Annotated in this window: 49 protein-coding genes and 1 other annotated feature (1 of these 50 running past the window's edge); of the genes, 40 read left to right on the forward strand and 9 right to left on the reverse strand. The window is 49.9% G+C overall.

Features of this window, described 5'->3' with window-relative positions; translation table 11 throughout:
* Nucleotides 1–174 precede the first annotated feature (174 nt).
* Nucleotides 175–711: an ECF transporter S component gene (locus I4V53_RS00005; protein WP_195983389.1), complete on the reverse strand. Its 537-nt coding sequence runs from the start codon at nt 709–711 to the stop codon at nt 175–177.
* A gap of 449 nt (nt 712–1160) precedes the next feature.
* On the opposite strand from I4V53_RS00005, the gene I4V53_RS00010 reads away from it, so the two are divergent.
* From I4V53_RS00010 to I4V53_RS00030, 5 genes are all read left to right on the forward strand, one after another.
* Nucleotides 1161–2924 (forward strand): efflux RND transporter periplasmic adaptor subunit, encoded by a 1764-nt coding sequence (locus I4V53_RS00010; protein WP_195983390.1) that lies wholly within the window; start codon nt 1161–1163, stop codon nt 2922–2924.
* Complete coding sequence (locus I4V53_RS00015; protein ID WP_207747796.1) at nt 2917–3636, forward strand: ABC transporter ATP-binding protein; 720 nt, start codon at nt 2917–2919, stop codon at nt 3634–3636. The genes I4V53_RS00010 and I4V53_RS00015 overlap by 8 nt, the downstream gene beginning before the upstream one ends.
* Nucleotides 3633–4883, forward strand: a complete 1251-nt coding sequence (locus I4V53_RS00020; RefSeq protein ID WP_195983391.1) for an ABC transporter permease — start codon at nt 3633–3635, stop codon at nt 4881–4883. The genes I4V53_RS00015 and I4V53_RS00020 overlap by 4 nt, the downstream gene beginning before the upstream one ends.
* A 135-nt stretch (nt 4884–5018) precedes the next feature.
* On the forward strand, nt 5019–5459 hold the full coding sequence (locus I4V53_RS00025; RefSeq protein ID WP_195983392.1) for a DUF1893 domain-containing protein: 441 nt from the start codon (nt 5019–5021) through the stop codon (nt 5457–5459).
* Between the two features lie 32 nt (nt 5460–5491).
* Nucleotides 5492–5935 carry an Rv1443c family protein gene (locus I4V53_RS00030; protein ID WP_195983393.1) on the forward strand — a complete coding sequence of 148 codons (444 nt, stop codon included), beginning with the start codon at nt 5492–5494 and terminating at the stop codon, nt 5933–5935.
* A gap of 78 nt (nt 5936–6013) precedes the next feature.
* Here the strand turns inward: I4V53_RS00030 and murC are convergent, their stop codons facing one another.
* Complete coding sequence (gene murC, locus I4V53_RS00035) at nt 6014–7396, reverse strand: UDP-N-acetylmuramate--L-alanine ligase (protein ID WP_195983394.1); 1383 nt, start codon at nt 7394–7396, stop codon at nt 6014–6016.
* 242 nt (nt 7397–7638) lie between these two features.
* On the opposite strand from murC, the gene dpsA reads away from it, so the two are divergent.
* From dpsA to I4V53_RS00055, 4 genes are all read left to right on the forward strand, one after another.
* Nucleotides 7639–8499: a dipicolinate synthase subunit DpsA gene (dpsA, locus tag I4V53_RS00040; protein WP_207747797.1), complete on the forward strand. Its 861-nt coding sequence runs from the start codon at nt 7639–7641 to the stop codon at nt 8497–8499.
* A 5-nt stretch (nt 8500–8504) separates the two neighbouring features.
* Complete coding sequence (locus I4V53_RS00045) at nt 8505–9077, forward strand: dipicolinate synthase subunit B (RefSeq protein WP_195983395.1); 573 nt, start codon at nt 8505–8507, stop codon at nt 9075–9077.
* Between the two features lie 78 nt (nt 9078–9155).
* Nucleotides 9156–9635, forward strand: coding sequence for a hypothetical protein (locus I4V53_RS00050; protein WP_195983396.1), 480 nt, complete (start codon nt 9156–9158; stop codon nt 9633–9635).
* Nucleotides 9636–9665: 30 nt separating this feature from the next.
* The gene (locus tag I4V53_RS00055; protein ID WP_195983397.1) at nt 9666–10940 is read left to right on the forward strand and encodes an O-acetylhomoserine aminocarboxypropyltransferase/cysteine synthase family protein; all 1275 of its coding nucleotides are present in this window, start codon (nt 9666–9668) and stop codon (nt 10938–10940) included.
* 228 nt (nt 10941–11168) lie between these two features.
* Here the strand turns inward: I4V53_RS00055 and I4V53_RS00060 are convergent, their stop codons facing one another.
* Complete coding sequence (locus I4V53_RS00060) at nt 11169–11408, reverse strand: heavy-metal-associated domain-containing protein (protein ID WP_195983398.1); 240 nt, start codon at nt 11406–11408, stop codon at nt 11169–11171.
* Nucleotides 11409–11566: 158 nt separating this feature from the next.
* On the opposite strand from I4V53_RS00060, the gene I4V53_RS00065 reads away from it, so the two are divergent.
* On the forward strand, nt 11567–12283 hold the full coding sequence (locus tag I4V53_RS00065) for a GNAT family N-acetyltransferase (protein WP_195983399.1): 717 nt from the start codon (nt 11567–11569) through the stop codon (nt 12281–12283).
* Here the strand turns inward: I4V53_RS00065 and I4V53_RS00070 are convergent.
* Together I4V53_RS00070 and I4V53_RS00075 are read right to left on the reverse strand one after the other, a co-directional pair.
* A complete protein-coding gene (locus I4V53_RS00070) occupies nt 12269–13993 on the reverse strand; it encodes a sensor histidine kinase (protein WP_195983400.1) in 1725 nt (574 codons plus the stop codon). The two genes, I4V53_RS00065 and I4V53_RS00070, sit on opposite strands and share 15 nt — an antisense overlap.
* Before the next feature lie 3 nt (nt 13994–13996).
* Nucleotides 13997–15274, reverse strand: coding sequence for a response regulator transcription factor (locus tag I4V53_RS00075; RefSeq protein WP_195983401.1), 1278 nt, complete (start codon nt 15272–15274; stop codon nt 13997–13999).
* Between the two features lie 197 nt (nt 15275–15471).
* Here I4V53_RS00075 and I4V53_RS00080 point away from each other — a divergent pair, with 197 nt between their 5' ends.
* The 13 genes from I4V53_RS00080 (at nt 15472) to I4V53_RS00140 (ending at nt 35810) form a co-directional block, all read left to right on the forward strand.
* Nucleotides 15472–17130: an extracellular solute-binding protein gene (locus tag I4V53_RS00080; protein ID WP_195983402.1), complete on the forward strand. Its 1659-nt coding sequence runs from the start codon at nt 15472–15474 to the stop codon at nt 17128–17130.
* 194 nt (nt 17131–17324) lie between these two features.
* Nucleotides 17325–18227: a DUF5685 family protein gene (locus I4V53_RS00085; protein WP_195983403.1), complete on the forward strand. Its 903-nt coding sequence runs from the start codon at nt 17325–17327 to the stop codon at nt 18225–18227.
* A complete protein-coding gene (locus I4V53_RS00090) occupies nt 18211–18822 on the forward strand; it encodes a J domain-containing protein (RefSeq protein WP_195983404.1) in 612 nt (203 codons plus the stop codon). Before I4V53_RS00085 ends, I4V53_RS00090 begins: the two co-directional genes overlap by 17 nt.
* Nucleotides 18819–19361, forward strand: coding sequence for a hypothetical protein (locus I4V53_RS00095; protein ID WP_286166962.1), 543 nt, complete (start codon nt 18819–18821; stop codon nt 19359–19361). Before I4V53_RS00090 ends, I4V53_RS00095 begins: the two co-directional genes overlap by 4 nt.
* Before the next feature lie 168 nt (nt 19362–19529).
* Nucleotides 19530–20414 carry a MurR/RpiR family transcriptional regulator gene (locus tag I4V53_RS00100; RefSeq protein WP_050698152.1) on the forward strand — a complete coding sequence of 295 codons (885 nt, stop codon included), beginning with the start codon at nt 19530–19532 and terminating at the stop codon, nt 20412–20414.
* Entirely contained in the window at nt 20374–21648 is a 1275-nt protein-coding gene (locus tag I4V53_RS00105) for a BaiN/RdsA family NAD(P)/FAD-dependent oxidoreductase (RefSeq protein ID WP_195983406.1), read from the forward strand. Before I4V53_RS00100 ends, I4V53_RS00105 begins: the two co-directional genes overlap by 41 nt.
* Nucleotides 21649–22314 carry a (d)CMP kinase gene (cmk, locus tag I4V53_RS00110; RefSeq protein WP_195983407.1) on the forward strand — a complete coding sequence of 222 codons (666 nt, stop codon included), beginning with the start codon at nt 21649–21651 and terminating at the stop codon, nt 22312–22314.
* Between the two features lie 53 nt (nt 22315–22367).
* Nucleotides 22368–23021: a lysophospholipid acyltransferase family protein gene (locus I4V53_RS00115; RefSeq protein WP_195983408.1), complete on the forward strand. Its 654-nt coding sequence runs from the start codon at nt 22368–22370 to the stop codon at nt 23019–23021.
* 17 nt (nt 23022–23038) lie between these two features.
* Nucleotides 23039–23650, forward strand: coding sequence for a lysophospholipid acyltransferase family protein (locus tag I4V53_RS00120; RefSeq protein ID WP_195983409.1), 612 nt, complete (start codon nt 23039–23041; stop codon nt 23648–23650).
* Between the two features lie 37 nt (nt 23651–23687).
* Nucleotides 23688–25670 carry a bifunctional 4-hydroxy-3-methylbut-2-enyl diphosphate reductase/30S ribosomal protein S1 gene (locus tag I4V53_RS00125; RefSeq protein WP_195983410.1) on the forward strand — a complete coding sequence of 661 codons (1983 nt, stop codon included), beginning with the start codon at nt 23688–23690 and terminating at the stop codon, nt 25668–25670.
* Between the two features lie 133 nt (nt 25671–25803).
* Nucleotides 25804–26445: a sporulation protein YunB gene (yunB, locus tag I4V53_RS00130; protein ID WP_195983411.1), complete on the forward strand. Its 642-nt coding sequence runs from the start codon at nt 25804–25806 to the stop codon at nt 26443–26445.
* Between the two features lie 153 nt (nt 26446–26598).
* Entirely contained in the window at nt 26599–28578 is a 1980-nt protein-coding gene (gene ligA / locus I4V53_RS00135; protein WP_195983412.1) for an NAD-dependent DNA ligase LigA, read from the forward strand.
* A 326-nt stretch (nt 28579–28904) separates the two neighbouring features.
* Nucleotides 28905–35810 (forward strand): NPCBM/NEW2 domain-containing protein, encoded by a 6906-nt coding sequence (locus I4V53_RS00140; RefSeq protein WP_195983413.1) that lies wholly within the window; start codon nt 28905–28907, stop codon nt 35808–35810.
* Between the two features lie 163 nt (nt 35811–35973).
* On the opposite strand, the gene I4V53_RS00145 is transcribed toward I4V53_RS00140, so the two are convergent.
* Together I4V53_RS00145 and I4V53_RS00150 are read right to left on the reverse strand one after the other, a co-directional pair.
* Complete coding sequence (locus I4V53_RS00145) at nt 35974–36741, reverse strand: alpha/beta hydrolase (protein ID WP_195983414.1); 768 nt, start codon at nt 36739–36741, stop codon at nt 35974–35976.
* Entirely contained in the window at nt 36738–37664 is a 927-nt protein-coding gene (locus I4V53_RS00150) for a DMT family transporter (protein WP_195983415.1), read from the reverse strand. The genes I4V53_RS00145 and I4V53_RS00150 overlap by 4 nt, the downstream gene beginning before the upstream one ends.
* A gap of 211 nt (nt 37665–37875) precedes the next feature.
* On the opposite strand from I4V53_RS00150, the gene yfmF reads away from it, so the two are divergent.
* From yfmF to tyrS, 10 genes are all read left to right on the forward strand, one after another.
* A complete protein-coding gene (yfmF, locus tag I4V53_RS00155) occupies nt 37876–39159 on the forward strand; it encodes an EF-P 5-aminopentanol modification-associated protein YfmF (protein ID WP_195983416.1) in 1284 nt (427 codons plus the stop codon).
* Nucleotides 39156–40439: an EF-P 5-aminopentanol modification-associated protein YfmH gene (gene yfmH / locus I4V53_RS00160; protein WP_195983417.1), complete on the forward strand. Its 1284-nt coding sequence runs from the start codon at nt 39156–39158 to the stop codon at nt 40437–40439. The genes yfmF and yfmH overlap by 4 nt, the downstream gene beginning before the upstream one ends.
* 126 nt (nt 40440–40565) lie before the next feature.
* Nucleotides 40566–41582 (forward strand): prolipoprotein diacylglyceryl transferase, encoded by a 1017-nt coding sequence (gene lgt / locus I4V53_RS00165; protein WP_353616448.1) that lies wholly within the window; start codon nt 40566–40568, stop codon nt 41580–41582.
* A gap of 21 nt (nt 41583–41603) precedes the next feature.
* Complete coding sequence (gene folD, locus I4V53_RS00170) at nt 41604–42461, forward strand: bifunctional methylenetetrahydrofolate dehydrogenase/methenyltetrahydrofolate cyclohydrolase FolD (RefSeq protein ID WP_195983419.1); 858 nt, start codon at nt 41604–41606, stop codon at nt 42459–42461.
* A 46-nt stretch (nt 42462–42507) separates the two neighbouring features.
* Complete coding sequence (gene dxs / locus I4V53_RS00175) at nt 42508–44391, forward strand: 1-deoxy-D-xylulose-5-phosphate synthase (protein WP_195983420.1); 1884 nt, start codon at nt 42508–42510, stop codon at nt 44389–44391.
* A 27-nt stretch (nt 44392–44418) separates the two neighbouring features.
* Complete coding sequence (locus tag I4V53_RS00180; protein ID WP_195983421.1) at nt 44419–45237, forward strand: TlyA family RNA methyltransferase; 819 nt, start codon at nt 44419–44421, stop codon at nt 45235–45237.
* Nucleotides 45234–46091 (forward strand): NAD(+)/NADH kinase, encoded by an 858-nt coding sequence (locus I4V53_RS00185; protein WP_195983422.1) that lies wholly within the window; start codon nt 45234–45236, stop codon nt 46089–46091. The genes I4V53_RS00180 and I4V53_RS00185 overlap by 4 nt, the downstream gene beginning before the upstream one ends.
* Nucleotide 46092: 1 nt before the next feature.
* The gene (locus I4V53_RS00190; RefSeq protein WP_195983423.1) at nt 46093–46542 is read left to right on the forward strand and encodes an arginine repressor; all 450 of its coding nucleotides are present in this window, start codon (nt 46093–46095) and stop codon (nt 46540–46542) included.
* Nucleotides 46543–46548: 6 nt separating this feature from the next.
* Complete coding sequence (gene recN / locus I4V53_RS00195) at nt 46549–48225, forward strand: DNA repair protein RecN (RefSeq protein ID WP_195983424.1); 1677 nt, start codon at nt 46549–46551, stop codon at nt 48223–48225.
* Nucleotides 48226–48255: 30 nt separating this feature from the next.
* Nucleotides 48256–48498, forward strand: a binding site (T-box leader).
* Between the two features lie 63 nt (nt 48499–48561).
* Nucleotides 48562–49791, forward strand: coding sequence for a tyrosine--tRNA ligase (gene tyrS / locus I4V53_RS00200; protein WP_195983425.1), 1230 nt, complete (start codon nt 48562–48564; stop codon nt 49789–49791).
* Between the two features lie 89 nt (nt 49792–49880).
* Here the strand turns inward: tyrS and I4V53_RS00205 are convergent, their stop codons facing one another.
* Nucleotides 49881–51089, reverse strand: coding sequence for an FprA family A-type flavoprotein (locus I4V53_RS00205; RefSeq protein ID WP_195983426.1), 1209 nt, complete (start codon nt 51087–51089; stop codon nt 49881–49883).
* A 502-nt stretch (nt 51090–51591) separates the two neighbouring features.
* On the opposite strand from I4V53_RS00205, the gene tgt reads away from it, so the two are divergent.
* The 7 genes from tgt (at nt 51592) to I4V53_RS00240 (ending at nt 57144) form a co-directional block, all read left to right on the forward strand.
* On the forward strand, nt 51592–52722 hold the full coding sequence (gene tgt / locus I4V53_RS00210) for a tRNA guanosine(34) transglycosylase Tgt (RefSeq protein WP_195983427.1): 1131 nt from the start codon (nt 51592–51594) through the stop codon (nt 52720–52722).
* Nucleotides 52723–52797: 75 nt separating this feature from the next.
* A complete protein-coding gene (yajC, locus tag I4V53_RS00215; protein WP_195983428.1) occupies nt 52798–53136 on the forward strand; it encodes a preprotein translocase subunit YajC in 339 nt (112 codons plus the stop codon).
* Nucleotides 53137–53207: 71 nt separating this feature from the next.
* Nucleotides 53208–53618, forward strand: coding sequence for a TIGR04086 family membrane protein (locus tag I4V53_RS00220; protein ID WP_195983429.1), 411 nt, complete (start codon nt 53208–53210; stop codon nt 53616–53618).
* 67 nt (nt 53619–53685) lie between these two features.
* Complete coding sequence (gene scfA, locus I4V53_RS00225) at nt 53686–53832, forward strand: six-cysteine ranthipeptide SCIFF (RefSeq protein ID WP_074017471.1); 147 nt, start codon at nt 53686–53688, stop codon at nt 53830–53832.
* Nucleotides 53833–53911: 79 nt separating this feature from the next.
* Nucleotides 53912–55270, forward strand: a complete 1359-nt coding sequence (scfB, locus tag I4V53_RS00230; protein WP_195983430.1) for a thioether cross-link-forming SCIFF peptide maturase — start codon at nt 53912–53914, stop codon at nt 55268–55270.
* Between the two features lie 332 nt (nt 55271–55602).
* Nucleotides 55603–56232, forward strand: coding sequence for a stage II sporulation protein M (locus I4V53_RS00235; RefSeq protein ID WP_353616449.1), 630 nt, complete (start codon nt 55603–55605; stop codon nt 56230–56232).
* A gap of 21 nt (nt 56233–56253) precedes the next feature.
* A complete protein-coding gene (locus I4V53_RS00240; protein ID WP_195983432.1) occupies nt 56254–57144 on the forward strand; it encodes a site-specific tyrosine recombinase in 891 nt (296 codons plus the stop codon).
* A gap of 47 nt (nt 57145–57191) precedes the next feature.
* Here the strand turns inward: I4V53_RS00240 and I4V53_RS00245 are convergent, their stop codons facing one another.
* On the reverse strand, nt 57192–57671 hold the 3' end of the coding sequence (locus I4V53_RS00245; protein ID WP_195983433.1) for a tyrosine recombinase XerC. The gene runs 507 nt beyond the window's last position; the window shows 480 of its 987 coding nt (coding positions 508–987); its start codon lies off the right edge, out of view; its stop codon occupies nt 57192–57194.

A 57671-nucleotide genomic window follows, 5' to 3' on the forward strand; every position in this document is an offset into this window, starting at 1 on the left:
AAAAAGTAATGCCCCTTTAGGGGCCCGCCATGAGTCAGCAATGCAGTTGGCCGACCCATTCGTGGCCCCTTCAGGGGCGTTGTCTGTATCATGCCCTTCTAGGGCTTTCCCAAGCCCCCGGCTTTGCCGGGGGTCCTGACTCTGGAATAAGATACGTTGTCTTGCTGCCTGGTCTCAGGTTTCTCTGGTCATCAGGCCGGATTTTTGCAGGCTGAGGATCAGGATGGGGATCAAAACCAGTTGCAATATAATGCCTGGCCAGGCGGTAATAAATGCACTGGAAAGGAAAATGGAAAAGCCATAGGGCTTCCCTGCGATTCCCATCAGAATTGTGTTGGCGATCCCGCTGACCAGCCGTCCTCCCAGCATGGCGCCGATCAACGCAATGTAGACGTTCCAATTCCGTGCGCGGTACAAAAGGCCGGCCAGCAAACCGTAGGCGCAAAGCTCAAAGATCATCGCCGTGCCGACGGGGAAAATGGGAGGCATTCCCGTGAAGACGCTGGAAAGAAAAGGAACCACCATACCGCATACCGCGCCGTACTGCCACCCGCACAAAAGGCCGCACAGCAAAACCGGGATATGCATGGGAAGCAAGACGTTCCCTGCTCCGAACGCGTGAAATACGGTTGGCAGGAGCAGGCCAAGCGCAATGCAAAGCGCCGTCTCCGTCAGGCGAACCGCCTGAAAATGTACTTTTTTCTGAAACATGTCTGAAAGAGCCCTCCTTGAATCTTTTGGACAACACAAAAGAGCCGGAGAAAGTAATCCGCGGCTTCCTGCCACGGGATATCACCGGCAATAAAGTGCTGTGCGTCCCATTTTGGATTTCAATCGGTTCATGGCGGCTGTCTTCAGACAGCATTTATAAAAACAGTATACCTTCCGGAACGGGGATTTGTCAAATCCTGTTTGTGTATTATTACAGGATTTGTTATTGCGTTTTTAAGAAGATTCTGCCTCGAATGCGAACAGACTTGTGAAAATAGATGAAAAGCTTAAATAAATCTTAATAAACGGATCAATCCCTTGACTTTTCAGAAACACGTGTGTATTATTGTACTAGTTGATTGGTACAATTAAAAAGAACAGAAGATCACAAGTTTTTCATTGGTCTTATGTTTATGTGCTTTTTGGAAAAATAATGGAGGTCGATCGTTTTGAAAAAGAAAGTTTTAATCGTTGTTGGAATCTTGGCTGCCGTTGCAGTTGGCGTAATGTTCCTGCGGCCCCAGAACACAGGATCAATGGCAATGCCCGTTGAGCTCTCTCCTCTGCAAAAGACGACGCTTCGCAGTACGGTCAGTACCAGCGGCAATGTGGAGAGCACCGACGCTGTAAACGTGTATTCCAATCTGACTTATCCCATTAAAAACATTATGGTAGAGGTCGGCGATCGTGTCAATGCCGGGGACGTGTTATGCCTCCTGGATTCTGACGATTTACAGCAGAATATTAAACAAAAACAACTTTCCCTTGCTTCTGCAAAAGCGACAAGCGAACAGCAAATTAAATCCAGCCAGAAAAAATATAACGATGAAATGAACAATGTGGAGGAAGGCCTTAATACACAGCTGAATACCGCCCAGCAGACAGTGAATGACGCGAAGCTCAGTGTGGACAACGCGCAAAAGGATCTGGACAACGCAAAGGCTAATTTAGACGCTGACTTGAACGCGGAGCAAATTTCGGCCCAGTCCACTTTTGAAAGGGCGGAAACCGAGCTTGGAAGAGCAGAACAAGCGCTGAAAGACCGCCGGAACGAGTTGGGAAGCTATTATGACAGCTTGAAAAAGGATTATGACAAGGCGCTGAAAGCATACGAAAAAGCTGTCAGAAACAAGAGCGACGATGAAGAAGAACTGAAGGCAGACCTGCTGGAGGCCAAAGAAGCTTTGGCGGAAGCGGAAAGCGAGGCGGATTCCCTGTATATGAAGGGTACTCCAAGCCTCAGTATCACGCAGCTTCGCCAAAATGTAACAGATGCCCAGCAGGCGTATGATACGGCAAAAAAGAATCTGGACGCAGTCCAAAAATCGGTCAATACCCAGTTGGAAACATTTGAAACGAATCTGTCCAAAGCAAAGGATACATATAACAACGCGCTGAAGGCGCAAAAAGCAGCGCAGGCGGCGGTCACACAGGGGCTGGAGGATTCCCTTCAGGCAGTGGAGAGCAGTAAGCTTACCGCGGATGATCGCGCCGCGCGCGAAGAACTGAAAAGTATGCAGAGCAAGCTGGAGAATTGCACAGTGACGGCGCCGGTATCCGGCACGATTACCGCCGTCTATGCGACAGAGGGCGCCAGCCCAAGCGGCGTGATGTTTGTCATTGAAAATACGGATGCGCTTCAGCTGGATGTTAAAATCAAAGAATACGATGTCAATATGATTCAACCTAACATGCCGGCAATTATCAAAGCCGACGCGACCGGAGACGGCGAATTCGAGGGGTATCTGGAGAAGGTAGCGCCGACCGCGGTAAAAACGCCCCTCGGAGACAGCGGCAAGAGCGACGCCGCCAACACCAAGGACGTGGAGTTTGATGCAACCGTCATTGTTTCCTCGAAAGACACCGGGCTTCGGATCGGTATGACCGCGCGGGCGGATATTGTGACAGAGCAAAAGGACGGCGTTTTTGCGGTTCCATATGATGCGCTTGCAATGGCTGCGGACGGCAGTACCGTAGTTTACACCGTTAAAACACAGGAGGACGGCACGTCTGTTGCGGAGGCGATCCCGGTTACACAGGGACTGGAAACCGATTATGAGGTGGAAATCTCCGGAGAAGGCCTTACGGAGGGGATGCTGCTGATTGCGGACGGCAAACAGGTACAGCCGGGCATGGCGGTTTCCGTAATGCCGGATGCCGCTGCGATGGGGCAGACGCCGGCAGGTGTGCAAGGAGCTGCTGTAAATGAGTAAGACAGTGATTGAAATGCGGGATATCGTTAAAACTTTCTATGTTGGAACGCCAAATGAGCTGGAAATCCTGCATGGTATTAATCTGGATATCCGTGAAGGGGAGTTTGTTTCCATCGTCGGCGCATCTGGCTCCGGCAAGTCAACCCTGATGAACATCATTGGCGCACTGGATCGCCCAACCTCCGGGGAATACATACTGGATGGCGTTCCAATGAGCGAGATGAGCAGTCGAAAACTGTCCCAGATCCGTAATAAGAAAATTGGTTTTGTGTTTCAGACCTTCAATCTGATCCCACGGTCCACCGCACAGGGCAATGTGGAGTTGCCGATGCTTTACAGTGGACTTTCCAAACGGGAACGCGGCAAACGCGCCAAAGAACTGCTGGGCATGGTGGAAATGAAGGAACGCCGCAAGCATATGCCCAATGAGCTTTCCGGCGGACAGAAGCAGAGGGTCGCCATTGCGCGCGCAATGGCCAACGATCCTGCAATTATTCTGGCGGACGAACCGACCGGCGCGCTGGACAGCCATACGGGCAGACTGGTAATGGATATCTTTCACGAGCTGCACGAAAAGCAGGGAAAGACCATCGTGCTGATCACTCATAACACCGAGTTGGCAGAAGAAACGGAACGGATCATCACCATTCGCGACGGCAACATTGAAAGTGAGCGCGGCAATGTTTATGCAAGATCGGGGGCTGTGGAATGAGCCTGTTTGAAAATATATTCCTGGCGGTTGCCGGATTAAAAGCCAATAAGATGCGCGCACTGCTCACCATGCTGGGTATCATTATCGGCATTGGCTCTGTTATTGCAATCACCTCAGTCGGAGAGTCCATGACGGCTACCGTCAGTTCCTCCATGGAGAGCATGGGCGTCAATAATATTGCGCTGCAGGTTTCCCCCAGGGACTATTCCGGCTCGTATTATTATTCCGATAAGGATGTCATAACCGACGAAATGCTGGAAAGCTATGTGAACAGATTTGGCGATAACATATTGGGAATCGCCCTGCAGGAAAGCGCCGGAAACGGTGAGATTACAAAGTTTCATGAAACTTCCAAAGTCAGCTTGAACGGCGTCAATGACGGTTTTGCGAGCGGCGCGACCGGGTTGCAGGTAGACATGGTAAAGGGGCGGTTTATCAGCGAGGCGGACACACAGCGGGGCAAGTACGTTGCGGTCATTGCGCAATCCCTGGCCGATAAGATTTTCCCGAATGGGAATGTGCTTGGCCAGGAAGTGCAGGTACAGACCGATGCCATGGGGCGGTTGACCTTTACGGTAATCGGCGTGTACAAGGATCAGACCAACAGCTTTATGGTGGGAAGCGGCGGTTCTTCTACCTCCATTTATATTCCGCTGACTACAGCTTATCGGATTCAGGATGTTACGCCTTCTGGATACTTTTATTTCTATGCGGCTCTGACGCCGGGTATCGATTACCAGGCGTTTGCACAGGAGTCCGCGGACTATCTGAACGACAGGTACTATGCGAAAAACAAAACCATGCATTTGGAAGCACAGAGTATGGATTCCATGGTATCTCAGGTAAAAGATATGATGGGAACCATGTCCATGGCGATTGCCGTTATTGCCGGCATATCCCTGCTGGTCGGCGGCATCGGCGTCATGAATATTATGCTGGTATCCGTTACGGAGCGCACCCGGGAGATCGGTATCCGTAAAGCGCTTGGCGCACCGGACGGGGCAATCCGTATGCAGTTTATTGTGGAGTCCATGATCATCTGCATCATCGGCGGCGCGCTGGGTATTTTAGTCGGCGCCGGGCTTGGATATCTGGGCGGTATGCTGATGCAGGCGCCTACCGTACCCTCGTTGGCGTCTATTATCATAGCGGTCGGTTTCTCCATGATGATCGGTGTGTTCTTTGGATATTATCCGGCGAACAAAGCGGCGAAACTTGATCCGATTGAAGCTCTGCGCTATGAGTAAAAACGTATAATAGAATGTTTTTGCCGGACAGAGACAGGACTGCTCGGGCAGAAGATGTTCTATAAAAGAGATCCAACCGAAGGGCTGGATCTCTTTCTATCGTAAATAATAGAAGTAAAGGGGAAGTGATGTGCTATGAATGATTGGGAAAACGCCATCCGGCGGCTGGAAGAGAGCGCATATACCTGTGTTTTATGCAAAGGGGAAACAGTTTACACCAGTGAAAAGCGCGGGGTGGCCCCACTTGTAGGATGGATTACCTCCGGCGTTGATTTGCGAGGCTTTTCCGCCGCGGATAAGATTGTGGGAAAGGCAGCCGCACTGTTATTTGCGTTGGCAGGTGTAAAACGGGTGTACGCTCCGGTTATGACGGAAACTGCCCTTGCGGTATTTGCACGCCATGGCATAGAAGCTCATTGTCAGACGATAACAAAACAGATTATTAACCGTGCGGGAACGGGGCCGTGTCCGATGGAACGGACGGTCAGCTCAATCAATGATCCGGAGAAGGCGTTGAAAGCCATTCAACAGACCATGGAGCAGTTGTCCGCTATGAAAAACGCATCGGGAAAATAACTCCTGGATTACTGCGATAAAAGAGGTGAAAAATGAAACACAAAGTCGTACTAAAGAAATCTGTTTTTCCTGCATCGCGGGATGTGGTGTGGGAAAAGCTGCAGCAACTTACTACATTGCAGTATATCGCAAAGCCGTTTGCTTCTTTTTTACTGATGGACAGTGCAAGTGATTTTATTTGGGAAGAAGACAAAACTTTTCAGTTGTATTTTAGACTCTTTTGTCTGATACCCTTTGGAGTACATACGATTCATGTGATTCGATTTCAAAAGGATACTTATGAAGTTTATACAAAGGAAGTAAACGTGCATGTTCCCATTTGGAACCATAAAATAATTTTAAGAGAAATTGAAAGAGATAGAACAGAATACACAGACGAAGTTGAGCTATATGCCGGGTGGAAAACGCCTTTTGTCTGCCTATGGGCAAATTGCTTTTACACACATCGACAAAAGAAATGGTTGAAGTTATTATAAAAATTAAAAAGCTGAATCCCAGCCAATTAATGGTTAGGATTCAGCTTTTTTACCGTCTAATGTTTCCCGTAAACTAACTTACAGGCCTTTTTCCTGATATTTGCTGACAATCAAATTTGCGCATTTGTAAACGTCTCCGCCACCCAAGGTCAAAATCAGGTCTTTCTCCCGCGCGTGCGCCATCACATACTCCGCAATTTTTTCAAAGGTAGGGAACCATACGCAGCCGGGGATTTTTTCCGCAAGGTCCTTTGCATAAATGTTGTAGGTGTTGACTTCCCGCACCGCCAGGATTTCAGAAAGTACGGCGTGATCCGGAATCGAGAGCGCTTTTGCAAAGTCGTTCAACAGCATGGAGGTACGGGAATAAGTGTGCGGCTGGAATACGGCCCAGACCTGCCGGTATCCCATGTTCATGGCGGCGGTCAGCGTAGCGGTCAATTCCGTAGGATGGTGAGCAAAGTCGTCGGCAACTGTGATTCCGCCGAAATTGCCGAGTACCTCAAAGCGGCGATGAACGCCGGTAAACTGATGCAGGCTCTCCGCAATGCAATCGGGAGAAACACCCAGATAATCGGCGGTTGCAACCGCAGCCAGCGCATTGTAAATGTTATGTTTGCCGGGGATGCTGAGATTCACGTCGCAGAGCTTCTCGCCGCGCTTCATCACCGTGAATTTTTCACAGGCCTGCTTGGTGTCGGCAAGGTTGACCGCATAATAATCGTTTTGCGCGGCCAGGCCAAAGGTCAGAATCTGCGCGTGGGTGAGCCCTTCAATTGCTTTGCGGGAATTTACGTCGTCGCCGTTGATTACAAGAAGCTGTGAAGTCTGCATGGCAAACTGACGAAAGGATTTTATGATATTATCCAGGTTTTTAAAATAGTCGAGATGGTCGGCGTCCACGTTTAAAATAACGGAGATTGCCGGATGCAGATGCAGGAAGGTATCCACATATTCGCAGGCTTCGCACACAATTGTGTCAGATTTTCCGACACGTCCGTTGCCGCCGATAAACGGCAGTTTTCCGCCGATAATTGCGGAAGGGTCGGTTCCCGCGTTGACAAAAATCTGTGTAATAAGCGCAGTGGTGGTGGTCTTTCCATGTGTGCCGGAAACCGCGACGGTGTTGGGATAGCGCTTTGTCACCATGCCGAGCATTTCCGAACGCTCCACGGTGGGAATTCCCCGTTCGTGCGCTGCAACCAATTCCGGATTGTCCTGTTTGACCGCTGCAGTGTAAACCACCAGCTCCGCACTGCCCACGTTTTCCGGCTTATGTCCCATCGTGACGGGGATTTGATACGAACGGATACGCTGCAATGTATCGGACTCGTTGGTATCGGAGCCGGTAAGCTCATAGCCCTTGTGGTGCAGGATTTCCGCGATCGGACACATACCGGAACCGCCGATACCGACAAAGTGAATCCTTTTTACCTGAGATAAAATATCCTTACAATCCATTCTATATGTCTCCTTCATGGTCAATTGAAGTGCAATCTGTGTTTTCCATAACTAATTTATTATATTGCAAATCCTAAAAAGAATAAACAATTTCTTGAATATTTTCAAGAAAAATTTGCGCTTCAGCACTGTCCCTTTTATTTGCACAGGATAATCACACAGCGTAAAAATTTCCATACTATAGGGTACAGCCATGTTTTCCCATAGAGAACGCGGTTCAGCGAGTACTGGAGGTTTTCAAAATGATTGATACTAATAATTTTGGTGTGATCGGCGGCGACCGGCGGCAAATCGCGTTGGCCGAATCCATTGCCTCGGACGGATATACCGTATACACACTCGGCTTTGACACCGTGGATTTTTCAAAAGGTGTAAAAAAGGTTGAGCTGGAGGAGCTTTCCGCCAGATGTGAAAATATTATTCTGCCGTTGCCCGTTACAACGGATGGAAAATATCTGAACGTACAATACAGTGAGAACCGAATTCTCCTGGACGACCAATTTGCTGAGTATATGTGCCATAAACAGGTGTTTGGCGGCATGATGGGGAAGCTGTTTTTGACAAGTGAACTCTGGGACAGCATCGATACCTATGATTACTATATCCGGGAAGAGTTCACCGTGCGCAATACCGTTCCCACAGCGGAAGGCGCGCTGGAAATCGCCATGCGGGAATTCCCCGGCACCATCAACGGCAGCAACTGTCTGGTGGTCGGTTTTGGCCGCATTGGTAAAATTCTTGCGTGGATGCTTCGGGGGATCGGCGCCAATGTAACGGTCAGCGCACGCAAGCCAAGCGATTTTGCGTGGATTGAGTCCTACGGCTATCGGTCAATTAAAACAGACGATATTTGCGACAGGGACCAATACGACCTGATTTTCAATACGGTTCCCGCTCTGGTTTTCAACCGCAGAACGCTTTCCAAGGCACGGCAGGGGACCATTCTGATCGATCTTGCTTCCGCGCCGGGCGGCGTTGATTATGAAGCGGCAGAGAAGCTTGGCATTCAGGCAATCAAAGCACTGTCTCTTCCGGGGCGCGTAGCACCGAAGGCGGCGGGAGATATCATTAAAAATACCATTTATCATATTATAGAGGAGTGAACGCTTTGAACGATATAACATTTGGCTATGCTTTGTGCGGCTCATTCTGCACCTTTTCAAAGTCGCTGGAGCAGATGAAATTTCTTGCGGAACAGGGATACAATCTGGTTCCGATCATGTCTTATAATGCGGCCAAGACCGATACCCGGTTTGGCAAGGCGGATGATTTTGTCCAGGAAATTGAGGAAATCTGCGGCAGAAAGCTGATTCAGACCATCGTCGGCGCCGAGCCGATCGGGCCGAAGAAGATGGTTGACCTGATGATCGTGGCGCCCTGTACCGGCAATACGCTGGCAAAGCTGGCCAACGGCATTACCGATACGCCCGTCACCATGGCGGTAAAATCTAACCTGCGGATTGGCCGCCCGGTTCTGCTGGCTCCTGCGACGAATGACGCGCTTTCCGCTTCAGCACAAAACATCGGGAAGCTTCTCAATACAAAGAACGTGTATTTTGTGCCTATGTCTGAAGACGACCCGGTAAAGAAACCGTATTCCCTGGTTTCCGATTTTGCTCAACTGCTGCCGGCGGCCCTGGCGGCGTTGAAGGGAGAACAGCTGCAGCCTGTTTTTTTCTGATATTTGCAGCTGAATAGAATGGGGATTGCAAAAGAGTACGCAAATATGCTATGATTGGGAAAAGATTGGATGTGAAAAATGATGCTGTATTGTCCCAGCTGTCAGGTATTGGTGAAAGAGGGCGGACGCTGCCCGGCCTGTGGAAAAAGAAAGCTGCGCGAAGCGCAGGCCGAAGACCCGGTCATGCTGATGACCGCGACGGAGACAAAGTGCAATCAAATTGCGGCTGCGCTGGATGAAGAACAGATTCCGCACGAAGAGCGCGTCTGCGGTTTGGAAGGAATTGCGTCTGCATATGCGGGCAAAGGCGGAATCAGCAATAAAAACATCTTCGTTCCCTGCGGCAGGCTGCAGGAAGCCATCGATTTGATGCAGAGCATCGGCGTCACCAATTCGGAAGTTACCGTTCCGGATGGAGAAGAAACTGCTGAAATGAGCCCGCGCAAACGGTTTTTCTGGCGCGCAGTTTCAGTGGTGCTTTTTATTTTACTGATCTGGGCAGTGGTTTCCGTTACAGACACAGCGGCAGAGTGGCTGAAATCGCTGCTTTATTCATAAAAAACAAGACGTGAAAAGAGGAATCATTACATGAGCGAATACCATATTGATACCAAGTGCATCCATGCGGGTTATACGCCCGGCGACGGGGAGCCGCGCGTGGTGCCGATTGTACAAAGTACCACTTACAAATACGACCATGCGGAAACGCTGGGCAAACTGTTTGACCTGGAAGAAGCCGGCTTCTTCTATACGCGCCTGGGTAATCCGACTTTGGACGCAGTAGAAAAGAAAATCGCCGCAATGGAAGGCGGCGTGGGCGCGATGCTTACTTCTTCCGGCCAGGCGGCTTCCCTCATTTCCGTGTTGAATATTTGCCATGCGGGAGACCATGTGGTCAGCTCCAGTGCAATTTACGGCGGTACGTTCAACCTCTTTTATAAAACAATGCAGGAGATGGGCATTGCATTCACTTTTGTTTCTCCAAACTCCACTGAAGAGGAATTGAACGCGGCGTTTAAGCCGAATACGCGCTGTGTATTTGCCGAAACTCTTGCAAACCCGGCTTTGATTGTAACCGATCTGGAGCTCTTTGCAAAAGTGGCGCATGCACACGAGGTCCCGCTGCTGGTTGACAACACGTTTCCAACGCCGGTAAATTGCCGTCCGTTTACCTTTGGAGCGGATATCGTCATTCACTCCACAACAAAATATATGGACGGCCACGCCGTGCAGGTGGGCGGCGTCATTGTAGACAGCGGTAATTTTAACTGGGAGAACGGCAAATATCCGGAGTTTACGGAGCCCGACGAATCCTATCACGGCGTTGTGTATGCAAAACAGTTTGGCAAAGCTGCTTACATTACAAAGGCAAGGACGCACCTGATGCGCGATCTTGGCGCGCAGGCCAGCCCGCAGAATGCGTTTTTGCTGAATCTGGGGTTGGAAACCCTGGCGCTTCGTATGGAGCGCCACTGCTCCAATGCGCTGGCGGTCGCTTCCTACCTGGAAAAGAGCGACAAGATCGCCTGGGTCAATTATCCGGGTCTGGAAAGCAACGCGTATTATACGCTTGCTAAAAAGTATATGCCGAACGGTACCTGCGGCGTCATTTCTTTTGGGATTAAAGGCGGCAGAGAAGCGGCCGCCAAGTTTATGGAGAGCCTGAAAATGGCCTCCATTGTAATCCATGTGGCGGATCTCCGCACCTGTGTGCTGCATCCCGCAAGTACGACACACCGCCAGTTGTCCGACGAGCAGCTTGTGGAGGCGGGAATCGGCGCGGATATGATCCGCATGTCGGTCGGCATTGAAAATATTGAGGATATTTTAAGCGATATTGACCAGGCGTTGAAACAGCTTTAAAAAATTTAAGATACAATAAAAGAAAGTAATGCCATATAGATGGTATTACTTTCTTTTGTGTTTGCGATGTCTGCGGGACAAAATATGTTTGTACGAAAATGCATGGACGTTCTGTCCTTTTCAAAAGACAGAACGTCCATGCAAGTATAGGCAGAAATCCTTTTATCCGTTTCACTTTTAAGACAAAAGAGAAGTGAAAAGAACGCGAAAGAGGGAATGTGCAGATTGTTATCTTGTGTTGATTTGACTTGCGTCGGCAGCAATTTCATATCCGGCTTTGTTCAGATGGTTTTCAATTTCATCGTATGAGGTGCCCGAACTGTCGTAATCGACGCAGACCAGATTGTGCTGTGTGTTGACGCTGACGGAATGGACGCCATGCAGCTGATCAAGCTCTCGTTTGACTTCTTTCAGGTCGTGCTTGCCGTGAATATTCTCAACAATAAAATTTGCGCTTTCCTGTGGCATTACTCATCACCTCGTCATTAGGATTTCCAGGGATGCGGCCCGTTATGAGATGCAATAAAGGGCAGGGCAGGGAACTTTTTAACAAAACAGCGCTGAAGTTGCGAATTGGTGGTGAATATGGTAGCATATAGCAAGCAATAAAAAAGGAGAGATCCAAAATGACGGATCGGGAACAGGCGATATGCTATTTAGAATCTGATTTGCTGCTGCATATGGACATGCTGGAGAGCCTCCGGCGCGGCCGTGCGGCGCTTTTGTATGCCGATCAAAACGGCGTTCTTTTGCTGGATCAGCCGTCCGGCACCTATATGGTCAGCGCCGCGCGGGAGGACGCTGCGGAAAACATGCTTCCGTTAATCAAAAATGCGGAATTGATTGAATGCCATCAAAAATTTTATGCGAAAGAGCTGGCGGAACAATCCCATCTGTACATCGGCCCGGATTGTTATCAGGCCGTATATCGCAAAGAACAGCGGATTCCGCAGGAGCGGACCGGCATTGAAATCAAACAGTTGGACAATACCTTCCTCTCTGCAGTTAAAGCGCAGTATCATATGATTCAGGACGATCAATATTTGTTGGGCCGCCTGGAATCCGGCGTAATGTACGGCGCGTTCCTGCGGGGGGAGTTAGCGGGTTTTATCGGCATACATGAAGAGGGTTCTATCGGCATGCTGGAAGTGTTTCCGGAATACCGCCGCCGGGGAATCGGTATGGCATTGGAGATACACATGGTCAACATCATGTTGGATAAAGGCTGGACGCCGTTTGGACAGATTATAGAGGGAAACACCGCTTCGTTTTCTTTGCAGAGAAGTCTGGGTTTTTCCATTGCGGAACAGCCTTTATTTTGGATGACTTCAAGGCCCGAGTGAGTCTGTCCGCACCGGAATGGTTAACGTAATGGTGGTGCCGCGGTCTGGCATACTCTGAATGAAAAGACCGTACTCCTTACCGTAATAAAGCTGAATACGCTCCTGGACGTTTCTCAGGCCGTATCCGCCGGTATCTTTTTCCAGAAGACGAGAAACCACCGCAGCATTCATACCGACGCCATTGTCTTCCACCTGAAAGATGATGGCGTTTTTTTCTTGCCTTCCAACAATGCGGACGCATCCCGTACCCTCGGGCTTCTGGTCAATTCCGTGTATGACAGCGTTTTCTACCAGCGGCTGCAACAGCAGATTCAGCATGGTGTAAGGATAAATCCGGTCGTCTATTTCATAGAGCACGGTAAATTGGCGGCTATGCATAATCAGCTGGATATCCAGATAAGAACGGATATTTTGCAGCTCATTTTCGACAGATGTCAGATTTTTTCCTTTATTTAATGTTGTTCGGTAAAAGGACGACAGCAGCTGCGCGATTTCGCTGATATCTGTGGCATCCGAGCGGATGGCCCTCCAATTGATTAAAGACAGACAGTTGTATAAAAAATGCGGGTTGATCTGCGCCTGCAGAGCCTTCAGTTCCGCTTCTTTCTGTGCGAGTTTTTCTCTATAGACTTCGTTAATCAGCAGGTTGATTCGGGCAATCATCTTCTGAAAGCTGCGAACCAGGTCTCCAACCTCGTCTCTGGAGCGGCTGTTTACAAAAACGGTCATATTCCCGGTTTCCACAACCTGCTGCATGTTTTTTCTCAGCTTTTCAATACGGCTGACAACCGCATAGGAAAGCAGTCCGCCCATAAGCAGAATCACCACCAAACAGATGCAGATCATACAGAGCACCGTCAAAACGATGGGGGAAGCCGCATCCGTAATCAGATGAGTCGGTTTATATAGAATTGCTTGCCAGCCGCAGGCTGGAATATCCGCGCGGATAACCGCGTACTCGGTTTGTTTCCAGGAAACAGATCCCGCGCCATTCTGCAGGAGCGAGACCACGGGTGGTTCTTCATCAGAATTATATTGCTGAAATAGCACCGTCTGTTCTGCGCCCACAAGATAAATGCCGCATTGATTCTGTAACAACTCCTGGCAGGGCTGGAACAGCGCATCATAATTCAGGGCAATACAAAGGAGATTTTTTTTGCTCTCTTTTCCATCTAAGAGCCCCGGGATTCTCCGTGCGGAAAAAACTGTTTGCGCCGATTCGTCGCAGAACCAATTAATTCCTGCGGAATTCATCGCCTGGTCGAACCAGGGTTCGTTTTGAACTTCTGCAATAGGAAGGACCATGTCGCCGTGCGGTTCTACGTTGGTCCCGGAAAGGAGCGTAATGTGGTCTACGCCGTCGTGCAGATTTTTCATTGCCAGAAACGTCGGCGCGATGGTGTTCGTATATACGTCGTAAAGTTCCAAGTAGCTGTTGTAGGTACGGTTCGCAGTATCCAAAAGGTCAGCGTCAAACGCCAGATAATCGGAAAGACTGTTGTAGATTTCCAATTGATTGTTAATCGCTCCGCAGGCCTGCTGTAAAGAGGTCTGCAGGTTCGCTTTTTCCTGAGAGAGCAGAAGCGCCGTTGTCTGTTGGTAGCAGAAAATACCCAGAATGGATATGGGAACGATACTGACCAGCAGATAACTCAGTAAAATCTTTTTGCGAAACTTGAGGTCCTTAAACATACCCAAGATGGATTTCATGATTTACGCATCCTTTTTCCGGAATTTTTCAGGACTCTTTCCAAAGTACTCGCGAAAGCTTTGAATGAAATACGATACGTTGCTGTAACCGACCGCGGTGCAGATGGACACAATCTTCATGTGCGTGTTCTCCAATAATTCCCTCGCTTTTTCCATACGCATCGCCTTTATGTATTTGTTGATCCCATATCCGGTTTCCTTTTTAAATATGTGGCTTAAATAGCGCGGCGTCAGATAAACCATATTTGAAAGGTTTTCCAGATCCAGTTCCTCATTGTAATGCTCTTGTATATAATTCTTTACCGTTTCCACATAGCTGTGGGGCGTGGAATCAGGATGCTGTTCTTTTGAGGCAAATCCCGTTCCGCTATCCTGCGATTCGTTTTCATCCGTCTGTTTGCCCGGGATGTTTTCAGCAAAGTCTTCCTGGAAAAACAAATAGGTATGGGGAAAAAGAAAACGATTTTCTATCAGCTGATCCAGCTGATCCAATTCCTGTGAGATCCTGCCGGCGCCGGAAAAGGCGCTGCTGACGGCAATATAACATACCTTATCAGACGATTGCCGGATAAAGTCAAACAGGTATTCTGCCAATTGCCGCCAATTTGTTTGCGAAACATCTCCCGGGAAAAGCAACAGACTCTGGCGGGGATTTAAATTAATATAATCCGCAGAAACATCCATGCGGGAAAAGAGCTGTTCCTTAAAGGAAACGCCTGCATGCTCAAAGAAGTCTCTTTGAAATTCCAGGAGCAGCATCTTGTGATACGCTTCTAAAAAGGACAGATCAAAAAGCGCACCGGCTTTGGCCGCCAGCGCTTCCATCGGTGTTCCGTTCACCAGGGAGTACAATAGATGTTCTCTGACGTAGGCAAGCTGCCGTAGGCTGCGTTCCTCTTCCGCACGGGTTTTCTGTATTTCCTGAACCACCTGTTCCATCACACTGCAAAATTCCTCAATTCGAATAGGTTTTAAAATATAATGGCTCACGCCCAAAGAAATCGCCGTTTTGGCGTACTCGAACTCACTGAACCCGCTGAATAAAATTACGCGCATTTTGGGTTGTAAGGTCAGTCCCTCCCGGCTCAAAGCAAGACCGTCCATAAACGGCATGCGCACATCGGTAAAGAGAATATCCACCGGATGTTCGCGGAGGTATTCCAGCGCCGCTTTGCCGTTCGCAGCATGGACTGTATCCACATCGAAATGATATTTGTCAAGCAGGAACTGAATGCCTTCCCGCTCCTCCCGTTCATCGTCGGCAATCAACATGTGCAGCATATGTCGTCCCCCTTTAAAAATACTTTGCAGAACCAGTCTTAATAGAACGATACCGCAATAAAACAGATTTTTAAATGTTATATGAAAAATTAAATGTATTACATAAAAATTCATTTAACTATTACAAATTGTCTGCCGGATTTTCTATAATGATTTTATAAGTAAAATTTGATTCTGAATAGATGGAAGGGAAAAACATGAAAAAGAAAAGATGGGGATCTATGCTGCTGGCGGGCCTGTTGTGTTTTTTGTCTGCATGTACGGCTCCTTCCGTGGAAGAGGCGCCTGTAGAACCCACAGGAATTTATCAGCAGGCAGTTTCCTGGGACGAGGCGCAGACGACGCCTTTTGGCAAATACCCGGAGCCCGTTCTTTGTACGATTGGCAGAAAAAGCAGAGGCTATCCGGAGGAACAGGCCATTCAGGAACAGGTTTATACCTATTCGCTTTTTTTGCAGGATTTTTTAAATATCCGTTTTTGCAATGCGTTTGACGTACGCAGTGAAGAGGACTTCCGGCAAAAGGTATCCATGTCGATTGCGAGCGGCGATCTTCCGGATATCATGACCGTCAACGCCCAGCAGCTCTATAGGCTTTATGAAGAAGGGCTCATCGCGGATTTAACGGAAGCTTACGAAAACTGTGCCAGTCCGCGTATCAAGGAGATATACGATTCTTATGAAGGCCGATGTCTGAACGGAGCCATTTTTGATGGAAAGCTCATGGCGCTACCCACAACGGAAATGTCGCATGGTCCGGGCTATTTGTGGCTGCGAAAGGATTGGTTGGAGAAGCTTGGGCTGCAGGAACCGCGGACCATGGAAGATATTGAGGAAATTCTGCGCCGCTTTGTTGCGGATGACCCGGGAAATAACGGGCCGGGACAAACGGTCGGCCTCCTGTGCAGTCCGCAAATCGCGGGGGATTCCTCCGGCGTCTATATGCTGAATGCTATCTTTACGCTTTATGGCGCCTTTCCCAAACAGTGGTTCCGGGCAGGCTCCGGGGAAATCGTGTACGGCTCCGTCCAGCCGGAGATGAAGTCGGCACTGGAACGTGTAGCCAAGCTGTATCGGAAGAGATTGCTTGATCCGAAATTTATGCTGCGAACGGAAGAGGATTGTCAAAATTTGTTGGCCAAAGGGATCAGCGGCTCCTTTTTTGGTAACTATTGGAGCAGCGAACTGCTGTTGGACAGTCTGCGGAAAAATCCGGAAGCGGATTGGACGCCGTATCTTGTCCCCAAAAATGAAGAGGGAGCGGTCACAATGTTTGCCGGGAATCCAAACAGCAGCTTTATTGTAGTGCGCAAAGGGTTTGAACATCCGGAGGCCGCGGTGAAGCTGGCGAGCATACAATTCGATTATGTCCGGGACAAAGCGCCGGAATTTACCTCCGCTTTAAATCAAGATGGAATGCTTTTAAATATGCACATCGGCTATGACGATGCGTTTGTCAGGTCCGGCGCTTCGATACAGGGGGCTCTGGAGGAAGAAGCACCGCTTACGTCTTTCAGTGCGGGAGATACATCCAACTACCGCTCCGTCCGCTCCTATCTGGATGCAATTGACAAGGGCGAGCCGCCGAATCCTCGTGACTGGCAAACGTATAAATCGAGGGTAGAAGCTTATAATCTTCTCATACAAACGCCGGTGCGAAAAATCACGCCCATCTTTGTGCGGGAAACAGACTTCATGCGGAAGCATTGGCTGGACCTGCAGAATCTGGAGCAAACGATCTTTTTGGAAATTGTGACGGGCGAACAGTCCATAGAAGCGTTTGACAGTTTTGCTGACCAGTGGAAGCAATCAGGCGGTTCACAAATCACGGAAGAAGTCCGGCAAGTATATGGATAAAGCTTACAAGAACATTCCTCAAAAGAAACAGATGAGGGTACAAAGGACTTCCCACGGCTTTGCAAGCGCAAAAGTTTACATATTGTTAATTAAATAGCCGTATGGAATATAGTAGAATACAGTATAGTCAATATGAAGGGTTTGCATACGAACAGGCACAGGCCGTATGAGCAATCCCATAAGGTGGTGCCCGCGTGTTTGGTTATATCAGACCCCAAAAGGCAGAATTGCTGGTGCGGGAATATGAACAATATAAAGGTGTATATTGTTCGCTGTGTAAGCAGCTGGGAAAAAGTTACGGCTGGTTCTCCCGGATGACTCTCAGCTATGACTGTACATTTTACGTTCTGGCGCTGATGTCGCTGAAAAATCGCTGCCCAGGCTTTCAGCAAGGGCACTGTGTGGTCAACCCATTAAAAAAATGCACTTTTTGTACGGGCGGAGAAGAAGAATTGCGTCTGGCCGCGGCGCTGTCCGTTATCCTGGTGTATCAAAAAATTCGCGACGATATTGTGGACAACCGTTTTGGGAAGCGCATCCGTTCCTATCTGCTCCTGCCGTTTGCCGCAGCAGCGCGCAGAAAAGCGGAAAAAGAATTTCCAGAGCTGGACCGTATTGTTGCCCTGGCTATGGTAGAGCAGGCGGCCGCAGAGCAGAATACAGGACAGAGCGTCGATTTTTATGCAGAACCTACCGCCAAAATGATGGAACAGGTATTTGCTTATGGACTTTCCGCTCCGGAACTCAGCCCCAAGGACCGCGTTGTGCGGCAGGCGGGGTATTTTTTGGGCCGTTGGGTCTATATTATAGATGCGGCGGACGATCTGGAGAAGGATCTGAAAGAAGGCGCTTTCAATCCCTTTATTATAAAATATCAATTTGACGAAAATACCACGGAAGAATTCATACAGGATGCAAAGGCTTATGCCAATCAACTTTTGAATGCAACCCTTTCTCAATTGGTCGCGGCTGTCAATATCATGGAGTTCCATCAGTTCGGCTCGATTGTTACCAATGTTGTGCTTCAGGGCTTGCCGGATATGCAAAAAGAAATCCTGTTTAAGAAGGAGAAAGAAGAGAATGTCGGATCCGTATAAGATTCTTGGCGTATCTCCAAACGCGACAGACGAGGAAGTGAAAAATGCTTACCGCGCGCTGGCCAAAAAATATCATCCGGACAATTATTCGGGCAGTCCCATCGCGGACCTTGCCAATGAGAAAATGAAGGAAGTCAACGAAGCCTACGACACAGTGATGGCACAGCGGAAAAACAGAACCGCAGGCGGGTATGCACAGCCGGGCGGATATACGTCCTATGCCAGTGCGAACAGCGAGTTCAGCGATGTACGGAACCTAATTATGTCCGGCCGGATCGCAGATGCAGAGCAGATTCTGGACGGCGTACTGATGGAAGGCCGCAACGCGGAATGGTATTTTTTAAAGGGCACTGTTTTGTATAAGCGGGGATGGCTGGAAGAAGCCTACAACGATTTTTCCAAAGCCTGCCAGATGGACCCGGACAATGCGGAATACCGCGCGGCGCTGAATCAGGCGGTCAACCAGCGGAACGGTATGTTTGGCGGGTATAATCCTCATACGCGTCCCTACGTAGGCTGCAGTCCCTGCGACGTTTGCTCCACGCTGATCTGCGCCGACTGCTGCTGTGACTGTTTAGGCGGTGGATGCTGTTGAAAAACAACAGTATGAAGCTGGCCCTGTGCGGTATGCTCACGGCGCTTGCAACCGCCGGCATGTTTCTCACCAATCTGATTCCGATCGCCTCCTATACGCTGCCGGCGATTGGGGGCGCGCTCACGGTAATCGCTGTGTTGGAGGTTGGTAAGAGCTGGGCCTGGTCCGTTTACATTGCGGCTTCTCTGCTCTCTGTTCTGGTTGCGGTAGATAAAGAAGCAGTTGCCATGTTCGTACTTTTCTTTGGCTATTATCCAATTATAAAGGCGAATCTGGAGCAGCTTAAAAAGAAATATCTGGTATGGCTTGCAAAGCTGTCTGTGTTCAATCTCTCCATGATTTTGGAGTTCTGGCTCGCCCTTCATCTATTGGGAGTACCTGCGGAGAGCTTTACGTTATTCGGCCTGTACCTGCCATGGGTATTTTTACTAGTTGGCAACATTGCGTTTCTTCTGTACGATTACTGTATTTCCTGCGGTATTCTCATCTATTGGAAGCGGCTGCACCCGTTTATTCGCAAGTGGCTGCGGTTGAAATAAAACTTGATTTTTCAAACTTTAGGACTTAATATATAGTGGAGCCGCCCTCGTCTTTTGGAGGGAGGATCCACTATTTTACTATGCAGATAAGGAGCCGGCTGGATCTTCCATACGGGGTTCGGCCAGGAATGCAACATAGACCAATATCGTGTGGAGAATGGGTTTAAAATGAATAATTTACTAACGGTCAGAATTCAGAATAATATGTCCAGCTTTTCAAAGGGACAGCGCCTGATTGCCAAGTATATCATGGAGCACTACGATAAGGTGGCGTTTATGACGGCGGCGCGATTGGGCGCTACGGTCGGCGTAAGCGAATCCACAGTGGTGCGCTTTGCCATGGAGATTGGTTATTCGGGATATCCGGAGCTGCAGCGAGCCATGCAGGAAATGATCCGGAATAAACTGACTTCCGTGCAGAGAATGGAAGTAACGGCAAATCGCATCGGGGAAAACGATATTCTGGACTCTATCTTCAGTCAGGATATGGAGATCATTCGCCGGACCATGGAAGAGACTTCTCATGAGAATTTTTACAGGGCTGCGGATGCCATTGCGGGTGCAAGAAAGATTTATGTACTGGGCGCGCGCAGTTCTTTGGCGCTGGCAACCTTCCTGTCCTACTACCTGCACCTGCTGTTTGAAAATGTCCTTCTGGTGCAGGCAACCAGCGAAGGGGAGATTTTTGAGCAGATGATCCGTATCGATGAAAACGATGTGGTCATCGGTATCAGCTTTCCGCGGTATTCCCGCAAAGCGGTAAAGGCAATGGATTTTGCCCGCAAACGCGGCGCCAAAGTGGTTGCGATCACGGACAGCGCGCTTTCTCCTCTGGCGGAGGCGGCAGATTATCTGCTGCTGGCGCGCAGCGACATTGCGTCTATTGTGGATTCCCTGTGCGCGCCGCTCAGTCTGATCAATGCGTTAATTGTGACAATCGCACTGAAAAAATCCAATGAGGTTAAAACGGTCTTTAAGCGGCTGGAAGACATTTGGGACGAATATGGAGTCTATGAAAAGGTGGATGAACATAAAAGTGAACCATCCGTATGATGTGCTGGTGATCGGCGGCGGCGCGGCCGGTCTTTTGGCGGCAGGAACAGCGGCGCAAAACGGCCTGCGCGTCTGCCTGGTGGAAAAGAACGCGCGTCCGGGCCGTAAGCTGATGATTACGGGAAAAGGCCGCTGTAATCTGACCAACCATTGTGAGGTGCCGGAGCTGATCGCCTCAACGCCCTCGAATGGGCGCTTTTTGTACAGCGCGGCTTCGGCGTTTCCACCGTCTGAGGTAATGGCCTTTTTTGAAGAGGAAGGTCTGCCGCTCAAAACGGAGCGGGGCAACCGGGTTTTTCCAAAGTCGGACCGTGCAGTAGACGTCGTAGATACGCTGGTAAGGTATGCAAAAAAACATGGCGTCCGCTTCTTAACAGGGCAGGCAAAGAAATTACTTTTAAAAGACGGCTGCATGCAGGGAGCGGAGCTGCAAGACGGGGAATCAATTTTTGCACCCAATGTCTTGATCGCCTGCGGAGGCGCTTCCTATCCCGGGACGGGTTCCACGGGTGACGGCTATCAATTGGCGAAACAGACAGGGCATACCATCGTTCCGCTGCGTCCTTCTTTGGCGCCATTGGTGACGGAGGAAAAAGACAGCGCGGAAATGATGGGCCTTTCCCTGAAAAATGTTGCGCTTTCCGTTTGGGACACCAAGAAGAAGAAGGAGATCTACCGCGATTTCGGGGAGATGCTGTTTACGCACTTCGGCGTTTCCGGTCCGATGATTTTAAGCGCCAGCGCGCATATGCGGGAAATGGCACCCGGCCGTTACCGTATCTCGATCGATATGAAACCGGCGTTGAGCAGGGAGCAGCTGGACCTTCGGCTTCAGCGCGACTTGGAAGCAAATAAGAATCGGGACTTTATTAACGCTCTGTCAGCGCTGCTTCCCAATAAAATGATCCCTGTAGCGGTCAAACGCTCCGGCATTGCGGCGGAGAAAAAATGCAACCAGATTACAAGGGAAGAGCGTCTGGCGTTTTCAGAGCTGTTGAAGCAGTTCCAATTTACCATAAAAGCCTTCCGGCCGATCGAAGAAGCGATCGTTACGGCAGGCGGCGTCCATGTAAAAGAGATCAATCCGAAAACCATGGAATCCAAGCTGGTAAAAGGGTTGTATTTCGCCGGGGAAGTGATGGATGTGGACGCATATACCGGCGGCTTTAACCTGCAGATTGCGTTCTGCACGGGGCGGCTGGCGGCCAATTCGATGACACTGGAGGATATGTAAATGATTGCAATTGCGATCGATGGGCCGGGCGGGGCGGGGAAAAGCACCATGGCCCGCAAAGTGGCAAAAGAACTCGGCTTTATTTATGTGGACACAGGGGCGCTTTACCGCGCCATTGGCTTGTATATGGTCCGTAGGGGAATTGCAACCACAGACGCGGAGGCGGTTTCATCCCATCTTTTGGAAATTGAAGTAACGCTGGCGTTTCAGAACGACGAACAGCGGGTGCTGCTCTGCGGTGAGGATGTATCCGATGCTATCCGGGCGCCGGAAATTTCTTTGGCGGCTTCAAATGTGTCGGCTGTTCCCAAGGTGCGGGAATTTCTTTTCGACCTGCAAAAGGACATGGCTCGGAAAAACAACGTCGTCATGGACGGGAGGGACATCGGTACCGTTGTCTTGCCAGACGCGCAGGTCAAAATCTTTTTGACCGCCTCCCCGGAGGAGCGCGCGGAACGCCGCTATCAAGAGCTGCTGAAAAAAGGCCAGGCCGCAGATTATACGCAGGTACTGAAAGAATTGAAGATACGCGACTACAACGATTCGCATCGTGCGATCGCGCCGCTTGTTCCAGCGGAAGACGCGGCTCTGATGGACAGCACGGGCTTGGCCCCGGAACAAACCATCGCCCGTCTGCTGGAACTGATCCGGCAAAAGCTGGCATAATACGCTTTATTTTCAAAAGATACCGGATATTTCCGGAGAACGGTGGTTAGCCTATGAAACGAACGCCGCTTTACGCGTTTGCCAAAGCCGCGGCGCAATGGATCGTAATGCCTTTTGTTCCCTACCGTGTAAAAAATAAGGAGCGTTTTCCCAAAGAGGGGAAAGTGATTGTCTGCTGTAACCATTTGGGTATTTCCGACCCTCTTCGTCTGGGGTTTACGCAGCACAGACAGATTTTTTTCATGTCGAAAGCGGAACTGTTTGACATAAAACCCCTTGGATGGCTCCTGCGTGCGCTGGGCGCATTTCCTGTTCATCGGGGTAAGGGGGATGTCAATGCGATTGACAGCGCCTCCGAACTTTTGCAGGAAGGCTGTGCGCTTGGAATATTCATTGAAGGGACCCGCTCCAGAGATGGGGAATTTGGACAGCCAAAAGCCGGCGCCGTTATGCTTGCCTATAACAATCATGCGCCCATTCTGCCGGCCTGTATCACACCCGTGGGAAGCAAAAAGCCTCGTTTATTTCACAAGGCGGTTGTTTCCTTTGGGGAATTGATTCAACCAGAAGAACTTGGCATTGAACATGGGGCCGGCCTGGAGTTTCGCAACGCCAGCCGGTTGGTGATGGGAAAAATACGTGAACTCCGCGAACGCGATTTGCTGGAGCTTGGGCAGGAAGAATCCCTGCCGGAACATATCGCATAATCAAAGGGAGGATGCCGGTGACCGCCTATCAGTTTTGGAAAAAAGCGCTGTACCCGCTGGGCAGGCTGCTTTACCGCCTTCATTTTGAGGGGACAGAGAATATTCCTTTGGAAGGCCCCTTTATCATTTGCTGCAATCACCGGTCAGTGATCGACCCTTTTTTTCTGGCGCTTCCGGTCAAACGGCAAATTCGCTATATGGCCAAGTCGGAATTGTTTACAGATCACGGAAGTTTTGTCAAGTGGCTGCTGTACCGTTTCGGTGCGTTTCCCGTTATGCGGGATAAAGGGGATGCGGAGTCTGTCCGCACAGCGGTACAAATTTTGCAGGATCACGGTGTGGTGGGGATTTTTCCGCAGGGGCGTTGCGTGTCTGATAATTCCCCGTTCCGCCCAAAGGCAGGCGCCGTCCTGGTTGCCGCGAAGGCAAAAGCGCCCATTTTGCCCGCTTGTATTTACTGCGAAGGCTTGGTGAAGCCATTTAAGCGCATTGTGGTGCGCTTTGGGGAGTTGATTCCGTTTGAAGGGTTGAACCTGCCGGATGGTTCCTTAAAAGGCGTACGGGAAGCGTCCGGCCTGCTTGCGGAAAAGATCAATCTGCTGCTGGATAAACGAGACGCAGCAGAGTAAAATAAAAATGGTTGCCATCTGGGAGAGGTGAAAGCGTTTGGAGATTACAGTGGCAAAATCCGCTGGATTTTGTTTTGGCGTGAACCGCGCCGTTCATATGGTACACGATTTGCTGGAAAAAGGGGAAAAGGTATGTACGCTCGGCCCCATCATCCATAACCCGCAGACCTTGCAGGAGCTACATGCCAGAGGCGTGCAAATTGTGGAATCGCCGGAGGAAGCGCCCTCAGACGCGACGCTGGTGATCCGATCTCACGGCGTACCGCAAAGCGTACTGGATGAAATTCAGACGCGGCATCTGAAATGTGCGGACGCAACCTGTCCCTTTGTCAAAAAAATTCATACACTTGTTTCAAAAGCTTCGGCTGAAGGAAAAATTGTCTTGATTGCGGGCGACAAAAACCACCCGGAAGTAGAGGGGATACGCGGCTATTGCGGCGACTGCTATATCTTTAAAGACGCCGCAGAGTTGGAACAGCTGACAAATAATATTCCACATCTGAATCAAAAACCGGTTTTAATTGTCGCGCAAACAACTTTTAGCGTATCAGAGTGGGAAAATTGTTTGGAAATCATAAAAAGGGTATATACAAATGCCACAATTTTTGATACAATATGTAATGCTACTGCAAAGCGTCAATCTGAAGCGGCCGAATTGTCCGAGCATTGCGATGCGATGATCGTCATCGGCGGCAGGCAAAGTTCCAACACAGCAAAACTCCGCGATGTTTGTAGGCAGAACTGCACTACATATCTCATCGAAACGGCGGACGAGCTTCCGCTGCCGGCTCTGAAGGGAGCCGCTTCCGTTGGCATTACAGCCGGCGCCTCAACGCCGGCGAGCATAATAAAGGAGGTACTAGTTACCATGTCAGAATTTATTGAAAACGCGGGTGCGAATTCAACGGAGAGTGCCGATACGAGCTTTGAGGAGATGCTTGAAGAGTCCCTCAAAAGTTTAAATACAGATGAGAAGGTACACGGTGTGGTTGTCGGCATTGCTCCCAACGAGGTCTATGTAGACGTTGGAAGAAAACAGGCTGGTTTCATCCCGGTCGCCGAGCTGTCTGCCGATCCGAACGTAAAGCCGGAGGATCTGGTTAAGATTGGCGATGAAATGGATCTTCTGATCATGCGCACCAATGATCAGGAAGGCACCATCATGCTCTCCAAGAAACGTCTTGACGCCGCAAAGGGCTGGGAAACCATCGCCGCGGCAGAAGAGAACGAGGAGATCCTGACCGGTGTTGTTACAGAAGTTATTAAGGGCGGCGTGATTGCCGTTTCCAATGGCGTACGTGTATTTATCCCGGCATCTCAGGCAACCGCGTCCCGCAACGATCCGTTGGAAGATCTGCTGAAGAAGGAAGTCAAATTCCGCATCATCGAGGTGAACCGCAACCGCAGACGCGCAGTCGGTTCCATCCGTTCCGTCCTCAAGGACGAGCGCAAGGCTTTGGCGGACAAGTTCTGGGAGACCGCGGAAGAAGGCAAGGAATATACCGGCGTTGTGAAGTCCCTGACTGCTTACGGCGCGTTTGTCGATTTGGGCGGCATTGACGGTATGATTCACATTTCCGAGCTTTCCTGGGGCAGAATCAAGCACCCGAGCGAGGTTGTCAATGTTGGCGATACTGTGAACGTCTATATTAAGGGTCTTGACAGCGAAAAGGGTAAAATTTCCCTTGGCTTCAAGCGTGCGGAGGATAACCCGTGGGAAATCCTCAAGCGCGACTATCCGGCTGGCACGGTTGCAGACGTTACTGTTGTTGGTATGACCACTTTCGGTGCGTTTGCCAGAATTATTCCGGGTATCGACGGTCTGATCCATATTTCTCAGATCGCAGATCACAGAATTGAGAAGCCGCAGGATGTACTGAAGGTTGGTGAGGTTGTAAAGGCCAAGATCACCGACATCGACTTTGATAAAAAGCGTGTCAGCCTGTCCATCCGCGCTCTGCTTGAGCCGGAAGAGGAAGCTGCTCCTGTTGAAGAAGAAGCGGCGGCCGACGCGGAATAAGTTTATGATTATCGGGGCGCGGAGAAATTTCTCCGCGCTTTTTTTATTTTCTATGGGAAATAGACAGGCACCTGATAACTCCCCCTGCGTATGATGGAGTATGGATTCTTTCAGACGGGAGGGAGGCGGCTATATGAGACGTTGGCGAAAAAGCAGGCCCGGCCGGCGGCGTCATTCCTTTGCGGGAAAAGTCATTGCGGTTCTGCTGCTATTTGTCGTCCTGTTTGTCGTTGTGGATATACAGCTGCGTCCCTTTGTGGGCTCTATGGTGACCAACCAGGCGCGCGTCACATTTGTATCCGCAGTCAACGACGCGGTGACGCAGGAAATCATTGAAGACCAGATTTCCTATACGGATCTGGTCAACATCGAACGAAACAACGCAGGACAGATTTTAGCGATCACTACCAACATGGCGCAGATGAATACGCTGAAGGCCAGCATGCTGCAAAGCGTGCAGGCGCATCTTACCGATGGGCACATGGATACCGGTATCGCATTGGGGACTCTGCTGGGAAGCGAATTGCTGCACGGCAGGGGGCCAAAGGTGCCGGTGCGGCTGACGCTTGTTGGTAATGTGACGGCAGAGTTTGAAAGCACCTTTGAATCGGCGGGCATCAATCAGACAAAGCACCGCATTGTTTTAAACATACATACCAGCGTTTACTCGTTCTTACCGGGCTTCGATACCACTACAGAAGTAGAGACCAGTATTCCGGTTGCGGAAACCGTCATTGTTGGAGAAGTTCCGCAGCTCATGACCAATTTTAAATGAGGAAATTTGCGCGTTTTTCATAAATCCGACTTTACGCGCATAGCAAGCCGGGGTATAATCAAATAATAATGGCAAAGGCCGCCGGGATGGTTTGCCCGGCGGCTTCTTTGCCGATTACAGCCCGTCTTTGGGAGAAGGGACCAGAATAACAGTATGGATAAAGATACAGCAAAACAGCAAATACAAGAATTGACTGCGCAGATCAACTATCACAACCAAAAATATTATGTGGAAGACGCGCCGGAAATAGATGACTACGAATACGATATGCTGTACCGTCAGCTGCAGCAGCTGGAAAACGCGTATCCGGACCTGATTGCACCGGATTCCCCCACACAGCGTGTGGGCGGCGTTCCGTTAAATACGTTTGAAAAGGTAGAGCATACCGTTCCACTAGAAAGCCTGCACGACTCTTTTTCGGAAGAAGAGCTGGTGGATTTCGACCGTCGTGTCCGCGGTGTGGTGGAAGAACCCGTTTATATTGTTGAACCCAAATTTGACGGGCTGTCTGTGGCCCTGGAATACCGGGACGGCCTGTTTGTGCGGGGGTCCACCCGGGGAGACGGCTTGGTGGGAGAGGATGTGACGGAAAACATCCGGACCATTCGCACCGTGCCGCTGAAGCTGAACCGTGAGGTGCCTTTTTTAGAGGTGCGCGGCGAAGTCTATATGTCTCACGAAAGCTTCTATATGCTGGCGGCGCGCCAGGAACTCAACGATGAAAAGCCCTTTAAGAATCCGCGAAACGCGGCGGCCGGTTCCCTGCGGCAAAAGGACTCCCGGGTAACGGCAAGCCGCACTTTGGATATTTTTGTCTTTAATATTCAACAGGTCAATGGCATGGAACTGCATTACCATGACGAGTCTCTGAATGCGCTGAAAGAGCTTGGCTTTACCGTCCCGCCGTTTTATAAAGCCTGCCATACCATACAGGAAGTCATCGAGGAAGTCCATCGGATTGGGGAACTGCGTGGAACCTTGGGATATTCCATCGACGGCGCCGTCATCAAGGTAAACTCCTTTGCACAGCGTGAGCTGTTGGGCAGCACCTCTAAATTTCCCAAGTGGGCAGAAGCATATAAATATCCGCCGGAAGAAAAAGAAACCAAGCTTCTGAATATTGAGATCAACGTGGGACGTACAGGCGTATTGACGCCGACCGGTTTGTTTGAACCCATTACGCTGGCCGGTACGACGGTCAGCCGCGCGACTCTGCACAACCAGGATTTCATTGCGGAGAAGGATATCCGGGTAGGCGATACCGTTGTTTTACGAAAGGCAGGCGAGATCATTCCGGAAGTGGTTTCCGTGGTCGCGCATGAACCGGATTCCGAACCCTATCGTATCCCGGAGATCTGCCCTTCCTGTGGCGGCCCTGTCATACGGGAAGAAGGAGAAGCGGCGGCACGCTGCACAAATTCAGAATGCCCCGCGCAGCTGCTGCGCCATCTGATCCACTTCAGCAGCAGGGATGCAATGGATATTGACGGTTTGGGGCCAGCTGTTCTGGAACAACTGGTAGAACAGGCGCTGGTGTCGTCTCCCGCAGACCTGTATACCCTAACGCAGGAACAGGTGGAAGCTTTGGAGCGCATGGGGGAAAAGTCCTCCCAGAACCTGATCGATGCGATTGCCAATACAAAGGAAAACGATCTGTACCGGCTGATCTATGCGCTGGGGATACCACACATCGGTTTAAAGGCGGCAAAGCTTTTATCAGCACATTTTCGGACGATCGATGCTGTTTTTCAGGCTTCAGAGGAAGAGATCGCGGCGATTGACGGATTCGGTGCGATCATGGCGGAAAGCGTCCGGCAATATTTTGATCTCTCCAGCACGGCGCATCTGATTGGACGTCTGCGCGACGCCGGCGTGAATATGCTGAGTAAAACAGAAATCAGTGATAACCGCTTTGCCGGCAAGACCTTTGTTTTAACAGGAACGCTGCCGACGCTGACACGCTCGGAAGCAACGGCGATCATAGAAAAGCTGGGAGGAAAAGTGAGCGGCAGCGTCTCAAAGAAGACCGGTTACGTATTGGCGGGTGAAGAGGCAGGAAGCAAACTTTTAAAGGCACAGCAGATCGGCATTCCCATCCTCTCAGAAGACGAATTTCAGCAGATGATATTATAAAGAAATACCACGCAGATTTTGTTCTGCGTGGTATTTCTTTATAATATGAAAATGGCCGGATCCTTCACCTCTGAACATAATAAAAACTATTTTTCTGCCGGGTCAGCCGGAAAGTACTCAGGAACCGGAAAACTTAACTATCTTAAAAAATTAATTTATCCATTAATATCATCAAATGCGTAATAATAGGACAAATTATTGGTTTCATTTCTGATATATGATATAATGTTTCTACAAATAGCTGCTGGTTTTTAGACTAAATTGTACAGAAAGGAGATGACAATTTACAGCTATTTGAAAGAGGAAATAAAGAATGGAGGAAAGATATGAAGAAACAATGGAAAGTTTTGCTTGCCATGCTGCTTGTTCTTCAAATGATTTTGCCGGGGTCGATTTTAGCGGGCGCCGTAGCAATATCACCGGAAAGCTCCGGCTACACACAGGACCTGGACGGCGATTTAACCGGACAGGATGTTGTGATTAATCCGGTCGATTTTGGAGCCGATCCAAGTGGAAAAGGGGACAGCGCCATTGCCATTTGGGATGCATTTGAAGCAGCCCGCAAAGCGACAGAAAACGGCGCTGCTTCCGTTACAGTAAGTTTCCCGAAGGGCGAGTATCATGTTTACAAGGATTACGCACAGAAGCGTGAATACCACACGTCCAACACCAACAGTACGGATCATCCGATTAAACCGATTGGTATTCTGATTGAGAATCAGAAGGACTTTACCATGGAAGGTAACGGCTCTCTCTTTATGATCCATGGCAACATGATGGCATTGGCCGTTGTAAAGTCCGAAAATGTCACTTTGCATGACTTTTCCTGGGATTTTGCCGTTCCGACGGTTTCTGAAATGAATGTCGTTGGGATGGGGACCGATGGCAGCCCTTACACTGATTTTTATATTCCAGCCTGCTTCCCCTATGAAATCTCCGGGAACACCCTGGTATGGCATAGTGAAAAGAGCCCCTATACCGGCCAGTATTATTGGACGGAAAGAGGCATTCATAACGCGTATTCGGTCGTGGCATATCAGCCGGAAGAGGAAATGTCCCGCGCCTACTTTACCAATCAGGGACCGTTCCAGAACGCGACCCGAATCGAACAGTTGGAAAACAACACCATTCGTATTTACTATTCCTCCCGTCCCGCCATGCAAAAGCAGGGGATGATTTTTGAATTGTGCAGCTCGGCGCATCGCGAGACCGCCGGCGCATTCTTCTGGGAAAGCACCGACGTCGTTGCAGACAGCATCAACGTGCATTTCCTGCACGGTTTTGGCTGGCTGACGCAGATGTGTACCAATGTCACCTATCGCAACTGCAACTTTATGCCGCGCGAAGGCACCGGTAAACGTACGGTCAGCTATGCGGACGGCATCCATGCTTCCGGAGCGGCGGGCGATTTCATCGTTGAGAACTGCAACTTTGCCAATACTCACGATGACCCGATCAATCTGCACGGTACCTTTACGCGTGTTGAGCAGAGAATCGACGACCATACATTGCAGCTCAAGTATATTCATGCGCAGCAGGGCGGTTTCCCACAGTTCCATGTGGGGGACAAGGTGGTGTTTTACACCAGAGACCTGTTGACTTCTACTGACAATGAAACGGAATATACGGTTTCCGAGGTCATCTCCAATCCGGGTGAAAGCGGCAACGACCTGAAAACCATGGTGGTCAAATTCGCGGAGACGCTCCCGGAAAACCTTTCGGAGAGAATTGGAGATAACCTCAACCGCCAACCGCGCTTTGTATGTGAAAACATCACCTTCGCACCGAAGGTGACAATCCGCGGGAACACCTTCAAAAATGTGACCACCCGCGGCATCCTCTGTACGACCAGAAATCCGGTCCTGATTGAGGATAATTCATTCCTGAACATGTCTATGGCGACCATTTATCTGTCCAACGACTCCGATGAGTGGTACGAATCCGGACCGATTCGGGACATGACCATCCGCAACAACGAATTCTATATCAAGTCCATCGGCAGAACCTCCTGGGAGTATGCGCCGGCCATCTATATCCACCCGATTACAAAGGGCGGCGGGCTTCCGGACCCCAATGAGGCAATTCATAAAAACATTACCATTGAGGGCAATACGTTCAACATGGACCTTGACTGCGTTGTCAAGGCGGAGAGCGTGGAAAACCTGACCATCAAAAACAATACAGTGCTCCGCTACAACCCGGACGTACAGCTTGCCGTCAGCGCAGACACGCAGACGCTGCAGCCCGGCGCTTCTGTCAAATTGGCAACGAACGCCACTGCAAACAGCAACACCGGAACAGCGGGACAGGGGAACACCCCCAATAACAATTACGACAATCTGTATGAGTTTACAAAGTGCAAGAATGTTGTAATTGAAGGGAACACCTACGATGACGGTTTAAAAAAGTATGCGGTTCTGCGCAATGCGGCGGACAGCGCGGATGAAATCCATGTGATCAATGATCCTACGGTTGTAACGCGCAACCGCAACGAAGCGCCTTCTGAAGCGCTGCATGTACAGTATGCAACCACGGACGCCTCGATCGCAACGGTGGACGAGTCCGGCCTTGTTACGGCGCTGAAGCCCGGCGCGGTGGATGTATACGCCTACTACGAGTGGAATGGTTCCGTTTTGCATTCGGAGCCGGTCCGCATCACCGTGGAAGGAACCGAAGCGCCCAAGGCCAGCAAGGTGACAATTGCGGGAGAGGATAATATCCGCCTCGACGCCATCGGTGCGACACATCTGTTCACGGCCTCCGTAGAAGGCACAGATGCAACGCCGTCGTGGACGGTTGCAGACTTTAAGACCGGCGGAATAACCGTCTGTGCAACCATAGACGCCAACGGCGTTTTGACCGCGCAGGCTCCCGGTATCGTTACGGTCAAAGCATCCGTCGGAGAAGTCAGCGATACCCGTACGGTGATCATTTCCCCGCTGCATTTTGACGCGCTGCGTCCGGAGTTCTCCATTGTACGTGAGAACACAAGCGATTATGCGATCGACGCGGCGGGCGAGACGCTCACTATGATCATGCGGAATACAGACCTGTACCAGCAGGACAACAACGCACAGGTATTCCTGTATGACATCCCCTCCGGTGTGGACAAAGATGATCTTTGGACAGCCGTCCACGTGGATAACCTGCCGGTCAAAAAGGCAAATTCATGGGATACCGCATCATTCCTGCTCTATAAAGACGACGATAACTATGTGACCGTCGGAAAGAAAAATCATTTTAATGGTTTTGCGGTTGTAAACGAAAAGAACAGAGTCGCAGCAGAAATCGGAGAAACCGGCACGACAAACAATGCGGTTACCTCCGCCGATCTGGCGTTCCATAAGTCTGGAAATACAATTAAAATGTATTACAAGGTGGACGGTGGACAATGGACGGAGTGGATTGGCACAGACGCTTCCGCGATTACGGACTCCGCCATTGGAAGCAGCTTCAAAATCGGTTTTGCCGTGTGGGGCGGCATTGGAGCCGGCACCCAGGTGCAGTACTCCAACTTCCGTGTGTCGGACGGCGCTTCTGTTTCCTCCGCAGCGGATCTGGATACGCTGGCGTCAATTCCTTTTAAGGGCTACGACAATCAGGCGCCTTCCGTAACGGAGCTGACGTTTGAGCAAGCGTCCTACACCGCGGGCGATACCGCACGCGTAACCTATCGCTACAGCGATCCGGAAAACCATGCGGAAGCCGGTTCCCTGTATCGTTGGGAATTGAAAGACGCTGCCGGTAATACTTCCGTACAGGTGATGGATGAAAACGCCTACATCGCCGGCGCTGCTGGAGAATTGACTTGTACGGTATATCCCGTAGATGCTTACAATGCCATCGGAAATGCGGTTTCCGGCACGGTGACCGTCAATCCGGCGCCGCAGGCGGACCTGGCGCTCAGTGCGATCACGATTAATGATGTGCTTGTAAAAGATTTTGCAGCGGATCGGTTCGCTTATGAAGCCAAGACGCCCGGCACGGTATCCACCGTGAAGTTGGGCTATGTAAGCAAAAATGCGGGCGAGGGCAGCATCGCCGTTCTGGTGGACGGGGAAGAGCAGTCCGGCCTGTCAAACAGCGGCAGCCTTAACGTTCCGGTGGGAAGCATCGTTACCCTGCGCCGCGATGCGGACCATACCTATACGGTGAAGCTTGTCAAAGCGAAAAACAGCGCGGTTGCGATCCAGGAAATTTCTGTTCCGGAGATTGGATTCGACGTGAGCGCGCCCATACCGAACAGCAGCCTTACCGTAGTAAACGCGGATCAGAAGTATGTGACGCTGGAGGTATCCGCGGCGCTGAATGGCGGAGAACTGGTCGTCACCAGAGACGAAGCGCGTACGCCGCTGACTGTAGAGGATCATGGCGACGGGACTTACCGTGTGGATGTTGTTCTGCAGCCCGGCCTCAATTCCTTCTATGTAAAAGCGATTGCAGAGGACGGTGTTTTTGAGGAACAGCGTATGGTACATATCACACGCAAAGCCGGTACCGATGCATCTCTGTTCGGCGTAAACGTGGACGGAGAAGCGCTGGCAGGCTTTAATCCGGATGAAACGGAATACCAATACATCCTCTCCAATGCCAACGAAGCTTCTATTGATCTTGAAGCAGCGTTAGCTGATAAAGAAGCAACCTGTTCCATCACGGTCAACGGTGTGCGGACAGAAGGAACCAGTGTTTCTGTCGACGATCTGAAGATCGGCTTGAATACGGTCATCATTGCGGTAAAAGCCGACGACGGAATGACTACCCGCTATTATACCCTGAACGTTACGGCGCCCAACGACGCCAACGCGAAACTTTTGAAGCTCCAGGTTGACGGTGCGTCGCTGTCCTCCGTATTCCAGCCGGACGTGTTCGCATATGGCCTGCATATCAAGGCCGATGCACTGACCTTCACGGCGACGGCACAGGAAAAGGACGCCACAGTCATTATCAACAGCAATGGTACTCTGCGCGTTGGCACAGGCTCCGCCGCCTTCACCGGCGCGGCTGTCTATGAAGGCGCAAACGAAACCACCGTTACCGTTATCTCTCCGGATCGCACTAGCACAGAGGTTTACCGTCTCAACGGAGACGTCGAACCGGTGCAGTATGCATCCGACCTCACTTATGAGAGCGCAAGTACCGTAGGCTACGGTTCCATTCAATTGGATAAGAGCAGCGACGGAAAAACGCTTACCCTCAAAGGAGAAGACGGCGGATCGGCTACCTATGAAAGAGGCCTCGGCACGCACGCCAACTCCACCATTATTTACAACATTGACGGTGCGGGCTATACCCGATTCCAGGCGGTTGTGGGCGTTGATCAGGAAGTGGGAGACACTACCTATCCGAACCTGGTCTTTGAAGTCACCGTCGACGGTGCAAGCCTGTTTAAGAGCGAAACAATGTATGTCGATACGCCCCAGGCGAAAATTGACGTTGCCATTCCGGAAAATGCAAAAGAAATTCGTCTGATCGTCACACAGGCGCTGAACTCCAACTGGAGCGCGCATGCGGACTGGGCAGACGCAAAATTCAGCAAAACGCTTCCGGAGCGTCCCAAAACCGATCGCACTGCCCTGAACGAAACCGTTCTAGAAGCATTACAGCTGGATCCGGATCAGTATACACAGAGTTCCTGGAACGCTGTAAAAGAAGCGCTTGCAGCGGCTGCAGATCTGGCGGAAACCGCAGCACAGGGCGATATTGACCACGCGGCGGAAGCTCTTTCTGCGGCAATTGAAAACCTGGACAAGCCGGTACAGGGAACGCACATGGTAATCGTTACCTATCCGGGCAACGCTGTTCTGCAGTCTGTAGAAGGCGAGGCGGAGGAAATCCTCTCCGCGAACGGGATCTACTCGGCGAAGGCGGAAACCGGAGCGCAGTTGACGTTCCAGTTTGTGCCTACCTATGAGAATCGGACCTTCACCTCCGCTCTGCTGGGAGAGCAGGCAATTGATTTCTCTGCGGAACTTTGCACGTACACATTTACCGTCGGCAGCGAGGACGCCAAGCTAAACTTTGTGTTTACCGTTGTGGACCGGCAGATATTGCGCACTGTGATCGAGCAGGCTGAGCTGCTTGACGGCGGAGAGGAATACCTGGCCGCAGTTCCGACGGTACAGAAGAAATTTGATACGGCACTCAAAGCGGCGAAAGATGTAGACAAAAAGGCGAACGCCACACAGGAAGAGATTAACAAAGCCTGGAAGGAACTGCTGGATGCGATCCACCTTCTTAGCTTTACCGCTGGCGATCCGGCTGAACTGAACCATCTGCTGGAAATTGCAGAGGGTTTGACTGAGAGCGATTTCACCGCTGCTTCCTGGGAAAATCTGCAGACCGCTGTTGCCGAGTCAAAGGAAGCGGTTGATACTGATGAACCTCTTGAAGCAGAGCTTGAAAAGGCTTATGATACCCTGTATCAGGCGATGGTCGACCTGGAATACAAAGCGGACAGAAGCGTTCTGGAAATGCTGATTGCACAGGCGCAGGAGATTCGTGAAGTCCTGGAGGACGAATATCTGGAAATTGGCAGAGAGGCGTTCTTGGATGCGTTGGATGCAGCGGAAAAACTGGATCAGGACGCTGGCCAGAAAGCCGTTGATCAGGCTGCCTCGGACCTCTATACGGCGATTGCAAACCTGCGATTGATTCCGGATAAGACGGCTCTGACAAAACTGGTTGAAAAGGCTGAGCAAATCGACACCTCCGGTTACACGCCGTCCAGCGTTGCCGCATTTAAAGCGGCACTGAAACTGGCGCGCACGGTTCTGGCAGGCAACACCTACAGCCAGACGGAGGTAAACAGTGCCTACGATGGCCTGAATCTCCGGATCGACGGCCTGAAAGTCAAGGACACCGGGAAAACTTCTTCCAGCAGTACCGCAAGCGCACGCAAGGACAACACCTATGGGGCAAACGGCACGGCGTTGGTGAATGCCACGCAAAGTATTTCCACTGCTCCGTATGTGCTCTCCGATACGACTTTACCGTTCACGCTGAAGAGAGGAACCGCCTATTGCTTTAAGATGACCGTTGTAAACGGAGAAGCGGCGGCCCCCAACTTTACGGTTGGCAACGGCAGCGTATTGAAGACACAGTTTGTCACAAAGATCGGCAATGCATACTATTACCGCGTTTGGGCGACCGGCACACCGGGCACCAGCACAGGCGTATATACGCAGCTGCCGGGTCAGGAGCCGCGCAAGCATTGCGATGTAACCGTCGCTTAAATGTGCGTGTTCCATACCCATTGATGAAGTCCCAGATATGAAAAGGTCCCCGCACAGCGAGTTTGCTGTGCGGGGACCTTGCTTTTTATGAGTTGCGGAGATAAATCAAAACCTGCCCATCTGACACGTGGGTTTCATGAAAAAGTCTGATTTCAAATTTATCTTATGAATCAGCCTTTCCTTCCAGTTGCAAAAAAGCGGCAACTTCTTGAAAAAGCCTGTCCCGTTCCGGGCCGAGCGTACAGACGTGTGGACTGTCCGGCAGGGTATACAGGCGTTTATTTACAGAAGCGGTTTGCCGCAGGATGATCTCCGCGCTTTCCGGGCATACCGTAGCGTCCTTTCCCGCACGTACAATCAACAGCGGACAATGGATGTTTTTTAGCTGCTGGCGGGCTTTTTTCATCAGGATATTGAGCTGCTCAATACTGCGCAGCGGGGTACAGTCGTAACAGGCGTTGTATTCGTGCAAAAATCCAGGGTCCGGTTCGCGCGCTTTTTCTGTATAATACCGCATGACAGGGCGGACATATCTGGCAAAGCGGCTGGCGCGGTTCTGAACCTTCAGCGCTGCGCAAACAGGTACGGCGCGTGCTGCCGGACGCGTTGCCGCCACCAGAAGCGCCAATGCGCCTCCCATGGAAAGACCGACGACGCTGACGCTGTCACAAACCTGAACCAGCCTGTCATATCCCTTTTGCGCAGCAGAGAGCCAATCCCTCCAGGAACAGCGCTCCATCTCCGCGGCATTTGTACCGTGCCCCGGAAGCAGGATACCTTCCACCCGGCAGTCATATCGCGCAAGATATGTGCCTAACGGCAGCAGGGTGCCGGGCGTTGCCGTAAAGCCGTGGATCAGCAAAACGCCATTCCGGCTGGACTCGTTGAACGCAAAGGGCCGGCAGAGCAAATTCTGAGAGAGATCGTTCATACAGAAACGCCTTCTTCGTCTTCCAATGCAGCAGGAACCGTCTTTCTGGAGCCAAACCGCAGAAAAGACGGCTTTACCTCGGAGAGCAGGATAGCGGCAAAAATCAGGACAAATCCAACCAGGATACGCGGTGTCAGCTGCTCATGCAGGAAGATCGCACCGCAGAGACAGCCGAATACGGATTCCAATGACATGATCAACGATGCTTTGGAGGCCGAGACATATTTTTGACAGACGGTTTGCAACAGCAGCGCAATCATCGTACTGAAAACACCCAGATATAAAATGAAGTTGATGGAATCCTGGCTGATACTGGTGGGGATCGGTTCCATCACGAGGGATGTCACGCCCGCAAACAGTGCCGCAAAGATAAACTGCGTGATGGAAAGCAGAATAGGATTATGCTTTTGGGTTAAAATAGCAGCAGCCACAATCTGCGCGGTAAAGCCAATGCCGCCAAGGAGAGAAAAAGCGTCTCCGGTATTGATAGAGAAGTCCGCGTTCAGGGATAAAAAACCGATGCCGACCATACAGATCACCGCGGCGGAGACGTTGTATCCGTCCGGCTTCTGTTTTTTAACAATCCAGTATAAAAAGGGAACGAGCACAACATAGATTGCCGTCAGAAAAGCGTTTTTTCCCGCTGTTGTATATTTTGCGCCCAAAGTCTGTAAATAAAACGCGATATAGTACAAAAATCCAGCAAGGATTCCCGCTTTTACACAGCCCTTGTCAATCTCCTTCAGCTTTTTAAAGAAGATCACGCACATCAATATGGCAGCGATGCCAAAACGGAGCGCGACAATCGCCGCAGGCTCCAGGCTGCCGGTCGCGCTTTTCACCACAACAAAACCGCTGCCCCAGATGATCGTAACCAGCAGCAGGCCAAATTCTGAGAGAACCGATTTCTTTTTTGCGTCCAAAAATACCCCACCTCATCCATTTTTATCGCTTCTTAATACAATGCCCTGATTATAGCATTTCAGCGATTTAAAGACAAGTTTGTCCATCGACAAAATTCATGCATAAATAGTCGTTCCTTTTGCATGTTCATAGATTTTTCAAGGATTCTTTCTTTCCTAACAGCAGGCAGTGTGCTATAATAGATTCTGACTTTAACATGGAGATGATGGAATGATAGGAATTGAGCAACGTACCATCTGTGACGGTGTCAATTTTAGAAGCATCCGTGATAACAAATTTAAAACTGTTCGTATGTCCGTACATCTGGTCGTGCCGATGAGTCGGACCGCAGCGGCGGAAAACGCTCTGGTACCGTTTCTGTTGAGCCGCGCCAGCAGGGAATATCCCGACTATACAAAACTGGGCCAGCGTTTGGCGGAACTGTACGGTGCGTCCTTAAACGCGGACGTTCAAAAGCTGGGGGACCTGCAGGTGCTGACCATCTCCGCATGCGGCCTTGCGGACCGGTATGCACTGGACGGGGAATCGATTTCCAGAGAGCTGGGAGACCTTCTCTGCAGCATCCTGTTTGATCCGCCGTTTGAAGACGGCCTGTTCCCGCAGGATGGGTTTGAACAGGAAAAGCGCCAGACCATCGAATTGATCGATTCTGAATTTAATGATAAGCGCACCTATGCGCGCCAGCGCTGCGAAGCGCTTATGTGCAAAAATGAGCCGTTTGGTATCAGCCGGTACGGGAGCAAAGAGGATATATGCAATTTGCAGCGTTCTGCTATCACTGATGCATGGAACGCTTTGATTCGCCGCGCGCGCGTGGAGGTAACGGTTCTGGGCGACTGTGATCCGGAACCGGTATATGAAGGCTTTTCACAGGCGTTCCGGAAAGCGGGTCGCGAATCGGTTGTCGGCTGCCCTAATACGGTGGTACGCTGTGCGGAAACCGTCAATGAAGTCACTGAAAAAATGGATGTGGCACAGGGAAAACTGGTGCTTGGCTTCCGAACGGGAACAGCGATGCCAGAGGAGGCGGTTCCTGCCGTCAAACTGATGACTGCGCTGTACGGCGGAACGCCGAATTCCAAATTGTTTTTAAACGTTCGCGAAAAACTGAGCCTCTGTTATTATTGCAGCGCACAGTTTAACAGCATGAAAGGTATTATGCTGGTGCAGAGCGGCGTAGAGACGGAAAACATGCAGAAGGCCAGGGAAGAGATCCTCCGCCAGCTGGATGAGGTGAAAAAAGGTAACTTCGACGACAGCGAGATCGAAGCGGCCAAAATGAGCCTGGCGAACAGCTACCGCACGTTATCGGATTCTCTTGGCGGGCTTGACAACTGGTATCTTTCGCAGACTTTTGCCAATCAGATCCAGCGGCCGGAAGAAGCGGCGGCTTGCATCAATGCCGTTACAAGGCAGGAAATCATTGATGCGGCGAACCGGGTTACCTTGGACACCGTCTATTGTCTGGTTGGAAACGGGGAGGATGCACAATGAATATGATCAGAGAAGTAAAGAGCGCCCGCGTGGGAGATCGGTATTATGAAGTCAAGCACCCATCCGGCCTGCGTATCTTTGTGTATCCCAAGGAACAGAATAATTCCACCTATGCGGTGTTTGGAACCAAATACGGCTCTGTAGATACTACATTTAAACGCTCCGACGAGGCGGAGGCCTGTACGGTGCCGGAGGGAATCGCACATTATCTGGAGCACAAGCTTTTTGAAAGTGAAGACGGCGACGCCTTTGCACGCTATGCAAAAACAGGTGCCAACGCAAATGCGTATACGTCTTTTGACGTCACTTGCTATCTGTTCTCCTGCACGGAAAATGTTTATGAATCGTTGGAGATTCTTCTGGACTTTGTACAGTCCCCGTATTTTACCGAGCAAACCGTTCAAAAAGAGCAGGGTATCATCGGCCAAGAAATCCGCATGTATGACGACGATCCCCAGTGGCGCGTCATGTTCAACTTGCTGGAGGCCTTGTACCACACCCATCCGGTCAAAATCGATATTGCGGGTACGGTGGAAAGCATTGCGAAGATTACGCCGGAGCTTTTATACCGTTGCTATCATACGTTCTATAACCTGAACAATATGGTTCTCTGTGTGGCCGGTAATATTGACGTCAACAAGGTGCTGGAGCTCTGCGATAAACTGTTGAAGCCTTCCGCACCGGTAGAAATCGAGCGCATCTTTGAAAAAGAGCCGCTTGAAATTGTAAAGCCGTATGTGGAGCAGAAGCTTTCTGTTGTGACGCCGCTGTTTCAGCTGGGCTTCAAGGAAGACGCTGGGAACCGCCGCCGCACGGCAAAAGAGCTGGCGGAGACGGAGATTCTTTTGGAAGCGATGGCGTCCGACGCATCCCCGCTGTTCCGCAGGCTTTTAGATGCGGAGCTGGTCAACGAGTCCTCCTTTGGATACGAATATTTTGAAGGCCCCGGCTATGCCAGCGTAATTTTTTCCGGTGAATCCAAAAATCCAAAGCTCGTGGCAGAAGAGATTATAAAAGAGGCGGAGAGATTGCGCAGGGAAGGTTTGGATGAACCGGCGTTCCAGCGTTCCCAAAAAGCGCTGTACGGAAGAACCGTTTCCGCTTTAAACAGTGTTGATAGTATAGCAAATTCCATGGCTTCCTTTGCTTTTACAGGTCGGGAGTTATTCTCCTACATTGACGAGATTGCCAACGCGGATTTGCAATCGGTGCAGCGCCGGCTGGACTCCCAGCTCCTTGCGGACTTTGCAGCGCTGTCCGTCGTAAACCCGGCTGAATAAGAATAAAGGTTGAACCGCCAGGCTTCCCGCGCGAGGCTTGGCGGCTTTCCTGATTTTTCGGATCGCGCGGGAAAGGTGGAAAATATGTATAACGTACAATTTCCGAAGCTCGGGTGGGAGTTTCACGTGCAAGAAACGGCATTTCAAATTGGCAACGCGCCGATCGCATGGTATGGTATTATCATCGCGGTGGGCTTTATGCTCGCGTTTCTGTATGCGATGGCGAGCTGTAAAAAGATGCGCATTAACGCGGACAAGCTGGTCAACTGCGTCCTGGTCGGGATGATCACAGGCATCATTGGCGCAAGACTTTACTATGTCATTTTTTATCCTGGAAACAAATATTTGAATAACCCGATGGAAATTTTTAATATCCGCGAGGGCGGTCTCGGCATCTACGGCGGCATCATTGGCGGACTGTTAGGCGGCGTGCTCACCGCAAAGCTGTGCAAGCTGAAAGTGCCTGCCGTACTGGACATTGCATCCCTGGGCTTTTTAATTGGCCAATGCATCGGCCGCTGGGGCAACTTTGTAAACCAGGAGGCCTTTGGAAGCCAGACCGACCTTCCATGGGGAATGGTCAGCGAAGGAACGCGCGCGGTCGTCAACGGACCCGTGCATCCCTGCTTCTTTTATGAGTCCCTGTGGTGCCTGATCGGATTTGTCCTGCTACATATTTTCTGCCGTAAGTTCAGAAGATATGACGGGCAGGTCTTTCTGCTTTATTCTGTCTGGTATGGCATCGGCCGTTTCTTCATTGAAGGACTCCGTACAGACAGCCTCCTGACGCCGTTCGCCAATCTGCGCGTTTCCCAGCTGGTTGCGGCGGTCGCCGTTATCGCCGGTGTAATTTTGCTGGTTGTGTTTCGCAACCGCACAACGCTTTCCGGATGCGGTTCCGCAGAAGTCATTGCGCTGAACGCGTTGCGGGAGGACGTGCCGGAGGACCTGATTCAGGCAGATGCGTTTCCCACTGATACAGAAGACGCAGTAAAAACAGACCGTCTGGAAGAGGGGATTGCTTCCGAACCGGAAGAGGACCTCACACCATTGGAATCGTTCTCAAAAGAGTCATTGGTAAATCCCGAACCGTCAGAAGACGCCTTGGAAAAGGATATGGATACAGAGGAAGATAAAGAATAAGGGATAACAGGAGGAATTGGTATGGCTAATTTGATTGATGGAAAAGCAGTATCCGCAAGTGTTCGCGCACAGGTGGCGCAGGAAACAAAGGAGTTGATTGCGAAAGGCGTTACACCGGGACTGGCAGTTGTCATTGTGGGAGACGATCCCGCTTCCCGGACCTATGTCAACAACAAAAAGAAAGCCTGCGCGGAAACGGGCATCCACTCGGAGGAATATGCCCTTCCCGCAGCCACCTCTCAGGAAGAACTGACGCACCTGATCGATGAACTGAACGCGAAAAAGGAGATCAACGGCATTCTGGTGCAATCTCCTCTGCCGAAGGGACTGGACGAAAAGGCGGTTGTGGACGCAATCCTTCCGGAAAAGGACGTGGATGCGTTCCATCCCTCCAATGTTGGGCGCATTATGATCGGCAATTTCCATTATTTGCCCTGTACGCCGGCCGGAATCATTGAGCTGATCCACTCCCAGAACATTGAGATTCAGGGGAAGAACTGCGTTGTAATCGGGCGCAGCAATATTGTAGGAAAACCTATGGCAATGCTCCTCCTGCACAATAACGGAACGGTCACGATCTGTCACAGCAAGACAAAGAATTTGAAGGAGGTCTGCCAGCAGGCGGATATTCTGGTTGCGGCAGTCGGCAAGCCCAAATTCGTCACAGCGGATATGGTCAAGCCCGGCGCGGTCGTCATCGATGTTGGCATGGACCGCGACGAAAACGGGAAATTGTGCGGCGACGTCGATTTTGCAGAAGTTGAAAAGATTGCCGGTTATATTACGCCGGTGCCCGGCGGCGTCGGCCCAATGACCATCGCCATGCTGCTGCGCAACACCATAACGGCCGCAAAATTACAGAACGGACTGATGGAATAATATCTTGGCGACGGAACAGAAAAATAGAAAAAACGAGGTGTTTTCTATGGAGCACCTTTTAGAAAAAATCAATCAGCCGGGCGATCTGCAAAAGCTTTCCCCGTCCGAGTTGGAGGAGCTCTGTTCCGAAATCCGGGAACAGATTATCCAGACCGTCTCCCATAACGGCGGGCACCTGGCTTCCAATCTGGGCGTCGTGGAATTGACGGTGGCACTGCACAAGGTGTTTTATGAGCCGGAAAATAAAATCGTGTGGGACGTCGGGCATCAGGCGTATACGCATAAAATTTTGACCGGGCGCAGGGAACAGCTCTCCACCATACGAACCCGCGGAGGGCTGTCCGGTTATCCCAACCGGTCGGAGAGCTCCTATGACGCATTTAACGTCGGACATGCCAGCACTTCCATCTCCGCGGCATACGGTATCGCAATGGCAAAAAAGATTCGGCACGAATCCGGCCATGTCATCGCAATCCTTGGCGACGGCGCTTTGACCGGCGGCCTGGCATACGAAGGGCTTAATAACGCGGGCCGTTTTACAAAAAACTTTATTGTTATTTTAAATGACAATACCATGTCAATTTCCCGGAACGTCGGTGCGATCGCCCGTTACCTGGCACATATCCGTACCATGCCCGGTTACTTGCGTGCCAAAGGAAACGTTGAAAGCGTTTTACAGAAAATACCGGGGGTCGGTCAGCCGGTTCACCACGCAATTTCCAAAGCAAAAGCGGCCTTCAAGCATTTGCTGTACAACAACACATTGTTTGAAGATATGGGGTTCATCTATTACGGGCCGTTTGACGGCCATAATTTGCAGCATATGATCGAAGTGCTGGAAAATGCCAAAAAGATCGATCATCCTATTCTGCTGCATGTGACGACCGCCAAGGGCAAGGGCTATTCCTTTGCGGAACAGAATCCTGGCGTATTTCATGGCGTCTCGCAGTTTGATATTGAAACCGGAAAATCGTCGCTTGCCGGTGAAAACTTTTCCAGCCGGTTCGGTGATTTTCTCTGCGAGGCGGCGGCCAGCGACAAAAAAATATGCGCCATTACCGCCGCCATGCAGATCGGTACAGGCCTGACGGAATTTGGACGGAAATATCCGGATCGTTTTTTTGATGTTGGTATTGCGGAGGAACACGCGGTGACCTTTGCGGGCGGTTTGGCTTCCGGAGGCATGCATCCGGTCTGCGCCATCTATTCTACCTTTTTACAGCGTGGGTACGATCAAATCATCCACGACGCGGCGCTGCAGAATCTGGATGTTACCTTTGCCATTGACCGGGCTGGCCTTGTAGGCGAGGACGGCGAAACGCATCAGGGGATTTTTGACGCGGCGTTTCTCAACACGATCCCCAACACAACGGTCTTTGCACCGTCCTATTACGATGAGCTCTATCTTTCCCTTAGAACTGCTATTTACAGTTGCAGCGGGGTTACGGCTGTCCGGTTTCCACGCGGCGGCCAGATGTTTCGTCCTCACGATTTTCAGGTAACAAGCGGCGCGTACTGCACGTACGGGGATGCTGGAGCGGCAAACGTACTGGTCACGTATGGTCGGCTTTTTTCGTTTGCCTGCCAGGCTTTGCAAAGGCTGCAAAAGCAGGGAGTCCCTCTGCGAATTGTAAAATTGAACCGGATTAAACCGATCGCACAGCAGGCGGTTCTTGAAACCGCAAATGCAATGCATGTCTTTTTCTTTGAAGAGGGGATTCAGCAGGGCGGCGTAGGAGAGCATTTTGAATGTATGCTGTATGAATCCGGATTTGAAGGAAACTATCATTTACAGGCGATCACGGGCTTTGTCAAGCAAGCGTCCATGGCAGAATCCCTGCATGATTTGGGGCTGGATGAAACAGGAATGGTCCAGACCATTCTGCATGCGACACAGAACTGGCAGGGAAATATCCCGCACATTTCATAACAACAAAGAAAGGCTGGGAGAGCAGAGGTGGCAGAAAAGAAACGATTGGATTGTCTGATTTTTGAGCTGGGGCACGCACCGAGCCGGGAAAAAGCACGCGCCATGATTATGGCGGGAAACGTTTATATCGACAATCAGAAATCCGATAAACCGGGGACGATGATCCCAGCCGGCGCAAAAGTAGAGGTTCGCGGCGAGACGCTTCCCTATGTCAGCCGCGGCGGCTTAAAGTTAGATAAGGCGATGCGGCTGTTTCCCATTTCCCTGGAAAAGAAAATCTGCATGGACATCGGCGCTTCAACCGGCGGGTTTACCGACTGTATGCTGCAAAACGGAGCGCAAAAGGTATATGCCATCGACGTCGGCTACGGACAGCTGGCGTGGAAGCTGCGGACCGATCCGCGGGTAGTCAATCTGGAGCGCACCAACGTGCGATATATTACAGAGGAACAGGTCCCGGAAAAAGTGGACTTTTTCAGTGTGGATGTTTCCTTTATCTCCCTTTGCCTGGTTCTTCCCGTCGCCAGGAATTTTATGGCAGACAGCGCACAGGCGGTCTGTTTGATCAAGCCGCAGTTTGAAGCGGGCCGCAGCAAGGTGGGAAAGAAAGGCGTCGTACGGGAGCAGAAAACGCATGTGGAAGTCATTGAGAAAATCGTGGCCTTTGTGTTGGAAAACGGCTTTTCTGTGGAAGGGCTGACCTTTTCTCCGGTAAAAGGGCCGGAGGGCAATATCGAATACTTATTATATCTCAGCAAAGCGGAGCAGACGAACAGTGTTCCTCTGGATATTCCCGCACTTGTCGCGGAATCTCATTTACAGCTGGACGGTGGTGGACAGCATTGAACGTACTGATTATTCCGAATCTTACAAAAAACAACGCACAATTACATACGGTCCGTGTTGTCAACCAATTGCGTCAATATGGTGCGTCCGTAACGATGAAAGCGGAGCATCAGGATGATTTCCCTGGGTGTCCCATTACGTTTGCGCAGGACTTTTTTCTGGCTCTGCAGGAGTGCGACGTCGTTTTGGCGATTGGCGGCGACGGTACCATCATTCATGCAGCCAAGCACGCGGCTATGACGAACAAGCCGGTTTTGGGCATCAACGTGGGCCGTCTGGGGTTTGTCGCCGGTCTGGAAGTAGATGAGCTGGAAAAGCTGGAAAACCTGGTGGAGGGAAACTATGCTCTGGAAGAACGCATGATGCTGCAGGTCAGTTTGAATCAAAGCGAAGAGCTCCGCACCTTTTATGCGTTGAACGACGCGGTCATTTCCCGGGGTTCCCTTTCCCGCATTCTGGACTTGAAGGTCCTGTTTAACCATTCCAACATGTGTGATTACCGGGCTGATGGGCTGATTTTTGCCACGCCGACCGGATCGACCGCGTATTCGCTTTCTGCAGGGGGGCCAGTGATTGATCCAAGCATGAACTGCATTTTGCTGTCACCCATTTGTCCGCATTCTCTGTTTACGCGGACGGTTGTTTTCGGTGAGGACGCAAAACTGGAAGTCCTGCCGAGCCGGGATTCGGAGAGCGAAATTTTCCTGACCATCGATGGTGAAACAGCGGTTCCCGTTGGGGATCGCTGTCCGATCCGTATTTCCCGCGCGGCGTACACCGCGCAGATCATAAAATTGAAACCCAGTAATTTCTATGAAGTAGTCAATGAAAAACTGGCGGAGAGGAGGCCTTGATATGAAAACGAGGCGACACGCAAAAATACTGGAATTAATCAACGAATACAGCATTGACACGCAGGAAGAGCTTTTGCGGCGTCTGCGGGAGGACGGCTTCGATGTAACGCAGGCAACGGTTTCCCGCGATATCAAGGAACTGCGCCTGGTGAAAACCCTTTCCCACGACGGCAAGTACCAATATTCTACTGGGAAAGACACCGTACGCGACATCTCCTCCAAGTTTTTCTCGCTGTTGGCGGATTCTGCTCTTTCCATCAACAGTGCAAAGAATATTGTTGTGATCAAGTGCCTGACCGGTATGGCGCAGGCTGTTTGCGCCGCTATGGACAGTATCCACTGGGATACCGTTGTCGGTACCCTGGCGGGAGACGACACCATTTTCGTTGTGACAAAAGATGACGAATCCGCCGAACGTCTGACTGCGGATTTGAAAAGAATCGTTGGGTGATGGAATATGCTTTCTCAGCTTTATATTGAGAATATTGCCGTGATCGAAAAGGCGTCCATTGAATTTCAAACGGGTTTTAATGTCCTGACGGGAGAAACTGGCGCCGGCAAATCCATTCTGATTGATTCCCTCCATGCGGTTTTGGGGGAACGGGTTTCCAAAGACTTGATCCGCACCGGCGCGCGTTCTGCGTTTGTCAGTGCGGCTTTTTCAAATATAAACGAAACCGTACAAAAAAAGCTGGATGAGCTGGGCTATGTTCCGGAAGAGGATGGAACTCTGATTTTGCAGCGGGAGATTTCCATGGACAGCAAAAAAGCCTGCCGGGTCAATGGGCGGCCGGCCACCGTTTCTGTTTTAAAGGAGCTGGGGTCTCTGTTGATTCATATCCACGGACAGCACGAAAGCTATGGACTTTTATCCCCGGAAACCCATATGAGCTATCTGGACCGTATGGGGGTTCCGGAAACGCTGCTGCAACAGTATAAAGAAGCATACCGCCGGATGCTCCGCATAAAAAAAGAACGGGATTCCTTTGAGATGGACGAGGCGCAGAAAGCCCGGCAAATCGACTTGCTCACCTACCAGATTGACGAGCTGGAGCAGGCGCATTTACAGCCGGGAGAACAGGAAGCGCTGAATGAACAGCGTAAAATGTACCGCAACAGCGAGAAAATTGCGGCAGCCCTGCAATTGGCGGCGGAGGCGCTGGACGGAGGAGAAAGCTCAGAAGGCGCTGTCAGCGCAGTCAGCAGCACGGCTAACGCGTTGCTGGAAGCGGGGCATTATCTACCGGATGCCGCGGCACTGGAGGAACGCGTCCGCAGCGTTTCCTACGAGTTGGAGGACTGCAGCGCGGAAATCACCCGGCTGTTTTCTCAAATTGAGTACGATCCCGAAGAACTGGAACAGATTGAGGCGCGGTTGGATGTCCTCTATCGGTTGGGTTTAAAATATGGCGGCAGCACGGAGGAAATGCTGGCCTATTTGGAAACCTGCCGTGAGCAGCTGCGCAAAATAGAGCTGTCTAACGAGCGGATTGTACAGCTTACAGCGGAGTATCAGGAAGCCAAAGAAGAAGCCGTTCTCTATGCGGCGGAGCTGTCCCGGCATCGAAAAGAAACAGCGGCGCTTTTCGCTGCCCGTGTCAAACAGGAGCTCTTTTTTTTAAATATGCCGCATGTCGATTTCCTTGTTGCGCAGGAAGAAACGGCGCTGGACAGCAACGGCTGCGACAAAATACAATTTTTGATTTCCACAAACCCGGGCGAACCGGCAAAGCCCCTGGCGCGCATCGCATCGGGCGGCGAACTGTCCCGCATTATGCTGGCGATCAAAACAGTGCTTGCGGGTGTAGATCAGATTCACACGCTGATTTTCGACGAGGTGGATACCGGCATCAGCGGTAGTGCGGCGCAAAAGGTGGGCCTGAAATTGAAAGAGGTTTCTGCTTCCCGTCAGGTCATCTGCGTGACGCATTTGGCACAGATCGCCGCGTTGGCAAACCACCATTTTTTGATCCAGAAACATGTCAGAGAGGACAAAACCTACACAGAAGTCCATGCGCTTACCCATGAAGGGCGTAAGCGGGAGCTGGCCCGCATCATCGGCGGGGCGGAAATGACCGACCTGACCCTGCAAAACGCGGAAGAAATGCTGCGAATGGCTGGGAACGGGGCTTGACTTTCTGATTTTGTTTGCGTATAATAACAAGCAATGGCTGAGATAGGAAGAAGTACACAGATTTCCTTGGCAAAGAGAGCCCGTGGCTGGTGGAAACGGGAGCAAGCGTCTGTGGAAATACCTCCTGGAGCCGCCGGATGGAACGTATGAAAATACCAGTAGATTTGGCCGTTCGGGCGCACGTTACAGCGCACGGGTATGTTTGTACCCATGAGGCCGTATTTGTGAGAATACGGTGAACTGAGGTGGTACCGCGGATTTTCCGCCCTCTGCAAAATAGCAGGGGGCGTTTTTTATTTTATAGCCGCCCCCGAATAATTATTGGAGGTAAGAAAAATGGGAGTCTATGATGAACTGCAGGCAAGAGGCCTGATAGCCCAGATGACCGACGAGGAAAAGATCAAAGAGCTGCTCAACAACGACAAAATTACCTTTTACATCGGGTTTGATCCGACGGCGGACAGCCTGCATGTGGGGCATTTTGTGCAGATCATGGTAATGGCGCACATGCAGCGGGCCGGACATGTGCCGATCGCACTGTTTGGCGGTGGAACCGGTATGATCGGCGATCCGTCCGGAAAGTCCGATATGCGCCAGATGCTGACAAAGGAGACCATCGATCACAACATCGCCTGTTTCCAAAAGCAGATGTCCCGCCTGATCGATTTTTCTGAAGGAAAGGCGATCATGGCGAACAACGGCGATTGGCTGCTTGACCTGAATTACATTGAGTTCCTGCGCGATATTGGCGTGCATTTCTCTGTCAACCGGATGCTGGCAGCGGAGTGCTATAAGCAGCGTCTGGAAAAGGGCCTGTCCTTCTTTGAGCTGAATTACATGCTGATGCAGAGCTACGATTTCCTTGAGCTGAACCATCGCTATAACTGTGTGATGGAACTCGGCGGCGACGACCAGTGGAGCAATATCATCGGCGGCGTAAGGCTGCTCCGTCAGAAGGAAGCAAAGGAAGTCTACGGCATGACCTTTACTTTGCTGACCACCAGCGAAGGAAAAAAGATGGGCAAAACGGAAAAGGGCGCCGTATGGCTCGATCCGGAAAAAACCTCCCCGTTCGATTTTTACCAGTACTGGCGCAATGTGGACGACGCGGACGTCATCCGCTGCCTGAAAATTCTGACCTTCCTGCCGATGGAAGAGATCAACGAACTAGCCAAGTTGGAGGGCGGCGAGCTGAACAAGGCGAAGGAGATTCTTGCCTTTGAGGTAACCAAGCTGATCCATGGGGAAGAAGAGGCTGTAAAGGCGCAGGAGGGCGCACGGGCACTGTTCGGCGCAGGCGCCAACACGGACAACATGCCTTCTTCCACCATTACCTCTGCCGACTTTACTGACGGAGCGATCGGCGTTCTGGACATGCTCACAAAAGTGAAGCTGATCCCGTCCCGTGCGGAGGGACGCCGTCTGATTGAACAGGGCGGACTTTCTGTGGACGATGTAAAAATTACGTCAATCGGGGAAACGCTGACGCTTGCAGGCAACTTTGAAAAGAAGTATGTCATCGTGAAAAAGGGCAAAAAGGTATATCATAAAATCACTGTAGAATAATAAAATTGCACTAAAAAGAGCAACGCCGATTGAACGGCGTTGCTCTTTTCTTTATATGTCAGACAGAGGTGCTAACAGTGCAAATTCAATTATGAATCGGACAATGAAGCAAGAATCTGATCTTTCAGCTCAGTCAGTGCGGAAAGGGAATCTTCTTTCACCGCAGATTTTATGGTAACTACCGGCTCCAGGACCTGCATATTCTTCATTTCTCCCAGCAGCGCTTTCATCTGCTTTGCACTGGAAGGCGCCCAGGAGCCATTTTCAATCAAAGCGAAGGTACGGTTTTGCAGGTTTAACGCCTTCATATCGTGCAGGAAATTCAACATGGCAGGATAAATACCGTTATTATAAGTAGGAGCCGCCAAAACCAAGTGGCTGCAACGGAACACTTCCGCAATCAAAGTGGATACATGCGTGCTGGAAATATCATAAGTCATAATATTTTTAACGCCGTTTTCTGCCAGCCTGGCAGCTAAAACATTGACCGCATTTTCTGTATCTCCGTACATGGAACCATAAAACAGCGCTACGGTGCGTTCCTCAGGCTCATAGCTGCTCCAATGCATGTATTTGTCCAGAAGATAGTCCAGATTGCTGCGCCAGACTGTACCGTGCAGCGGGCAAATCATTTGGATTTCCAAGCCGGACAGTTTTTTCAATGCGGTCTGTACCTGCGGGCCATATTTTCCCACGATGTTGCTGTAATAACGCCGCGCGTCCGCCAGCCAGTCCCGATCAAAATCAACTTCATCGTTAAACAGGTTTCCGTTCAGCGCACCAAAGCTGCCAAAAGCATCCGCAGAAAAGAGAATCTTTTCGCTCTCCTCATAAGTCATCATAACTTCCGGCCAGTGGATCATCGGAGTAAAATAGAAGCGGAGCGTATGACGTCCAAGAGAAATCGTGTCATTTTCCACGACAGTTAAAGTACGGTTCTCCAAATCCATATCATAAAATTGACGGATATATGCAAGCGTTTTGGCATTTCCCACGATCTTGAGCGCCGGGAACCGGATCATAAGCTCTTCGATATTGGCGCAATGATCCGGTTCCATGTGATTGACCACCAGGTAGTCCAGGTCACGTCCATTTAAAACATGGAAAAGATTCTCCAAGAACTGACGGGTAATAGAAGAATCCACCGTATCAATCAACGCGGTTTTCTCATCCAAAATCAGGTAGGAATTGTAGGCGACGCCGCGGGGAATCGGAAACAGGTTCTCAAACAAAGCCAGCCGGCGGTCGCTTCCACCTACCCAATGGATGGAATCAGTCAATTTGCGTGTACAATGCATAAAGATCAACATCCTTTTTATGATTTATTTTTGTCCCTTGACTCTCAACAGAATTTACTTCTGTTCCTGGTAAAAAGTTTTGGCTTTAACTTGGTAGATATGCCACATGAGGCAATGGAAGAAAATAGCGATTAACTATGTTAGCTCTTACTAACCGATTACAAGGATACACGTTTTTTGATAAAAAATCAATAGAAGGGAACGAAGAATATTTTAAACGATTCAAAAGGAATAAGGGCGAATTTAACAAGGAAATTTCTTCTATATTTTACCTCCAACCGAGCGCAGCCGACCTTGTTATTTTCGTCATTCATAACGCATTTATCAAAAAAGTATTCGACTAAGAAAATGTGGTTGTTTTTTATGATGATTTCGCTGGTTCGAATTGACTTTTCCACGCAAAATGGCTATAATAATTACGCTAGAAGGCGGTGCTGCAAGTAAATTACAGCACCGCCTGTTTTTTGGAATGATCAAATGAGAAAGGATTCTATCTGCGTATATGTATAAACTGATAAAAAAGTCGGGGAAAGCCCGGCGCGGTACATTTGATACGCCGCACGGCGCCATTCAGATGCCTGCGTTTATGAACGTGGCGACTGCGGGCGCAATCAAGGGAGCCGTTTCGGCCCTCGATCTCAAAGATTTAAAATGCCAGGTACAGCTGTGCAACACGTATCACCTTCATCTGCGCCCTGGGGATGAAACCGTCAGGGAATTGGGAGGACTGCATGCATTCACACGCTGGAACGGCCCCATTCTGACAGACAGCGGCGGTTTTCAGGTCTTTTCTTTAGCCAAACTTCGCAACATCAAAGAGGAGGGCGTAACATTCGCTTCCCATATCGACGGGCATAAGATTTTCATGGGCCCGGAGGAAAGCATGCGGATACAGTCCAACCTGGGTTCCACCATCGCAATGGCGTTTGATGAGTGTGTGGAAAATCCTGCGGAATATGATTACGCGCGTGCTTCCTGCCACCGCACGGTTCGATGGCTGCATCGCTGCAAGGCGGAGCATGACCGTTTAAACGCCTTGCCGGGCACAATCAATCCGAAGCAGATGCTTTGGGGAATTAATCAGGGAAGCACTTACGAAGACCTGCGCGTTGAAAATATGAAGCAGATTCGAGAGCTGGATCTGGATGGCTACGCAATCGGCGGGCTGGCCGTGGGGGAAAGCGCAGAGGACATGTACCGCATTATTGAAGCGGTGGAGCCGGAGATGCCTGAGGATAAGCCCCGTTACCTGATGGGAGTCGGGACGCCTGCCAACATCCTAGAGGCAGTCCGAAGAGGCGTCGATATTTTTGACTGCGTCATGCCCAGCCGAAACGCCCGGCACGGGCACGCGTTCACCTGGGAAGGCTGTCGAAATATGATGAACGCCAAATACCGGCTGGACACCCTTCCACTGGATCCGTCCTGCGATTGTCCAACCTGTCAAAATTTTTCCCGCGCATATATTCACCATCTTTTTAAGAGCGGCGAAATGCTCGGTATGCGGCTCTGCGTTATGCACAATATTTACTTTTACAACACTTTGCTGGAGAAAATCCGCTATGCGCTGGACCAGGATCAGCTGGAATCGTTTTATCAGGAAAATATTGAACGCATTGGGCTGCGGATATAGCAATAAATTCTCTTGCATGGCAACCCATTTATTGCTATAATTAATAACATTAATATGGAGGTGCAGTATCGTATAATGGAAAATTTTATTACCCTTGCTCAGGACCCGGCTGCCGGCGGCGGCAACATGTGGACAATCCTCATTTTTTATGCCGTAATCATCGTAGGTTTTTACCTTCTGCTGATCCGTCCTTCTTCAAAGAAGAAAAAGAAGGAAGAAGCCATGCGCAAAAATGCGCAGATCGGCGATGAAATTACCACGATCGGCGGTATTTCCGGACGTATTATAAGCGTTAAGGAAGAAACCGATACGGTAGTAATCGAAACCGGCACCGATCGTGCAAAGATTCGCGTAAAGCGTTGGGCGATTGGCAGTGTGGATACCGTGCACGAAGAGCTCGATACCAAAAAATAAGCAGCCCATTGGAAGTATATACCGGACGTTCCCCGAATATCTATAAAGCAGATATTGGAGGAGGGCGTCATATGAAAACTACTAGATCCAGTAAGAACAACGCCGTACTCGGCGCGCTGCGTTCCATCGTGATCGGTTCTGTCGTCGGTGCGGTATTATGTGCGGTTCTGCTCGCTGCCTGCGCCTTTGGATTCGTACAGGCAAAGCATATCCCACAATTTGCGATTGATCCGATCATCATAGCGGTTTCCGCATTAAGCTCTTTTTTGGCCGGGTATATCACCGCGAGGATATCCAAGAAAAACGGCCTGCTACTTGGTGCGCTGTCCGGGTTGTTTTTGTTCCTGCTGTTCCTGTTGGCGGGTGTAATCGCTTTACATGAAGCGTTTATCCTCTCCACTCTGACGCGTCTGGCAGTCATGGTACTTGGCGGCGCAATCGGTGGATTGATTGCTGTCAGCAAGAAAAGCAAAATAAAATAGCACTTTTCTTATAGCATCCATTGTGATATAATAAGCGAAGGAAATTACATGGAATGGGGGTTTCACGATGAAGCAGATCAAAACTTTGAATAAGGCAAATCTGAAGGAAAGCGCTGTCAAAGGCGGCTGCGGCGAATGCCAGGCTTCCTGCCAGTCCGCTTGTAAGACTTCCTGCACTGTTGCAAATCAGAAGTGCGAAAACGCAAACAGATAAGCAGCCATCAATTGAACCAACCTAAACAAAGGGACAGGGAAATCTGTCCCTTAAATTTTGTGCAAACGGGGAAAAGTAAATGATTCATAAATATATGCTAAACGGGTACCGCATTGTGATGGACACGAACAGCGGCGCCGTTCACCTTTTTGATGAGATACCATATTCCATGCTGGATTATTTGAATGACAGCGTACCGGATACGCCGCCGCAGGAGATGCTTACTGCATTAGGGGCGAAATATGACGAATCTGCTGTTTTAGAAGCCTATGAGGAACTGAAAGAACTGTATCAATGCGATCAGCTCTTCTCATCAGATGAATATGAAAAGTTCGCGAATATGATGACCAATGCGCCGATCAAATCCATGTGTTTAAATATAGCGCATGACTGCAATCTGCGCTGCGAATACTGCTTTGCCGCAAAGGGTGATTTTGGGCGTGGCCGGATGCTCATGCCGTTGGAAGTTGCCAAAAAAGCAATTGACTTCTTGATTGAAAAATCTGAAGGGCGTCACAATCTGGAAGTGGATTTCTTTGGCGGAGAGCCCCTGATGAATTTTGAAGTCGTGAAAGAAACAGTTGCATACGCGCGCAGTATCGAAAAGGCGCATCATAAAAACTTCCGCTTTACCATTACAACGAACGGCCTGATGCTGACGGACGACAAAATTGATTTTATCAACCGAGAGATGTCCAATGTGGTTCTCTCAATCGATGGGAGAAAGGAAGTCAACGACCGCCTCCGTGTGCGTACCGACGGCAGTGGATGTTATGATTCCATTGTTCCGCGTTTTCAGAAACTGGTTGCTACACGCGGTGATAAAGACTATTATGCGCGCGGAACCTTTACAAAGTATAATCTTGATTTTACAGATGACGTCCTCCATTTAGTAGAGCTCGGCTTTGACCAGGTATCGGTTGAGCCTGTGGTTTCCGACCCGAATCTAAGCTACTCAATTCAGAAAGAGGATTTACCGGTTGTATTTAAAGAATATGAACGTCTTGCAAATACAATCATTGAAAATCGGAAGGCGGGGAAGTGGTTTAACTTCTTCCATTTCATGCTGGATCTAAACCAGGGCCCCTGTGCAATCAAGAGGCTGCGTGGATGCAGCTGTGGCAACGAATACATCGCGATTACGCCGGAAGGTGATATTTTCCCGTGCCATCAATTTGTCGGGGATGACAATTGGAAAATGGGAAACGTAATGGACGGTTCGTTTGACATGAAGCGCAAGAACCTGTTTGCACTTGCCAATGTATACAGCAAAGAAGACTGCAAGAACTGCTGGGCTAAATTCTACTGCAGCGGCGGCTGTAATGCGAACAATTCACAATATGAGAGAGATATCCATAAGCCCCATAAAATCGCCTGTGAGCTGGAGAAAAAGCGTTTGGAATGTGCTGTGATGATCCAAGCGGCTTTGGCTGAATGAGATGCGTTTATCGTTCTAATTATGACAGAAAATACACGCGGATGCATGATATACAGCCGCGTGTATTTTTATGCAGTTCTGTTTAACATAATGCAGTTTACATAAACCTGCACAGGTTTACATAAATCCGTTCCGCGCGTTTTTGCTGTATGTATGAAAATGTAAGAAATATTCATAGGGATATTGCACTGCATTTGGAAAAGTATTATAGTATATATGGACGGACTGTGATAGATTCTGTGACTTCTTTACATGTTTCTGTCAGGCTAACATAAATCGTTTCTCTTTTTCATACCAATTAAAGGTAATGTAACCTTTAGGAGGGTATGGATGTGAAAGGGACAAACGTTTTTTCACGTGGCAATTGGGGAAAAAAGATCATAGATAAAGCCAGTTTGGTTTCTGCAATCAAAAACCATTTCATTATGATTTTACTGGCATTGTGTTTTCTGGGAGGAATGGTTTTTGGAGCCATCCTGGCCAGGAGCATCGATCAGACGATTTTAAGCAAAATAGATTTTCTGTTTGTCAGTAATTTTCAGGAACGTACGGTTCAACCGGTTTTCTCTGTATTAACAGCGTCTTTCTCATCCTCGTTTCTTTTTTTATTCGCTTGCTTTTTGTGCGGCCTATCCGTATGGGGTGTTTTTATGGTTCCGGTCATTCTGTTTTTTCGAGGGATCGGGCTGGGAATGACCTCTGGATATCTTTATGCGCTCTACGGTTTTCATGGCGTTATCTTTAACTTCCTGGTTATTTTGCCAGGCGCTTTCCTTTGCTGCTTTGCGTTGCTTTTAGCTGCCAAAGAAAGCATGCATTTATCCCGCAATATTACCAGCAGCGGAGGTCTAAATACCAAAGTATACTTTCTCCGTTTTGGCAAGGCTTTAATGATCTGTTTTTTGGCGGCTGTACTGGATTTGTTGACAACTGTTTGTTTTGCGGGGCTTTTTTCTTTTTAAATCAGAGGGGATAGGGTAAAAATGAGGGACTATTGCTTGGATTTCAGTGATTATCTGGTAAATCAAAAAAATGTTTCAGACAATACTTTGGATTCGTATCTTCGGGACGTGGAACACTTTTTGAGCTTTTTAAAGGAACAGCAGGTAAATGAACCGGGTGATGTAGATGAGAACCGAATGAATCTCTATATTGAACGGTTAACTGGATTAAAAAAATCCAATGCGACTATAACCAGGAATGTCGCTTCCATCCGCTGCTTTTATTACTTCCTTATTCAAAACGGAATGGCTAAAGAGAATCCGGCAAAAAATATCAAACTCGAAAAAGTCTCAAAAAAGCTGCCGCAGATTTTAACTGGAAATGAAATTGAACTTTTACTGTCTCAGCCGGATCCAACGGAGTCCAAAGGCTGCCGGGATAAGGCTATGTTGGAGCTGTTATATGCCACTGGAATCCGTTCATCTGAGTTGGTTGATTTAAATGTGGAAGACGTCAATCTGCAAGCTGGAATCCTGCGCTGTAAAAGCGATAAGGCAGAGCGGAGAATACCGGTATACGCAGCCGCAGTTTCCGCGGTTTCGGACTATATTACCCGTGTTCGAAGCTTGATCCTTTCTCCTGATGGAGGACAAGCTCTTTTCACAAACCTGAATGGAAAGCGGTTGACACGCCAGGGATTCTGGAAAATTGTAAAAGGATATGCTGAACAAGCCGGTATTACAAAAGAAATAACGCCGCATACCTTACGGCATTCTTTTGCACTCCACTTGTTGGAAAACGGAGCGGAATTAAAGGATATTCAAGTAATGCTGGGGCATGCGGACATTTCCTCAACGCAGGTATATGTACATTTACTGAACGATCATTTTAAAGAAGTCTATAACAGCTGTCATCCACGGGCAAAAATATAAAAAAGCGCTTTGAAAATAGAGGTTTCAGACTATTTTCAAAGCGCTTTTTAACTTTTTTTTCGTTGTTTGACATTTGATAACGGATTGGCGTTGGCCGCTTTCTGCATTTGTTCATCTGAAAGATGTGTATAAATTTCTGTTGTCCCCAAGTTTTCATGGCCTAGAATATCCTTTAACACACGGATGTCCACATGACCATGCTGATACATCAAGGTTGCAGCTGTATGCCGCAGCTTATGTACAGAATATCCAGGGCCTTTCAAATCGATCCCAGCCAAATACTTTTTGACTAAATACTGTACGGTTTTAGGACTGATTCTTTTCTTTTGCTGACTGATAAAGAGTGCGTTTTTATCAATCACGCCGTCTTTAGGCCGTACACGAATATAATCGGTGATAGCGGAAACACAGGCGTCATTCAAATAAACAATACGTTCTTTATTTCCTTTACCAAGGACTCGTAACGTGCGGGACTGTTGGCGTACATCATTTAAATTCAATCCAACCAGCTCTGATAGACGGAGGCC

Source organism: Clostridium sp. D33t1_170424_F3 (genome assembly GCF_015667585.1).
Taxonomy (GTDB): Bacteria; Bacillota; Clostridia; order Oscillospirales; family Acutalibacteraceae; genus Anaeromassilibacillus.

Coding starts and splice junctions, on each gene's coding strand:
- I4V53_RS00005 (WP_195983389.1), bottom strand. CDS start 711: ATGTTTCAGAAAAAAGTACATTTTCAGGCGGTTCGCCTGACGGAGACG.
- I4V53_RS00015 (WP_207747796.1), top strand. CDS start 2,917: ATGAGTAAGACAGTGATTGAAATGCGGGATATCGTTAAAACTTTCTAT.
- I4V53_RS00020 (WP_195983391.1), top strand. CDS start 3,633: ATGAGCCTGTTTGAAAATATATTCCTGGCGGTTGCCGGATTAAAAGCC.
- I4V53_RS00025 (WP_195983392.1), top strand. CDS start 5,019: ATGAATGATTGGGAAAACGCCATCCGGCGGCTGGAAGAGAGCGCATAT.
- I4V53_RS00030 (WP_195983393.1), top strand. CDS start 5,492: ATGAAACACAAAGTCGTACTAAAGAAATCTGTTTTTCCTGCATCGCGG.
- murC (WP_195983394.1), bottom strand. CDS start 7,396: ATGGATTGTAAGGATATTTTATCTCAGGTAAAAAGGATTCACTTTGTC.
- dpsA (WP_207747797.1), top strand. CDS start 7,639: ATGATTGATACTAATAATTTTGGTGTGATCGGCGGCGACCGGCGGCAA.
- I4V53_RS00050 (WP_195983396.1), top strand. CDS start 9,156: ATGATGCTGTATTGTCCCAGCTGTCAGGTATTGGTGAAAGAGGGCGGA.
- I4V53_RS00055 (WP_195983397.1), top strand. CDS start 9,666: ATGAGCGAATACCATATTGATACCAAGTGCATCCATGCGGGTTATACG.
- I4V53_RS00060 (WP_195983398.1), bottom strand. CDS start 11,408: ATGCCACAGGAAAGCGCAAATTTTATTGTTGAGAATATTCACGGCAAG.
- I4V53_RS00065 (WP_195983399.1), top strand. CDS start 11,567: ATGACGGATCGGGAACAGGCGATATGCTATTTAGAATCTGATTTGCTG.
- I4V53_RS00070 (WP_195983400.1), bottom strand. CDS start 13,993: ATGAAATCCATCTTGGGTATGTTTAAGGACCTCAAGTTTCGCAAAAAG.
- I4V53_RS00075 (WP_195983401.1), bottom strand. CDS start 15,274: ATGCTGCACATGTTGATTGCCGACGATGAACGGGAGGAGCGGGAAGGC.
- I4V53_RS00080 (WP_195983402.1), top strand. CDS start 15,472: ATGAAAAAGAAAAGATGGGGATCTATGCTGCTGGCGGGCCTGTTGTGT.
- I4V53_RS00090 (WP_195983404.1), top strand. CDS start 18,211: ATGTCGGATCCGTATAAGATTCTTGGCGTATCTCCAAACGCGACAGAC.
- I4V53_RS00100 (WP_050698152.1), top strand. CDS start 19,530: ATGAATAATTTACTAACGGTCAGAATTCAGAATAATATGTCCAGCTTT.
- I4V53_RS00105 (WP_195983406.1), top strand. CDS start 20,374: ATGAAAAGGTGGATGAACATAAAAGTGAACCATCCGTATGATGTGCTG.
- cmk (WP_195983407.1), top strand. CDS start 21,649: ATGATTGCAATTGCGATCGATGGGCCGGGCGGGGCGGGGAAAAGCACC.
- I4V53_RS00115 (WP_195983408.1), top strand. CDS start 22,368: ATGAAACGAACGCCGCTTTACGCGTTTGCCAAAGCCGCGGCGCAATGG.
- yunB (WP_195983411.1), top strand. CDS start 25,804: ATGAGACGTTGGCGAAAAAGCAGGCCCGGCCGGCGGCGTCATTCCTTT.
- ligA (WP_195983412.1), top strand. CDS start 26,599: ATGGATAAAGATACAGCAAAACAGCAAATACAAGAATTGACTGCGCAG.
- I4V53_RS00140 (WP_195983413.1), top strand. CDS start 28,905: ATGAAGAAACAATGGAAAGTTTTGCTTGCCATGCTGCTTGTTCTTCAA.
- I4V53_RS00145 (WP_195983414.1), bottom strand. CDS start 36,741: ATGAACGATCTCTCTCAGAATTTGCTCTGCCGGCCCTTTGCGTTCAAC.
- yfmF (WP_195983416.1), top strand. CDS start 37,876: ATGATAGGAATTGAGCAACGTACCATCTGTGACGGTGTCAATTTTAGA.
- yfmH (WP_195983417.1), top strand. CDS start 39,156: ATGAATATGATCAGAGAAGTAAAGAGCGCCCGCGTGGGAGATCGGTAT.
- folD (WP_195983419.1), top strand. CDS start 41,604: ATGGCTAATTTGATTGATGGAAAAGCAGTATCCGCAAGTGTTCGCGCA.
- dxs (WP_195983420.1), top strand. CDS start 42,508: ATGGAGCACCTTTTAGAAAAAATCAATCAGCCGGGCGATCTGCAAAAG.
- I4V53_RS00190 (WP_195983423.1), top strand. CDS start 46,093: ATGAAAACGAGGCGACACGCAAAAATACTGGAATTAATCAACGAATAC.
- recN (WP_195983424.1), top strand. CDS start 46,549: ATGCTTTCTCAGCTTTATATTGAGAATATTGCCGTGATCGAAAAGGCG.
- tyrS (WP_195983425.1), top strand. CDS start 48,562: ATGGGAGTCTATGATGAACTGCAGGCAAGAGGCCTGATAGCCCAGATG.
- I4V53_RS00205 (WP_195983426.1), bottom strand. CDS start 51,089: ATGCATTGTACACGCAAATTGACTGATTCCATCCATTGGGTAGGTGGA.
- tgt (WP_195983427.1), top strand. CDS start 51,592: ATGTATAAACTGATAAAAAAGTCGGGGAAAGCCCGGCGCGGTACATTT.
- yajC (WP_195983428.1), top strand. CDS start 52,798: ATGGAAAATTTTATTACCCTTGCTCAGGACCCGGCTGCCGGCGGCGGC.
- I4V53_RS00220 (WP_195983429.1), top strand. CDS start 53,208: ATGAAAACTACTAGATCCAGTAAGAACAACGCCGTACTCGGCGCGCTG.
- scfA (WP_074017471.1), top strand. CDS start 53,686: ATGAAGCAGATCAAAACTTTGAATAAGGCAAATCTGAAGGAAAGCGCT.
- scfB (WP_195983430.1), top strand. CDS start 53,912: ATGATTCATAAATATATGCTAAACGGGTACCGCATTGTGATGGACACG.
- I4V53_RS00240 (WP_195983432.1), top strand. CDS start 56,254: ATGAGGGACTATTGCTTGGATTTCAGTGATTATCTGGTAAATCAAAAA.